The 57,671-nt window shown below is 55.4% G+C and carries 53 protein-coding genes, 1 tRNA gene and 4 pseudogenes (1 of these 58 cut by a window edge); 31 read left to right on the top strand and 27 right to left on the bottom strand.

Annotated elements, in window-relative coordinates; genetic code table 11:
* Positions 1–174, bottom strand: partial view of a MarR family winged helix-turn-helix transcriptional regulator gene (locus tag DS906_RS18090; RefSeq protein WP_113791480.1) — the start only. 258 nt of this gene lie to the left of the window's left edge; only the first 174 of its 432 coding nucleotides appear in the window; its start codon is at positions 172–174; the stop codon falls past the left edge of the window.
* Between the two features lie 77 nt (positions 175–251).
* On the opposite strand from DS906_RS18090, the gene DS906_RS18085 reads away from it, so the two are divergent.
* The 11 genes from DS906_RS18085 to rplQ all read left to right on the top strand — a co-directional run bounded on the left by DS906_RS18085 (position 252) and on the right by rplQ (position 7,940).
* Entirely contained in the window at positions 252–620 is a 369-nt protein-coding gene (locus tag DS906_RS18085) for an antibiotic biosynthesis monooxygenase (RefSeq protein WP_113791479.1), read from the top strand.
* A 21-nt stretch (positions 621–641) separates the two neighbouring features.
* Entirely contained in the window at positions 642–1,088 is a 447-nt protein-coding gene (locus DS906_RS18080) for a hypothetical protein (RefSeq protein ID WP_113791478.1), read from the top strand.
* 210 nt (positions 1,089–1,298) lie between these two features.
* Positions 1,299–1,514, top strand: a complete 216-nt coding sequence (locus DS906_RS18075) for a DUF1127 domain-containing protein (RefSeq protein WP_113791477.1) — start codon at positions 1,299–1,301, stop codon at positions 1,512–1,514.
* Between the two features lie 186 nt (positions 1,515–1,700).
* On the top strand, positions 1,701–2,543 hold the full coding sequence (locus tag DS906_RS18070; protein ID WP_233494837.1) for a hypothetical protein: 843 nt from the start codon (positions 1,701–1,703) through the stop codon (positions 2,541–2,543).
* A 138-nt stretch (positions 2,544–2,681) separates the two neighbouring features.
* Positions 2,682–3,155, top strand: a complete 474-nt coding sequence (rplO, locus tag DS906_RS18065) for a 50S ribosomal protein L15 (RefSeq protein ID WP_058272380.1) — start codon at positions 2,682–2,684, stop codon at positions 3,153–3,155.
* A 109-nt stretch (positions 3,156–3,264) separates the two neighbouring features.
* Positions 3,265–4,629, top strand: coding sequence for a preprotein translocase subunit SecY (gene secY / locus DS906_RS18060; protein ID WP_058276180.1), 1,365 nt, complete (start codon positions 3,265–3,267; stop codon positions 4,627–4,629).
* Positions 4,626–5,294, top strand: coding sequence for an adenylate kinase (locus tag DS906_RS18055; protein ID WP_113791475.1), 669 nt, complete (start codon positions 4,626–4,628; stop codon positions 5,292–5,294). Before secY ends, DS906_RS18055 begins: the two co-directional genes overlap by 4 nt.
* Before the next feature lie 201 nt (positions 5,295–5,495).
* Complete coding sequence (rpsM, locus tag DS906_RS18050; RefSeq protein ID WP_058272383.1) at positions 5,496–5,864, top strand: 30S ribosomal protein S13; 369 nt, start codon at positions 5,496–5,498, stop codon at positions 5,862–5,864.
* Positions 5,865–5,878: 14 nt separating this feature from the next.
* The gene (gene rpsK / locus DS906_RS18045) at positions 5,879–6,268 is read left to right on the top strand and encodes a 30S ribosomal protein S11 (protein ID WP_037311698.1); all 390 of its coding nucleotides are present in this window, start codon (positions 5,879–5,881) and stop codon (positions 6,266–6,268) included.
* A gap of 114 nt (positions 6,269–6,382) precedes the next feature.
* Complete coding sequence (locus DS906_RS18040) at positions 6,383–7,399, top strand: DNA-directed RNA polymerase subunit alpha (protein WP_113791474.1); 1,017 nt, start codon at positions 6,383–6,385, stop codon at positions 7,397–7,399.
* 118 nt (positions 7,400–7,517) lie between these two features.
* Positions 7,518–7,940: a 50S ribosomal protein L17 gene (gene rplQ / locus DS906_RS18035; RefSeq protein WP_113791473.1), complete on the top strand. Its 423-nt coding sequence runs from the start codon at positions 7,518–7,520 to the stop codon at positions 7,938–7,940.
* A gap of 84 nt (positions 7,941–8,024) precedes the next feature.
* Here the strand turns inward: rplQ and budA are convergent, their stop codons facing one another.
* Positions 8,025–8,813: an acetolactate decarboxylase gene (budA, locus tag DS906_RS18030; RefSeq protein WP_113791472.1), complete on the bottom strand. Its 789-nt coding sequence runs from the start codon at positions 8,811–8,813 to the stop codon at positions 8,025–8,027.
* A gap of 144 nt (positions 8,814–8,957) precedes the next feature.
* Here budA and DS906_RS18025 point away from each other — a divergent pair, with 144 nt between their 5' ends.
* From DS906_RS18025 to DS906_RS17985, 9 genes are all read left to right on the top strand, one after another.
* Positions 8,958–10,337, top strand: a complete 1,380-nt coding sequence (locus tag DS906_RS18025) for a trypsin-like peptidase domain-containing protein (RefSeq protein WP_113791471.1) — start codon at positions 8,958–8,960, stop codon at positions 10,335–10,337.
* 4 nt (positions 10,338–10,341) lie between these two features.
* Positions 10,342–11,652, top strand: coding sequence for a replication-associated recombination protein A (locus DS906_RS18020; RefSeq protein WP_113791470.1), 1,311 nt, complete (start codon positions 10,342–10,344; stop codon positions 11,650–11,652).
* A 196-nt stretch (positions 11,653–11,848) separates the two neighbouring features.
* The gene (locus tag DS906_RS18015; protein ID WP_113791469.1) at positions 11,849–12,892 is read left to right on the top strand and encodes an RluA family pseudouridine synthase; all 1,044 of its coding nucleotides are present in this window, start codon (positions 11,849–11,851) and stop codon (positions 12,890–12,892) included.
* Positions 12,889–13,560 carry an HAD-IA family hydrolase gene (locus DS906_RS18010; RefSeq protein ID WP_113791468.1) on the top strand — a complete coding sequence of 224 codons (672 nt, stop codon included), beginning with the start codon at positions 12,889–12,891 and terminating at the stop codon, positions 13,558–13,560. Before DS906_RS18015 ends, DS906_RS18010 begins: the two co-directional genes overlap by 4 nt.
* Positions 13,561–13,564: 4 nt before the next feature.
* Positions 13,565–14,272 carry an ATP12 family chaperone protein gene (locus DS906_RS18005; protein WP_113791467.1) on the top strand — a complete coding sequence of 236 codons (708 nt, stop codon included), beginning with the start codon at positions 13,565–13,567 and terminating at the stop codon, positions 14,270–14,272.
* A 208-nt stretch (positions 14,273–14,480) separates the two neighbouring features.
* Positions 14,481–15,497 carry an amino acid ABC transporter substrate-binding protein gene (locus DS906_RS18000; protein ID WP_108861233.1) on the top strand — a complete coding sequence of 339 codons (1,017 nt, stop codon included), beginning with the start codon at positions 14,481–14,483 and terminating at the stop codon, positions 15,495–15,497.
* 126 nt (positions 15,498–15,623) lie between these two features.
* The gene (locus DS906_RS17995; protein WP_113791466.1) at positions 15,624–16,892 is read left to right on the top strand and encodes an amino acid ABC transporter permease; all 1,269 of its coding nucleotides are present in this window, start codon (positions 15,624–15,626) and stop codon (positions 16,890–16,892) included.
* A gap of 1 nt (position 16,893) precedes the next feature.
* Positions 16,894–18,198 (top strand): amino acid ABC transporter permease, encoded by a 1,305-nt coding sequence (locus DS906_RS17990; protein ID WP_113791465.1) that lies wholly within the window; start codon positions 16,894–16,896, stop codon positions 18,196–18,198.
* Between the two features lie 12 nt (positions 18,199–18,210).
* On the top strand, positions 18,211–19,002 hold the full coding sequence (locus DS906_RS17985; RefSeq protein ID WP_058272392.1) for an amino acid ABC transporter ATP-binding protein: 792 nt from the start codon (positions 18,211–18,213) through the stop codon (positions 19,000–19,002).
* A gap of 48 nt (positions 19,003–19,050) precedes the next feature.
* Here the strand turns inward: DS906_RS17985 and DS906_RS17980 are convergent, their stop codons facing one another.
* The 14 genes and pseudogenes from DS906_RS17980 to rpmH all read right to left on the bottom strand — a co-directional run bounded on the left by DS906_RS17980 (position 19,051) and on the right by rpmH (position 31,449).
* Positions 19,051–19,548 (bottom strand): histidine phosphatase family protein, encoded by a 498-nt coding sequence (locus DS906_RS17980; RefSeq protein WP_113791464.1) that lies wholly within the window; start codon positions 19,546–19,548, stop codon positions 19,051–19,053.
* Entirely contained in the window at positions 19,545–20,231 is a 687-nt protein-coding gene (locus tag DS906_RS17975; protein WP_113791463.1) for a ferredoxin, read from the bottom strand. Before DS906_RS17975 ends, DS906_RS17980 begins: the two co-directional genes overlap by 4 nt.
* 18 nt (positions 20,232–20,249) lie before the next feature.
* Complete coding sequence (argB, locus tag DS906_RS17970; protein WP_058272395.1) at positions 20,250–21,113, bottom strand: acetylglutamate kinase; 864 nt, start codon at positions 21,111–21,113, stop codon at positions 20,250–20,252.
* A gap of 105 nt (positions 21,114–21,218) precedes the next feature.
* Complete coding sequence (locus tag DS906_RS17965) at positions 21,219–22,622, bottom strand: PepSY domain-containing protein (RefSeq protein WP_113791462.1); 1,404 nt, start codon at positions 22,620–22,622, stop codon at positions 21,219–21,221.
* A 67-nt stretch (positions 22,623–22,689) separates the two neighbouring features.
* The gene (locus DS906_RS17960; RefSeq protein WP_233494836.1) at positions 22,690–23,058 is read right to left on the bottom strand and encodes a DUF2946 domain-containing protein; all 369 of its coding nucleotides are present in this window, start codon (positions 23,056–23,058) and stop codon (positions 22,690–22,692) included.
* A complete protein-coding gene (gene yihA / locus DS906_RS17955) occupies positions 23,055–23,708 on the bottom strand; it encodes a ribosome biogenesis GTP-binding protein YihA/YsxC (RefSeq protein WP_113791461.1) in 654 nt (217 codons plus the stop codon). Before yihA ends, DS906_RS17960 begins: the two co-directional genes overlap by 4 nt.
* Complete coding sequence (locus DS906_RS17950; RefSeq protein WP_113791460.1) at positions 23,705–24,442, bottom strand: MOSC domain-containing protein; 738 nt, start codon at positions 24,440–24,442, stop codon at positions 23,705–23,707. Before DS906_RS17950 ends, yihA begins: the two co-directional genes overlap by 4 nt.
* Positions 24,439–26,268, bottom strand: coding sequence for a membrane protein insertase YidC (gene yidC, locus DS906_RS17945; protein ID WP_113791508.1), 1,830 nt, complete (start codon positions 26,266–26,268; stop codon positions 24,439–24,441). The genes DS906_RS17950 and yidC overlap by 4 nt, the downstream gene beginning before the upstream one ends.
* A gap of 123 nt (positions 26,269–26,391) precedes the next feature.
* The gene (locus DS906_RS17940) at positions 26,392–27,924 is read right to left on the bottom strand and encodes a bifunctional diguanylate cyclase/phosphodiesterase (RefSeq protein ID WP_113791459.1); all 1,533 of its coding nucleotides are present in this window, start codon (positions 27,922–27,924) and stop codon (positions 26,392–26,394) included.
* 71 nt (positions 27,925–27,995) lie between these two features.
* Positions 27,996–28,889 (bottom strand): tRNA 2-thiocytidine(32) synthetase TtcA, encoded by an 894-nt coding sequence (gene ttcA / locus DS906_RS17935; RefSeq protein WP_113791458.1) that lies wholly within the window; start codon positions 28,887–28,889, stop codon positions 27,996–27,998.
* A 44-nt stretch (positions 28,890–28,933) separates the two neighbouring features.
* On the bottom strand, positions 28,934–30,550 hold the full coding sequence (locus DS906_RS17930; protein WP_113791457.1) for an acyl-CoA dehydrogenase family protein: 1,617 nt from the start codon (positions 30,548–30,550) through the stop codon (positions 28,934–28,936).
* A gap of 76 nt (positions 30,551–30,626) precedes the next feature.
* Positions 30,627–30,866, bottom strand: coding sequence for a membrane protein insertion efficiency factor YidD (yidD, locus tag DS906_RS17925; protein WP_113791456.1), 240 nt, complete (start codon positions 30,864–30,866; stop codon positions 30,627–30,629).
* A pseudogene (gene rnpA / locus DS906_RS17920) lies at positions 30,863–31,289 on the bottom strand (ribonuclease P protein component). Before rnpA ends, yidD begins: the two are co-directional and overlap by 4 nt.
* 25 nt (positions 31,290–31,314) lie before the next feature.
* Positions 31,315–31,449 carry a 50S ribosomal protein L34 gene (gene rpmH, locus DS906_RS17915; protein ID WP_005632162.1) on the bottom strand — a complete coding sequence of 45 codons (135 nt, stop codon included), beginning with the start codon at positions 31,447–31,449 and terminating at the stop codon, positions 31,315–31,317.
* Positions 31,450–31,745: 296 nt separating this feature from the next.
* Between rpmH and DS906_RS17910 the strand changes: the two genes are divergently transcribed.
* From DS906_RS17910 to DS906_RS17890, 5 genes are all read left to right on the top strand, one after another.
* Positions 31,746–32,477, top strand: coding sequence for a TVP38/TMEM64 family protein (locus DS906_RS17910; protein ID WP_113791455.1), 732 nt, complete (start codon positions 31,746–31,748; stop codon positions 32,475–32,477).
* A 4-nt stretch (positions 32,478–32,481) separates the two neighbouring features.
* Positions 32,482–33,900 (top strand): NAD(P)/FAD-dependent oxidoreductase, encoded by a 1,419-nt coding sequence (locus DS906_RS17905; protein ID WP_113791507.1) that lies wholly within the window; start codon positions 32,482–32,484, stop codon positions 33,898–33,900.
* 18 nt (positions 33,901–33,918) lie between these two features.
* On the top strand, positions 33,919–35,301 hold the full coding sequence (locus DS906_RS17900) for a HAMP domain-containing sensor histidine kinase (RefSeq protein ID WP_113791454.1): 1,383 nt from the start codon (positions 33,919–33,921) through the stop codon (positions 35,299–35,301).
* 64 nt (positions 35,302–35,365) lie between these two features.
* A tRNA-Arg gene (locus DS906_RS17895) sits at positions 35,366–35,442 on the top strand.
* 522 nt (positions 35,443–35,964) lie between these two features.
* Positions 35,965–36,855 carry an HNH endonuclease signature motif containing protein gene (locus DS906_RS17890; RefSeq protein WP_113791453.1) on the top strand — a complete coding sequence of 297 codons (891 nt, stop codon included), beginning with the start codon at positions 35,965–35,967 and terminating at the stop codon, positions 36,853–36,855.
* Positions 36,856–37,013: 158 nt separating this feature from the next.
* Here the strand turns inward: DS906_RS17890 and DS906_RS17885 are convergent.
* Positions 37,014–37,325 (bottom strand): annotated as a pseudogene (locus DS906_RS17885) (NgoMIV family type II restriction endonuclease); the annotation flags it as partial.
* Between the two features lie 278 nt (positions 37,326–37,603).
* Here DS906_RS17885 and DS906_RS17880 point away from each other — a divergent pair.
* Entirely contained in the window at positions 37,604–38,221 is a 618-nt protein-coding gene (locus DS906_RS17880) for a response regulator transcription factor (protein WP_113791451.1), read from the top strand.
* Positions 38,222–38,359: 138 nt separating this feature from the next.
* Positions 38,360–39,259, top strand: a pseudogene (locus DS906_RS17875) (ABC transporter permease); the annotation flags it as partial.
* A 487-nt stretch (positions 39,260–39,746) separates the two neighbouring features.
* Here the strand turns inward: DS906_RS17875 and DS906_RS17870 are convergent.
* The 4 genes from DS906_RS17870 to DS906_RS17855 all read right to left on the bottom strand — a co-directional run bounded on the left by DS906_RS17870 (position 39,747) and on the right by DS906_RS17855 (position 43,333).
* Positions 39,747–40,757: a DUF2955 domain-containing protein gene (locus DS906_RS17870; protein WP_113791450.1), complete on the bottom strand. Its 1,011-nt coding sequence runs from the start codon at positions 40,755–40,757 to the stop codon at positions 39,747–39,749.
* Positions 40,747–41,811: an HlyD family secretion protein gene (locus DS906_RS17865; RefSeq protein WP_113791449.1), complete on the bottom strand. Its 1,065-nt coding sequence runs from the start codon at positions 41,809–41,811 to the stop codon at positions 40,747–40,749. Before DS906_RS17865 ends, DS906_RS17870 begins: the two co-directional genes overlap by 11 nt.
* Positions 41,808–42,887 carry an AI-2E family transporter gene (locus tag DS906_RS17860; protein ID WP_113791448.1) on the bottom strand — a complete coding sequence of 360 codons (1,080 nt, stop codon included), beginning with the start codon at positions 42,885–42,887 and terminating at the stop codon, positions 41,808–41,810. The genes DS906_RS17865 and DS906_RS17860 overlap by 4 nt, the downstream gene beginning before the upstream one ends.
* A gap of 176 nt (positions 42,888–43,063) precedes the next feature.
* On the bottom strand, positions 43,064–43,333 hold the full coding sequence (locus DS906_RS17855) for a potassium channel family protein (RefSeq protein WP_233494834.1): 270 nt from the start codon (positions 43,331–43,333) through the stop codon (positions 43,064–43,066).
* A 422-nt stretch (positions 43,334–43,755) separates the two neighbouring features.
* Between DS906_RS17855 and DS906_RS17850 the strand changes: the two genes are divergently transcribed.
* Positions 43,756–46,407, top strand: coding sequence for an AsmA family protein (locus tag DS906_RS17850; protein ID WP_113791446.1), 2,652 nt, complete (start codon positions 43,756–43,758; stop codon positions 46,405–46,407).
* A gap of 541 nt (positions 46,408–46,948) precedes the next feature.
* On the opposite strand, the gene DS906_RS17845 is transcribed toward DS906_RS17850, so the two are convergent.
* From DS906_RS17845 to DS906_RS17830, 4 genes are read right to left on the bottom strand one after another with little or no spacing between them, the layout of a single operon-like run.
* Complete coding sequence (locus DS906_RS17845; protein ID WP_113791445.1) at positions 46,949–48,496, bottom strand: adenylate/guanylate cyclase domain-containing protein; 1,548 nt, start codon at positions 48,494–48,496, stop codon at positions 46,949–46,951.
* 6 nt (positions 48,497–48,502) lie between these two features.
* The gene (locus tag DS906_RS17840) at positions 48,503–48,868 is read right to left on the bottom strand and encodes a response regulator (protein ID WP_113791444.1); all 366 of its coding nucleotides are present in this window, start codon (positions 48,866–48,868) and stop codon (positions 48,503–48,505) included.
* An 18-nt stretch (positions 48,869–48,886) separates the two neighbouring features.
* The gene (locus DS906_RS17835; RefSeq protein WP_113791443.1) at positions 48,887–51,592 is read right to left on the bottom strand and encodes a response regulator; all 2,706 of its coding nucleotides are present in this window, start codon (positions 51,590–51,592) and stop codon (positions 48,887–48,889) included.
* Entirely contained in the window at positions 51,589–52,305 is a 717-nt protein-coding gene (locus DS906_RS17830; protein WP_113791506.1) for a DUF3365 domain-containing protein, read from the bottom strand. The genes DS906_RS17835 and DS906_RS17830 overlap by 4 nt, the downstream gene beginning before the upstream one ends.
* A gap of 442 nt (positions 52,306–52,747) precedes the next feature.
* On the opposite strand from DS906_RS17830, the gene DS906_RS17825 reads away from it, so the two are divergent.
* The gene (locus DS906_RS17825) at positions 52,748–53,308 is read left to right on the top strand and encodes a CHAP domain-containing protein (protein WP_233494833.1); all 561 of its coding nucleotides are present in this window, start codon (positions 52,748–52,750) and stop codon (positions 53,306–53,308) included.
* 845 nt (positions 53,309–54,153) lie between these two features.
* On the opposite strand, the pseudogene DS906_RS17820 reads toward DS906_RS17825, so the two are convergent.
* Positions 54,154–54,910: pseudogene (locus DS906_RS17820) on the bottom strand (IS5 family transposase).
* A gap of 372 nt (positions 54,911–55,282) precedes the next feature.
* On the opposite strand from DS906_RS17820, the gene DS906_RS17815 reads away from it, so the two are divergent.
* The gene (locus DS906_RS17815) at positions 55,283–55,585 is read left to right on the top strand and encodes an SH3 domain-containing protein (protein WP_113791442.1); all 303 of its coding nucleotides are present in this window, start codon (positions 55,283–55,285) and stop codon (positions 55,583–55,585) included.
* A 303-nt stretch (positions 55,586–55,888) separates the two neighbouring features.
* Here the strand turns inward: DS906_RS17815 and DS906_RS17810 are convergent, their stop codons facing one another.
* Positions 55,889–56,548 carry a Crp/Fnr family transcriptional regulator gene (locus DS906_RS17810; protein WP_113791441.1) on the bottom strand — a complete coding sequence of 220 codons (660 nt, stop codon included), beginning with the start codon at positions 56,546–56,548 and terminating at the stop codon, positions 55,889–55,891.
* 104 nt (positions 56,549–56,652) lie between these two features.
* Here DS906_RS17810 and DS906_RS17805 point away from each other — a divergent pair, with 104 nt between their 5' ends.
* Complete coding sequence (locus tag DS906_RS17805; protein ID WP_113791440.1) at positions 56,653–57,618, top strand: transporter; 966 nt, start codon at positions 56,653–56,655, stop codon at positions 57,616–57,618.
* Positions 57,619–57,671 lie beyond the last annotated feature (53 nt).

Below are 57,671 nucleotides of genomic sequence, written 5' to 3'. Positions count from 1 at the left end.
TCTGGCCAGCAGATCCTTTTGGGTGACCCCGTCTTTGAGCCAAAGCTCCAGCAAGACTGGGAACTGTCCAACAACGATGCCCAAAGGCGCAATGTGGTGCTGCAGCTCTTTCGCGAACAATCGCGCCATGTGATTGACCAGATATCCGGCCGAGTTCTCTTTTTCGAAATCCATGCTTGAGATTTACACTTGAATAGCAAGCTATGCAATAATATATAGTATGCTATATAAATGAATGGAAAGGAATCGAAATGGCTCATATCGAAGAGATTGATAAAGTCGTCACACTGGCTGATCAGATGCAGGCCGAGGAAGGCCCTGTGGTGCTGATCAACGTGTTTATGGTGGACGCAAAAGACCAAGAGGCGCTGTTGAAGGCCTGGGCACATGATGCGGACTTCATGAAGTCCCAGTCGGGATATATCTCGACCCAGCTTCATCAGGGGATCGCCGGCAGTACGACCTTCGTGAACTACGCGATCTGGCAGGACGTCAAAAGCTTTCGCGACGCCTTCACCCACCCAGAGTTTCAGCGTCGAATTGCAGACTATCCCGAAAGCGTCGTGGCGCGTCCACATCTTCTAAGAAAGCTCACAGTCGAAAACCACTGCGTCGCCTGATGCCAAAACCGGAGTAGCCGCATGTTAAGAGTAATCCACCCCATCGCCGGTGTAATAGGATTCCTGACAATATTCGTTTTCTGGACATCCACTTTGTACAGCGAATTGTTTTCAACCCATGCGACTGTCGCGGCCGTAAAGTCCCTGATCGTCAGCGGGCTGTTTGTCCTTGTGCCTGCGATGGTGATCGTGGGTGCATCGGGAATGACCCTTGGGCGCCGTCGCAAAGATGCCCCGACGCTTGCCAAGAAGAAACGAATGCCGATCATCGCGATGAACGGCCTGTTGATCCTTGTTCCTGCTGCAATCTTCCTGAACGCGAAAGCGAGCGCTGGGTCCTTTGACATCAGTTTCTACGCTGTGCAGGTCGTTGAGCTGCTCGCTGGTGCCACCAATCTCACTTTGATGGGGCTGAGTATACGCGACGGTCGGGCGATGACTGCCCGCAGAAGAGGTGCGGGACAGTAGTTGCTCAGGCATTGACCGCAGCTGTCGCTCAATCCTATGCAATCTTTTCAAGCTGCGCGACCTGCTGCCTAGCTATTCAATACATGCATAGCGGCTAGACCCAAACTTCGGTTGTTAGCGATATCGCTTGGACCTATCTCAACCCTGTCCGAACAAGGAACGTAAACAGTTTCCGGGGAATTCGCCCCGGTCAGAGAAAGGAAAAGAAATATGGCACACACAGCAACACTGACCCATGGCGGCTTCAACCTGAGCGCCCGTTTCGCAAACCTGATTGAGCGCGTGAAAGAGAACCGTGCCCGTGCGAACGAGTATAACCGTACCTACGGCGAGCTTCAGCGCCTGACCAATCGTGAATTGGACGACATCGGAATCCGCCGCTGCGATATCGCGGACATCGCCCGCGAGCACGCATATTGCTCGTAAGCAATAGTTAAGAACAACCCGAACCCAAGGCGCCAATTTGGCGCCTTTTTTGGTTGCGGTGATGCGCATGACACAACTTCTCGAAAACCAGATCGTAGCTATTGCGAGTGGGTCTGAAATCCGTCATGTCCGAGTAAGGCCGCCGCAAAAGGCCGCATCAGTCTAAACGAAATAAGGCCGGGCGACGTGCAAGACCAACAGATCGGGATGCTATGGGTCGATGGCCCGCTGAGTTTTCTGGAGCAACTGTGCATCAAGTCCTTTCTGGACGCCGGTCAAGCGGTTCGCCTTTATACCTACGGAAATGTCACAATGATTCCGGACGGTGTAGATTGCCGTGACGCGAGGGAAATCCTGCCGGATAGTGAATTCGTTACGCATGGTCGGACAGGCAGTCCAGCGCCGCACTCGGACAAGTTTCGGTATCGCATGCTGGCGAAAGAGCCGGGGCTGATTTGGGCGGATACGGACGCCTATTGCGTCAAGCCGTTTTCCACGCTGAACGGACACTACTATGGGTATCTCGAAGGCGAGGTCGCAATCGGGGTTTTGGGTCTGCCAGCGGATAGCGAAACGCTCGGTTTGTTGAATGAATACACAAGTGACCCTTTCCGTATCCCTCCATGGTTGCCCAAACGGATCATGCGGCCACTGCAAGCGGCGCAGGATGCGGGCGAACCCGTCAATATACCGGAAACATATTGGGGCGTTTGGGGGCCTAAGGCCATAACGTGGGCGCTCAACAAGTCTAAGGAAGTTCGCTTTGCGCTGCCCGAACACGTCTTTTACCCATTAAACTTTACGCGGCGGAGGGCTTTGGCTCGTCCGGGCGTGGATCTGTCCCGGTTCATAAAAGAAGACACGGTCTCAATCCATTTCTACGGTCGCCGGATGCGGTCCATCCTCGCCAACAAATATGGTGGGATCCCAAATCCAGACAGCCTAGTGGGAAAACTGCTTGCAAAACACGAGATTGACCCACAAGAAGCGCCCATTACTCCGCATGGCGATAAAGTCGCGGCGCAATAGACGGACAACAAAACTTGCATACTGGCGCGCAAAGCTGTATCGGGCTCCGGTGGCAGTCTGTCCACGAGAATCAAAACCAAGAAATGCCGTGTCTGACCCATCACGCTTCGGGGTCATTTCCGGCTTAGGAGAAGCGAAATGAAACTGAACGAATTGCGCGACAATCCTGGCGCCACACCGAAACGCACCCGCGTTGGCCGTGGTCCGGGTTCCGGCAAAGGTAAAATGGGTGGTCGTGGTATCAAAGGCCAGAAATCCCGTTCGGGTGTGGCCATCAATGGTTATGAAGGCGGCCAGATGCCTTTGTATCAGCGTCTGCCCAAGCGTGGCTTCAACAAGCCAAACCGCAAGGCATTCGCCGTTATCAACCTGGGCCTGATCCAGAAATTCGTCGACGCCGGCAAACTGGACGCCAAAGCTGCGATCACCGAGGATGCACTGGTTGCCTCCGGTCTGGTTCGTCGCAAGCTGGACGGTATCCGCGTTCTGGCCAAAGGCGAAATCAGCGCCAAATTGAACCTGGAAGTTACCGGTGCTTCGAAGGCTGCTGTTGAAGCAGTTGAGAAAGCGGGCGGCTCACTTACGGTCACAAAAGCTGCTGCGGCAGAGTAAGCGCTTGTGAGCGGGCCAAGACCCGCTTACATAGTCCTCAGAGTTTTCCAAGACGCCGCCCGAGCCGGAAAACGGTTCCGGGCGGTGTTTTCATAAGAGAGACCGATTTATGGTATCAGCAGCAGAACAAATGGCAGCCAACACAAGCTGGTCTGCCCTTGGTAAAGCCACCGATCTGCGCAACCGCATCCTGTTCACGCTTGCATTGCTGATCGTCTATCGTCTGGGCACCTTTATTCCGGTGCCGGGGATTGACGGACAAGCACTGCGCGAGTTCATGGAACAAGCGGGGCAGGGCATCGGCGGCATGGTTTCGATGTTCACCGGCGGGGCGCTGGGGCGGATGGGTATCTTTGCCCTCGGCATCATGCCTTACATTTCAGCCTCGATCATCGTGCAACTGCTGACATCCATGGTTCCCGCGCTCGAACAGCTTAAGAAAGAGGGCGAGCAGGGGCGCAAGAAAATCAACCAGTACACCCGTTTCGGCACCGTGGCCCTGGCCACCGTGCAGGCCTATGGTCTGGCGGTTTCGCTGGAATCGGGCGATCTGGCCACCGATCCTGGGCTTTTCTTCCGCATGTCGACCATGATCACTCTGGTTGGCGGTACGATGTTCCTGATGTGGCTGGGTGAACAGATCACCGCGCGCGGTATCGGCAACGGTATCTCTCTGATCATCTTCGTCGGCATCATTGCCGAGGTTCCGGCCGCTCTGGCGCAGTTCTTTGCGTCGGGTCGCTCGGGTGCAATCAGCCCCGCCGTGATCATCGGTGTGATCGTCATGGTTATCGTGGTCATTACCTTCGTGGTGTTCATGGAGCGCGCGCTGCGCAAGATCCACATTCAATACCCGCGCCGTCAGGCCGGTATGAAAGTGTACGAGGGCGGCTCCAGCCACCTGCCGGTCAAAGTGAACCCGGCGGGCGTTATCCCTGCGATTTTTGCCAGCTCGTTGCTGTTGCTGCCGGTAACGATCTCGACCTTCTCGTCGGGTGCCACAAACGGGCCGGTCATGTCTTGGCTGCTGGCCAACTTTGGCCCCGGTCAGCCGCTGTATCTGCTGTTCTTTGCGTCGATGATCGTGTTCTTCGCCTATTTCTACACCTTCAACGTCTCGTTCAAACCGGATGATGTTGCGGACAACCTGAAAAAGCAGAACGGTTTTGTGCCCGGCATTCGCCCCGGTAAGAAAACAGCCGAGTATCTTGAATACGTGGTCAACCGCGTGCTGGTTCTGGGTTCGGCCTATCTGGCGCTGGTATGTTTGCTGCCTGAAATTCTGCGGAACCAATTCGCCATCCCGTTCTACTTCGGCGGCACCTCGGTTCTGATTATCGTCTCTGTGACCATGGACACGATCCAGCAAGTCCAGAGCCATTTGCTGGCGCATCAATACGAAGGGCTTATCGAAAAGTCCCAGCTGCGCGGTAAAAGCAAGAAACGCGGCAGGAAGGGACCCGCTCGTCGATGAACATCATTTTGTTGGGCCCGCCAGGTGCGGGCAAAGGAACGCAAGCGCGTCACCTGGTAGAAACGCGCGGCATGGTGCAACTGAGCACCGGTGACATGCTACGAGAAGCCAAAGACAGCGGAACCGAAATGGGCAACCGCGTGGCTGACGTGATGGCCAAGGGTGAGCTGGTAACCGACGAGATCGTCATCGGCCTGATCCGTGAAAAGCTGGAACAGGGTGCAAAGGGCGGTTTCATCTTCGATGGCTTCCCGCGTACGCTGGCACAGGCTGACGCATTGGGAGATCTGCTGAACAGCACCGGCGAAACGCTGGATGCGGTTATCGCGATGGAAGTCAACGACGACGCGCTGGTTGAACGGATCACCGCACGCTCGACCTGTGGTGGCTGCGGCGAGGTCTACAATGACATCACCAAGCCGATCCCGGCGGACGGAAAATGCTCCAACTGTGGCAAGGAAAACGACTTCAAACGCCGCGCAGATGATAATGAGGAAAGCCTCAAGACCCGTCTGATGGAGTACTACAAAAAGACCTCGATGCTGATCGGCTATTACTATGCCAAGGGCAACCTGTCCTGGGTTGACGGCCTGGGTGAAATTGACGCCGTTCAAAACGAGATTTCGCAGGTTTTGGATGGTGGCGTCGACGTCGGGAACGGCTGATCCATTTCTGCCCTTGACCTGAGCGGGAAAAGCCCATATCGACCCCCATCCCTAACGGGAATCACGACCGCATGCGGGATTCGTTCCGGATGCCCCGACCACCTCGAATAATACTGGATCCTCTGGCGTCACTGCCAAGATCGAGTGTTGTGAAAAAAGGTTCCGGAGCTACGGAACCGCAACAAAAAAGGAAAGTGACACGTGGCACGTATTGCCGGCGTAAACATCCCGACTGCAAAGCGGGTACCTATCGCCCTCACATATATCACCGGTATCGGAAACACCTCGGCCAAAGCAATCTGCGAAGCCGTAGGCATCGACGCGACCCGTCGCGTTAATGAACTGTCCGACGCCGAAGTTCTGGCCATCCGCGAACATATCGACGCAAACTTCACCGTTGAAGGTGACCTGCGCCGCGAAGTTCAGATGAACGTCAAGCGCCTGATGGACCTGGGCTGCTACCGCGGTCTGCGTCACCGTCGTAACCTGCCCGTTCGCGGTCAGCGTACCCATACCAATGCTCGTACCCGCAAAGGCCCCGCAAAGGCTATTGCTGGTAAGAAGAAATAAGGAGGGTCTGACTGATGGCACGCGAAAAGACTCGTACCAAGAAAAAAGAGCGCAAGAATATCGCATCGGGCGTCGCCCATGTGAATTCGACCTTCAACAACACCAAGATCCTGATCTCGGACGTGCAAGGCAACGCCATTGCATGGTCTTCGGCCGGGACCATGGGTTTCAAAGGGTCGCGTAAATCGACACCTTACGCCGCTCAGATGGCTGCAGAAGATGCAGGCAAGAAGGCGCAGGATCACGGTGTCAAGACGCTGGAAGTCGAAGTACAGGGCCCCGGTTCGGGTCGTGAATCGGCTCTGCGCGCGCTGGCTGCTGTGGGCTTCAACATCACGTCGATCCGTGACGTGACACCGATTGCTCACAACGGTTGCCGCCCGCCGAAGCGCCGCCGCGTCTAAGCGATTTTGAATTGAGCTGGGGCTGTGTTTTCGCACGGCCCCAGCACGTCATTTTGAACCTCGGGCGTCTGCACCTTGTTGGTCATGGGGCGCGGACAGGAATGGAGGGATTACATGATCCATAAGAATTGGGCTGAATTGATCAAGCCGACACAGCTGGAAGGCAAGCCGGGTAACGACCCTGCGCGTCAGGCAACCTTGGTTGCTGAACCGCTGGAGCGTGGCTTTGGTCTGACCTTGGGCAACGCGCTGCGTCGCGTTCTGATGAGCTCGCTGCAAGGTGCGGCCATCACAAGCGTCCAGATCGACAACGTATTGCACGAGTTCTCGAGCGTTGCCGGTGTTCGTGAAGACGTCACCGACATCATCCTGAACCTCAAGCAGGTTGCCTTGCGCATGGAAGTCGAAGGACCCAAGCGCCTGTCGATCAATGCCAAAGGCCCAGCAGTCGTCACCGCAGGTGACATCAGCGAAAGCGCTGGTATCGAGGTTCTGAACCGCGATCACGTCATCTGCCACCTGGACGATGGCGCTGACCTGTTTATGGAACTGACCGTCAACACCGGTAAGGGCTATGTTTCGGCTGAGAAGAACAAGCCGGAAGATGCACCTATCGGCCTGATCCCGATCGACGCGATCTATTCGCCGGTCAAAAAGGTTGCCTATGACGTTCAGCCGACCCGTGAAGGTCAGGTTCTGGACTATGACAAGCTGACCCTGAAGATCGAAACCGATGGTTCGATCACGCCGGAAGACGCGCTGGCCTTTGCCGCACGCATCCTGCAGGATCAGCTGTCGATCTTCGTCAATTTCGACGAGCCCGAAGCGGCTGGTCGCCAGGACGAAGACGATGGTCTGGAGTTCAACCCGCTGCTGCTGAAGAAAGTGGACGAGTTGGAACTGTCGGTCCGTTCGGCAAACTGCCTGAAGAACGACAACATCGTTTACATCGGCGACCTGATCCAGAAGACCGAAGCCGAGATGCTGCGCACCCCGAACTTCGGCCGCAAGTCGCTGAACGAGATCAAGGAAGTGCTATCCGGTATGGGTCTGCACCTCGGTATGGATGTCGAGGACTGGCCGCCTGACAACATCGAAGATCTGGCAAAGAAATTCGAAGACGCGTTCTAAGCGCGTCTTCCCAAATGCCCGGGTTTCCGGGGACAAAATGGGCACTTCCGCCCCAAGGAGAGCCGGTGACACGCATCGCCGGCCAGACAAAGCAAAACGCTGAAGAAGGAACTAGAAAATGCGTCACGCACGTGGTTACCGCCGCCTGAACCGTACTCATGAGCACCGTAAGGCTCTGTTTGCAAACATGGCTGGCTCGCTCATCGAACATGAGCAGATCAAAACAACTCTGCCCAAGGCAAAAGAACTGCGCCCGATCATCGAAAAGCTGGTCACTCTGGGCAAGCGCGGCGACCTGCACGCCCGCCGTCAGGCCGCATCGCAGCTGAAAGAAGACAAGGACGTCGCAAAGCTGTTCGAAATCCTGGGCCCCCGCTACGCCGAGCGTCAGGGCGGATACGTCCGCATCCTGAAAGCTGGCTTCCGCTATGGCGACATGGCACCGATGGCGATCATCGAATTCGTTGATCGTGATCTGGATGCCAAGGGCGCGGCTGACAAAGCCCGCGTTGCCGCCGAAGAGGTCGCAGACGAAGAATAAGAAAGCCCGGCTTTCTGAATTCAAACCCCCGCGTTTCGGACGCGGGGGCTTTTTGTTAGAAGACCAGGTCTGGTGACAAGGCTCTTAGTTGCCTTCAGCCTTTTGAATGCTGTCTTCCGAGGCACCGGCAGTCAGGTTCGCTTCGGAAAACGCGGGTGTTTCCGGCAATTCCAAATGCAGTGACGATGTGTGGTCGATTTCGATCCGTCCACTGGCCAAGGTATAGTCTAGGACATGCCCGCCAGTCTTCCGATCACTGGAAATAAAGTGGAGGTGATAGCCGGGAACTCCAATCCCCACAGCGTAGTCCGGACAGCGAAACCCAAGAATAATGCCGTCCACGTCGTGCAGTTCAAACTCAGCCTGCGATTTTACGACTTCAAGCAATGGCTTGTAGGGACGGTCTTGCCGCAGAACGTTTCGAAATTTGATGTGCTTTATCCGGCCCGTAAAGCACACTGCGTAGAACAGGTTTCTTTCCGCAGCTCTGGCATCCAATTGCGCTTCAAATGCCTGTTTGCTGACATCGTTAGTTAGATCCAAGGCATCAGTAGGACGGAACTTGATGACTGCGGCGTAGGGGGTCAAATCCGTGTCGCTTGCTACGTTAGCCTTCCCTTCGCCGTCCAGACGATAGGCGACGCCATCCAGAACGATCATCTCACCGTCCAGGGCGTTGAAAGTACCCAAACCAAAATCACCGTGTTCAAGCAGCTCACCGATAGAAAGGGTACCGTCATAGACCCCCTGCATTATCGCACTGAGTAGTGAGGCCTGATAGTATTCGTGCGCGGTCTCTTCTGCATTTGACAGCGCAGCCTGTCGGTGGCTGGCGACGGCTGTTGCAAAGGTCAATTCATGGTCCTGATGCATTAGGTGCCGTCCCACTGGTTCTGTTGCATGGTAAGTATGTTAGTCCAACGTATCAGAATTGGCACAAAGCGACATGGCGTGATCACTTGCAATCCAGTTCACTGCCCCGCATATCCATTTTGCGACTTTTCCGGAGGGGTGTTTATGTTGCGAATCCTGTTTTGTCTTTTGTTGTTAACGGGCGCGGCCACTGCGGACACCCGTGTTCCGACATCGCAGGCCGAGATTTCCCTTGGATTTGCCCCTGTGGTCAAACAGGCATCTCCGGCGGTCGTTAACATCTATGCCAAGATCGTTCGGCAGGGGCGGGCGAATCCATTCTTCTCTGATCCATTCTTTGAAGAGTTCTTTGGTCGGGGGTTTTCTGAGCCGCGCCCGCATGTGCAGAATTCACTGGGATCTGGCGTCATTCTGTCAGAAGACGGTTATGTGGTGTCGAACTATCACGTTGTTGGCACGGCTACCGAAATCCGCGTGGTGACGACCGACCGGCGTGAATTTTCAGCGCAAGTGGTGCTGGGCGACAAGGAAAGCGATATTGCCATTCTGCGGTTGGAAGACGCCAAGGATTTGCCGCATCTGAACTTCCGCGATTCCGACCAGATCGAGGTCGGGGAACTGGCGCTTGCGATTGGTAACCCGTTTGGCGTGGGACAAACCGTATCTTCCGGGATCATCTCAGGTCTGGCGCGGACCGGGACGGCCACCGGCAACGCGCGTGGGTACTTTATTCAAACAGATGCCGCGATCAATCCGGGCAATTCCGGCGGGGCGCTGATCGACGTGAATGGCGATCTGATCGGGATTAACACATCGATCCTGACGCGATCCGGCGGCTCCAACGGTATCGGGTTTGCGATCCCGGCCAATCTGGTTGCCGAATTTTTGCGCCAGGCCAAGGCCGGGAATGACAGCTTTGTCAGCCCTTGGGCCGGGGTCGCTGGTCAGCACATGAGTGCGGATATCGCCGAATCTCTGGGGTTGGTATTCCCTATGGGTGTTGTGATCTCGGACCTGCACACCCTGAGTCCGCTGGGTGAGGCAGGGCTGCGCGTGGGGGATGTGGTGACCCATGTGGATGGGGATGAGGTGAATTCCCCAGCCGAGATGAAGTTCCGCATGTCCGTCGCGGGCGTTGGTGGCACTTCGGTGCTGACCCGGCTGCGGGGTCAGGACAGTGCGGATATCGAGGTTGCCCTGATCAAGGTCCCGGAAACTCCACCGGCTGATGAAACCGTTCTGAACGATGACACCGTGATGCCGGGCCTGAAGGTGTCGCGCATCAACCCGGCGATCATTACCCAGATGGGGCTTTTGCTGTCGCAAACTGGCGTGGTGATTGTGGACGCGGGCAGGTACGGTGGACGATCAGGATTGCGTACAGGTGACGTGGTCATAAGTATCAACGGAACGGAAGTCCAACATCCTAAGGACGTAGAGGATGCGATGACCGATCCGGGGCACAGATTGGATTTGGATGTTCTGCGGGGCGGACGGGCCGTATCTCTGCGGTTCCGGCTGTAACCGCATGAGCGATCTGTTCGATACCGGGGCAAGCGAGCCTGCGCCATCCCCGCACCGCCCGTTGGCGGACCGGCTGCGCCCGCAGTCGTTGGCGGAGGTCATCGGACAGCAGCAGGTGCTGGGACCGGACGCTCCGCTGGGGGTCATGTTGGTCTCGGGCAGTCTGTCGAGTTTGGTTTTCTGGGGGCCGCCCGGCGTTGGGAAAACCACGATCGCACGCTTGCTGGCGCAGGAAACAGACCTGCATTTCGTTCAGATCAGTGCGATTTTCACCGGTGTGCCAGACTTGAAGAAAGTGTTCGAGGCGGCAAAGATCCGGCGGCAGAACGGGCAGGGCACGCTGCTGTTTGTCGATGAGGTTCATCGCTTTAACAAGGCGCAGCAAGACGGGTTTCTTCCGCATATGGAGGACGGGACAATCCTGCTGGTCGGGGCCACGACCGAAAACCCGTCCTTTGAACTGAACGCCGCTGTCCTCAGCCGGGCGCAGGTTCTGGTCCTTGAGCGGCTCAGCCTCGCCGACCTCGAACATCTTACCCAACGCGCCGAGAAGGAATTGGACCGCGCCCTGCCACTGACTGCCGCCGCCCGTGATGCTTTGCAAGAAATGGCGGATGGCGACGGGCGCGCACTGTTGAACCTGATCGAACAGGTGGCGGCTTGGACGGTAGATGCGCCTTTGGCCCCTGATGCTTTGTCCACGAGGTTGATGCGTCGTGCGGCCAAATACGACAAGTCCGGTGACGAGCATTACAATCTGATCTCGGCCCTGCATAAATCAGTGCGCGGATCTGACCCGGATGCGGCGCTCTATTGGTTTGCGCGGATGCTGACGGGTGGGGAAGACCCGCGCTATTTGGCGCGGCGGATCACTCGGATGGCGGTCGAAGATATCGGGTTGGCTGATCCGCAGGCGCAGACGATTTGCCTGCACGCGTGGGAAACCTACGAACGATTGGGCAGCCCCGAGGGAGAATTGGCGATAGCGCAGGCGCTGGTTTATCTGGCCTTGGCCCCAAAATCGAACGGTGCCTATGTCGGGTACAAGGCGGCGATGCGATTGGCCAAGCAGTCAGGCAGCGAACCCCCGCCAAAACACATTCTGAACGCGCCGACATCGTTGATGAAAGATCAGGGCTATGGCACGGGCTATGCCTATGACCATGACGCCGAAGATGGCTTTTCCGGACAAAATTATTTCCCCGACGGCATGAGGCGGCCGGAGTTGTATAAACCGGTGGAGCGTGGGTTCGAGCGTGAGTTGAAGAAGCGTCTGGATTACTTCGCCAAACTGCGGGCGCAGCGGAACGAGTAGAACACCGCTGCGTGATGCGCTTAAGGTTGAATGGGCAAATGAACACGACGCCAAGACAATGCAGGCGCCGAGGTTTCCCGGACGATTGACCGGCTTGACTCTTGGCCGTTTGCACGCCACAGACGCGCATGTTTTCTAGGGCACTTACACACTTGTTTAGCGGGCGGATAATCCGCGCGACGCAGAGGATATCGGCATGAGCGGCGTACAAATGATCACCGTGGCAGAGGGTGACGGCGACCAGCGACTGGATCGGTGGATGCGCCGTCTGTTCCCGCATGTCAGTCAGGGCCGCATCGAAAAGATGTGCCGCAAGGGTGAGGTGCGCGTTGAAGGTGGGCGGGTGAAGGCCTCGACCCGGCTTGAGGTCGGGCAGGTCGTACGCGTGCCACCTTTGCCGGATGCTGATTACAAGCCGGTCGAGGTCAAGCGGGGTATCTCGGATGCCGATGCTAAGATGATCCAGTCCTGCGTAATCTATCGCGACGATCATGTTCTGGCCCTGAACAAGCCGCAGGGTCTTCCGGTGCAGGGCGGCAGTGGCCAGACCCGGCATGTGGACGGCCTGTCTGAGGCGTTGCGCTTTGGTTATGATGAAAATCCGCGCCTTGTGCACCGCTTGGACAAGGACACATCGGGTGTATTGCTGATGGCCCGCACCCGCGAGGCCGCCAAGGCGCTGACAGCCGCCTTCCGGCACCGCGATACACGCAAGATCTATTGGGCGCTGGTTGCTGGCGTACCGACCCCGTATCTGGGCGAGATCAAGACTGGTTTGGTCAAGGCCTCCGGTCACGGCAAACAGGGTGAGGGCGAAAAGATGATCGCCGTACATCTGAACGAAATCAACGACACGCCGGGCGCGAAACGGGCGCATACGCTGTATGCAACGCTGTATCGCGTGGCTGGTCGCGCCGCATGGGTGGCGATGGAGCCGATCACCGGCCGTACGCACCAGCTGAGGGTGCATATGGCGGCGATCGGTCACCCAATCGTTGGCGATGGCAAATACGGTGGCTCGAGTCAGGAAAATCTGGGCGACGGTTGGGGCGCGCAACTGGGCGGGGTCATCAGCAAGAAACTGCACCTGCACGCGCGGCAGGCCTCATTCCAGCATCCGGTCACGCGCAAGACCATAACCGTTAAAGCTCCGCTGCCTGAGCATATGAAACACAGCTGGGACACGTTCGGCTGGACCGAAGATCTGGCCGCAGAAGACCCGTTCGAGGAATTGCAATGAGCGCACCCTTGCGTTTGGTGCTTTTCGATGTGGACGGAACCCTTGTCGACAGCCAGGGCAGCATTGTCGCGGCGATGACCGCCAGTTTTGGGGCCCTTTCACTGACGGTCCCCGACCGCAAGGCAATTTTGTCCATCGTCGGTCTGTCCTTGCCCAATGCTATGGCCCAACTCGCGCCCGAGCAGAGCGAAACGGTTCAACACAATCTGGTTGAGGGCTACAAACAGGCCTATCACGCAAACCGTCTGGAGCAGGGGGCCGCAAGCTCACCACTCTATCCCGGTGCACGGGACGCAATCGAAACCTTGCATGCCATCCCCGAGGTGCTGCTGGGTTTGGCCACCGGAAAATCCCAATGCGGCCTTGATGCCTTGATTGAAGCACATGACCTGGAGCGCTACTTCGTGACCCGGCAGGTTGCGGACCATCACCCCTCGAAACCGCATCCGTCGATGATCGACACGGCCCGTTCTGAAACCGGCGTTGATGCGGCAGATACGGTGATGATTGGCGATACCCGGTTCGACATCGATATGGCGCGGGCTGCCGGAGTAACAGGGATCGGCGTATCCTGGGGATATCATGACCGATCAGCCCTGAACGGCGCGGCCCGCATTATTGAAACTTTCGACCAGTTGCCCCGTGCGCTGGATGATATCTGGACCTGAAGACATGAGTGACTGGAAGCCCAAGCGATTTTGGACCGCAAGCACGGTTGTCCAAGCGGAAGACGGATACACCGTCGAACTGGACGGTCGCCGCGTCAAGACACCGGCCAAGGCCGCATTGATCCTGCCGACGCTGGCAATGGCCGACGCGGTCGCGGCGGAATGGGACGCACAGGAAAAAGAGGTCGATCCGACCCTGATGCCGTTTACCCGGTCTGCAAATGCGGCCATCGACAAAGTGCGCCATCAGCACGCCGAGGTTGCGGACATGCTGGCCGATTACGGCGATTCGGATTTGCTGTGTTACCGGGCGCCACACCCGCAAACGTTGCAGCAGCGACAGGCAGATCAATGGGACCCGGCCCTGGATTGGGCAGCTGAAACCCTGGCCGCGCGATTGGTTCCAGTGGTTGGTGTGCTGCATCAGCCACAGTCAGCCGAAGCGCTCAGCACGCTGCGAGGCCGCGTACACGAATTCAACGACTTCCAGCTAGCCGCCTTCCACGATCTGGTCAGCCTTTCCGGCTCACTGGTGCTGGGATTTGCCGCCGCTCTGGACTGGCGCGCGGCGGATGAGATCTGGGACATCTCAAGGCTCGACGAGGCCTGGCAAACCGAACAATGGGGCCACGATGACGAGGCGCATGCGGCTGCCGAGATCAAAAAAGCTGCGTTTCTACACGCTAAACGGTTCATTGAAATCTCTATCTGAGCCTATTGAGCATCAAATTTTGACACAGATCCGGTCATCGCTGAGTTGACTCATCGTTTTCCCTGATCCGACCCTTGACGTTTGTTTATGAATGCGAGCAAACTCATGCCCACTAAAGGGGAGACACCTTTGGAGTAACCTTTCTGGTGCCAGAGGTGCCGGACAGAGCCGTCCCGGAATAGGGGCGGGTAAACAGGAAGAGGTAAAAATGAAAAAATCCGTAATTTTGGGCGTGGCCACAGTTGCCGGTCTGGCTGCTGCGGCAGCGACAGCGGGCACTGTTGACGACGTCAAGGCGCGCGGCAAGCTGAACTGTGGCGTGTCCTCGGGACTGGCCGGCTTTTCGCTGCCTGACGCGAATGGCGAATGGCAAGGTTTTGACGTTGCTGTCTGCCGTGCCGTCGCCGCAGCCGTTCTAGGCGATTCCAGCGCTGTCGAGTTTGTGCCGACCACCGGTAAGACGCGCTTTACTGCGCTGGCTTCGGGTGAGATCGACATGCTGGCACGTAACACCACATGGACCTTCAGCCGCGATGTCGATCTGAAGTTCGAATTTGCTGGCGTCAACTACTATGACGGCCAGGGCTTCATGGTTCCAAAAGCACTGGGCGTAAGCTCAGCCAAGGAACTGGACGGCGCGACCGTCTGCATCCAAACCGGCACCACCACCGAGCTGAACCTGGCCGATTTCTTCCGTGCCAACAACATCAGCTATGAGCCGGTTCCGATCGAAACCAACGCAGAAGCGCAACAGCAGTATCTGGCTGGCGCATGTGACGTTTACACCACCGACGCATCGGGCCTGGCTGCAACCCGCGCCACGTTCGAAAACCCCGGTGATCACGTCCTGCTGCCTGAAATCATCTCGAAAGAGCCGCTGGGTCCGCTGGTCCGTCATGGCGATCACGAGTGGGGCGACGTTGTCCGCTGGACTCTGAACGCACTGGTTTCGGCTGAAGAGCTGGGCGTGACTTCGGCGAACATCGACGAGCTGAGCGCTGGCACCGACAACCCGGAAGTGAACCGTCTGCTGGGTACCGAAGGTACTCTGGGCGAGATGCTGGGTCTGAATGCAGATTGGGCAGCAAGCGCAATCAAGGCGGGTGGCAACTACGGCGAAGTGTTTGCCAAGAACATCGGTGAAGAAACTCCGATTGGTCTTGCACGCGGCCTGAATGCCCAGTGGACCGATGGTGGTCTGCTGTACTCGCCGCCGTTCCGCTAAAATCCACGGGAAAGGGCGCGGGGCAACCTGCGCCCTTTTTCGATAAATAAGAAACACTCCCGGATGGATTGAGCGAAGATCAACTTCGCCGGCAAAAAACGGGATGCACGGGGAAATACATAGGTCATGACGACTCTCACTGACCCGCCGAAGGAGCAGTTCCGGCTGTCCATGCTCCTTTACGATACGCGGTACCGATCAGCGACCATTCAGGTCATTGCATTGATCGGTTTCATGCTTCTGGCAGCCTGGATCATCTCAAATACCATTCAAAACCTTGAAGGGTTGGGAAAACCGATCGAATTCGGTTTTTTTGCAGAATCGGCGAGTTATGACATTAACCAGCGCCTACTGGAATACAATTCTCAGGACAGCCATTTGCGCGCCGCTTTCATCGGATTGCTAAACACGCTGGTTGTCGCGGTTCTTGGGTGTATCACAGCGACGATCGTCGGTGTTTTTGTCGGCGTTCTTCGCCTGTCAAACAACTGGCTGATCGCGCGCATCATGACGGTCTATGTCGAGATATTCCGTAACGTGCCTGTCCTGCTTTGGATTGTTCTGGCCATGGCCATTTTGATCGAAGGCTTGCCTGCACCCAATGCGTTCCGAGGCGATAACCCGACGGCAACGATGGATCTGTTCAACACTGTCGCCGTCACCAATCGGGGTGTGTATATCCCGGAGTTCCTGTTCTCGCGTAGCTTGGGTGACATCCACTTGTTCGGAACATCAAGCATTCGGTTTGATATTTCACTGGATTTGATCGCGTTTCTGATCGTTTTGGGTGGCAGCATCTTTACCATGCGCAAGGTGTCCGCCTGGGCCGCAGCCAAACAGGAATCAACCGGCGACCGCCCTAAGATTTGGCATATCCAGCTGGGTATCCTGTTCGTCCCGATGATCATCCTGTTGGCCGCACTGGGCTTTCACCTTGGATACCCTGAATTGAAGGGCTTCAACTTCAGAGGCGGCACGCATATGCGCAACTCTCTGATTGCGCTTTGGATGGCCCTGTCCTTGTATACAGCCGCGTTCATCGCCGAGATCGTGCGTGCTGGCATCCTGGCCATCTCAAAAGGTCAGACCGAAGCCGCCGCTGCGTTGGGTATGCGTCAAGGCCGGATCATGCGTCTGGTGATCCTGCCGCAGGCGCTGCGGGTGATCATCCCTCCGATGATCTCGAACTATTTGAACCTGACCAAGAACTCGTCGCTGGCGATTGCGGTCGGATATATGGACATCACGGGGACCCTGGGTGGCATCACCATGAACCAGACCGGCCGCGAGCTGGAATGCGTTCTGCTGCTGATGCTGGTCTATCTGGCCATCTCGCTGAGCATTTCGGCGGTGATGAACTGGTACAACAACCGTGTCAAACTGGTGGAGCGGTAATATGAGTGATGTTTCATTTGTCCGCACGGAAATGTTGCCGGAACAAGCCCCGCCAGCGTCTGAAGTCGGAGCAATCGGGTGGATCAGGCACAATCTGTTCTCAGGCTGGTTTAACTCGATCCTGACGTTGGTTTCGCTTTACGCAATCTGGTACGTGTTGTCGGGCGTTCTGCCATGGATCTTTCAGTCCGTCTGGAACGCCAACTCGCTGAACGAATGCCGCGAGATCATGATTGCCACCTGGGGTTCAACCCATGGCCATGCCTGCTGGGCGGTGATCAATGACCGTTGGCTGCAGTTGCTGTTCGGGTTCTACCCGAGCCATCTGTACTGGCGTCCGATTGTATCGCTGATCCTGCTGTTGGTCGCATTGGCGCCGGTCCTGTACTCGGATCGTGTGCCGTCCAAGATGCTGATCGTCACCGCGATCTATCCGTTCCTGATGCCATTCCTGATGTGGGGCGGCACCATTTGGGGACCGATCGCGGCAGCGTTGGGGTTTGTTGTCGGTTGGGGTGTCTACACCCTTGTCAGCAAACGACTGAGCGGTCTGTTTGGCATGGTTGCGGGTGTCGCAGCGTCGGTTATCTGGTGGCTGGTTTTGTCCAGCTATTTCGTCGGTGCCCTGGACTCGATCCTGCCAATCGGTATCGAAGCCGTACAAAGCCGCCAGTTCGGTGGTTTCATGCTGGCGATCCTGCTGGGTGTCGTGGCCATTGGTGTCTCGTTGCCGATCGGAATTGTACTGGCGCTGGGCCGTCAGTCCGATCTGATGATCGTCAAGTACCTGTGCGTGGGCTTTATCGAGTTCATTCGCGGTGTGCCGCTGATCACGCTGTTGTTCGTGGCCTCGCTGTTGCTGAACCTGTTCCTGCCGCCGGGCACCAACTTTGACATCATCCTTAGGGTGATGATCATGATGACCCTGTTCTCAGCCGCCTATATGGCCGAGGTGATCCGGGGTGGTCTGGCTGCCCTGCCACGGGGTCAGTATGAAGGTGCCGACAGTCTCGGCCTGAACTACTGGCAAGCACAGCGACTGATCATCATGCCGCAAGCCCTGAAAATCTCAATTCCGGGCATCGTGAGCACATTCATCGGGATCTTCAAGGATACGACACTGGTGTCGATCATCGGACTGTTCGACGTGATCGGACTGGCATCTGCCATCCGCGCCGACACCGCTTGGAACGGCATCTACTGGGAACTGTTCGCGTTTATCGCTGCGCTGTTCTTCGTCGTCTGCTTCTCCATGTCCCGTTATTCCATGTATCTGGAGCGCAAGCTTCAGACTGGCCACCATTAAGGAGTTCAACATATGTCTGAACTTGCAATTGACCGTCAAATCGACCGCTCGAAGATGCAGGTGAGCGACGAGGTCGCCATCGAAATCAACAATATGAACAAGTGGTACGGATCTTTCCACGTGCTGCGCGACATCAACCTGACCGTCAATCAGGGCGAGCGGATCGTGATCGCGGGGCCTTCCGGTTCCGGGAAGTCAACATTGATCCGTTGCCTGAACGCGCTGGAGGAACACCAGCAGGGCACGATCATGGTGGATGGGACCGAGCTGTCGAATGACCTCAAGAACATCGACAAGATCCGGTCCGAGGTTGGCATGGTGTTCCAGCATTTCAACCTGTTCCCGCATCTGACCATTCTGGAGAACTGCACGCTGGCCCCGATCTGGGTGCGCAAGACGCCCAAGAAAGAGGCCGAAGAGCGCGCGATGCACTTCCTGGAAAAGGTGAAAATCCCCGAGCAGGCCGACAAGTATCCCGGTCAGCTTTCGGGTGGTCAGCAGCAGCGTGTGGCGATTGCCCGCTCGCTCTGCATGATGCCACGGATCATGTTGTTCGATGAACCGACATCGGCGCTGGACCCTGAGATGATCAAAGAGGTGCTCGACACCATGATCGAACTGGCCGAGGAAGGCATGACCATGCTGTGCGTCACGCACGAGATGGGCTTTGCTCGTCAGGTGGCGAACCGCGTGATCTTTATGGATGCCGGTCAGATCGTGGAGCAGAACGAACCGGAAGAGTTCTTCAACAACCCGCAGAGCGAACGAACCAAGCTGTTCCTGAGCCAGATTTTGGGGCACTGATCCCACATACTAGTTCAGAAAAAGGCGGGGCTTTGGCCTCGCCTTTTTCTATTCCAGCAACTCGCGTGGAGTGACAAAACCCTGCACATCGCCGCTGTGCCACCGAACGCCGGACCAATCCTCGATGTCAAAGCGGATCACAGCTGTTGCACCGGTTGGGTAGTCGTAGAACCGGGCGTGATCCGGCGGGTGCTTAACGATTTGGTTCGCAAAAGCGGCAATGCCGGGATTGTGGCCTAGCATCAAAACGGTTTGTTTCGTCGCGCCCGATAGTTCAAGCAGCATATCTGCGGGGTCTGCATGATAAAGCGTGCGGTGAAAGCAAACGCTATCTGCCTGCATAGCCATCCTCTCCCACGTCTCGCGGGTTCTGACCGAGCTTGAGCTGAGAACTTCATCCGGCAGCCAGTCGTTTTCACGCAGCCATGCGGCAATCGCCGTGGCCGACCTGCGCCCGCGCTTGTTCAGCGGGCGATCATGATCGGCAAGGGCCGGACTGTCCCAACTGGATTTCGCGTGGCGTGTCAGGATCAGAGTGCGGGTCATGACGGGTGAAACGCTCTCATGTGATGCGCGGATTGTTCGGGATCACGCCCTGCACCCGAGCTGAGAGGACAGGACAGTCGCACAAGGCAACCGCCGGTCATGCAGGTTTGCCCTTCGTCGGTGGACAGGTGGCCATGGCAGGTCGACACATCATAAAAGTCCCGACTGTTCAATGCGCCCACAGGGCATGTCTGGGTGCAGGGGGCGGCGCAGTTGGTGCAGGGGGACGCGCCAGGTGGTGCGGGTATGGGAATTTCGTTGGTGAAATGCAGCGCGCCCCGGAATGAGATCATCATGCCGACCTCATCGTGCACCAAAGCACCCACCGGGCTGCTGAACGTGCGTCCCGATTTCAATGCCCAGTCGATAAAGGGCGTATAGGGTGGGCCGCCAAACGGAAAATAGGCGGTGGCGGATAAATCCTGCGCCATTTGCCCCACCACAAGCGACGACCAACGGTCAACCGGGTCATCACCTTGCCATTCAGGTGAGGATTTCAGCGCGGGCCAGAATGCCCCCCCTGCACCCAACAGGATCAGCGTGCCGCCTTCCAACTGCTTGGCGTCCGTAACGCGAGGGTGCAGCGCGCCCATGATGATCAGGCCAACGTCCTGTGCAGCCTTTTCGATATCAGCATAGCTATGCGCTGCCGGGTCAGAGGAGGGGGGATGGCGTTTGGTCATGTCTCCTCCGCCAAAGGCTCAGTCCGGCCGGATCAGCGACCCGGCGCCGTGTTCCGTATAGAGCTCAAGCAAGACGGCATTGGGCGCGCGCCCGTCAAGGATAACCACGGCACGGACCCCGCTGTGCAGCGCGTCCAGCGCCGTTTCGGTCTTGGGTATCATGCCGCCCGCAATGGTGCCGTCCAGCGTCATCTCGCGGATCTGACCCGCCTTCAGTTCGGTCACGACGTCCCCGGCGGCGTTTTTGACGCCCGAGACATCGGTCAACAGCAGCAGGCGATCGGCCTTTAGCGCCGATGCAATGGCCCCGGCAGCGGTGTCGCCATTCACATTGAAGGTCTCACCATTCCGACCGGCACCCAGAGGGGCGATCACCGGGATTACGTCATGTGCAAACAGGTCATGCAGGATTTTAGGGTTCATCTCTGCGGGACTTCCGACAAAACCCAGGGATTCATCGGTCTGATCACAAGTCATCAACTGCGCATCTTTGCCCGACAGACCCACGGCCGAGCCGCCCTGGCCGTTGATCGCCTGAACGATGCGCTTGTTCACGAGGCCGGACAGCACCATCTCAACTACTTCAACGGTTGCTTTGTCGGTGACACGCTTGCCGTTCACGAACTCGGACTGGATATCCAGTTTGTCCAGCATCGCGTTGATCATCGGACCGCCGCCGTGCACGACAACCGGGTTTACGCCCACCTGACGCATCAGGACGACATCGCGGGCGAAGCTTTCCATGGCTTCGTCACTGCCCATGGCGTGGCCGCCAAGTTTAATGACGACAATAGCGCCGTCATAGCGTTGCAGGTATGGCAGTGCGCTGTTCAGCGTTGCGGCGGTGGCGATCCAGTCCCGGTTCATGTCTCTTGTCTTCATGGCTGCAGTCCCTCTGGGAACCCGTGTTAGGGCCTTTACACAGCTCTGCCAAGACCGGATCGCGTATAGGGCCGCACCGGTTGCCCGGATGCGGCTATTTGCGTGTCAGCTTATCGCGCGTTTCATCGCCGGGATGTTGCTGATCAGCAGCAAATCGATGACCAGTACAGCCAGCAAGGTCAGGCCCACCAGCGGGAAGGCCATCGCGGTGAACAACCCGATCAGGACAGCCCCTTTCCACAATGGCAGTTCTGCAGGCATCGGCGGTGCAGCCAGACGCCCGGCCCGCTGAGGCCGGCGTTTAATCCACATCACAACGCCTGAGACGCAGACAAAGATGACCGACAGGCAAAACACCAAGTTCAGGACAAAGTTCCACATGCCCATCAGACCCATGTGAAACGGGATCCCAATGGCCATGGATTTTCCCATCAACGAGTAATCCTCATACCGGACATCCGCCAAAATCTTGCCGGTAAATTGGTCCACGTGGACAGTGCGATCATTCACCGGATCAGTCGAGTCGCTGCTCATGCTGTCGCGGTTCAGGGTCCAGACACCATCCTCGCCGCCGGGATAGGCCACACGGAACCGGCCTGTCATGTCCAAAGCGGTGCCAAGGGCCACAAGCGCGTCGATATCGACCTGTGTGCTTTGTGGGACACCGTCGATCCCGGCTTCGGACCCAGAAGCGGGCATGGGCGTTTGTTCCAACGCCCATGGGACGTCATTCTGGTGGCCGTGGTTCATGCTGGCGTGGATGTCATCGGACAGGGGGACATTGTCCCATTTTTCGGCCGGAAAGCTGCTCCATGGCTGAACGATCATGCCGCCCCAGACGCCCGCCCAGGAGAGGCCCGAGATCAGGAAAACCACCAACAACCCGGACATCCAAAACCCAATCACAGCGTGCAGCGATTTCCAAAAGGCGCGGCCACGCGCCCGCAGGTTGGGCACAAAGGCAGACAAGGCGTTTCCACGCGGCCACCACATGTAAAGACCGGTAAAGACCAAAAGCAGGCTCAGCCCCGCTGCGATTTCAATGATACGGTCTCCGGTCGTTCCAATCAGAAGCGTCGAGTGGATGTTGTCGGCCAGATCATACCACCCGGCGCGACGATCCCAGACCTGCAGAACCTCTCCGGCATAAGGATCGACGGCGACAAGACGCTGACCTTCTTCGGTTTTGATGCGAAACACAGTGGCCAGATTATCAGCCTTCGGACCGATCCATTCCACAACCGTGCCGGGCACCTCATCAAGGGCGATAAGGGCTTGTTGTGAGGCCAGTAACACTTGCCCGTGGACGTCCACGGCGATTTTTTCGCCGTCGCGACCGTCGAACTGGGTGATGAACATCATCATTAGTCCGGTTACTGCCAGAATGATCAGGAACGGGATGACGAAGATCCCGGCATAAAAGTGCCACCGCCAGGCGGCGAAATAGAATTTTTGCGCAGCAGTGTTCTGCGCCGGGATGTCCCCCAGGTTTTGGCTGTCCAGTGCCATTTTTGTTCTCCGGATTCGATTACTGCCCCGCGCAGCGCGTGCGCGGGTTCAAAAGTGTTGAGGTGAATCAGGAGAAGAAGGGTGGCCCCCGCGCATCATAGCGGGTGTAGAACCCTGCACTGCGATGGGTGAAATCACGATGGATCCAGCGTGGCTGGATTTTCGCCGTAAAAGGGACGATCTCGCCGACTGTCTGCAGGTGTGTATCCGCCGTCAGGCCCGCGAATGGGCACATTGCGCGCGAATCCGTGTCGTCGTGCACAGGATCGCCCGGGTTAAGGTCAACCCATTGTTCGACCGTTCCCTCGCCAGTACAGATCACCAGCAGCACTTTCCCATCACTGCCCATCGCGGGCATCCAGCCCTGCGGGATCGTGCCGGTCAGCACAATTGCCAGCAACGTCAGGATTGGAAAAATGCGGCCGATCCGGATCAATCCAGATGTGCGATGATCGAACGAAGCGTCGGAATGCCGTCACCCTTTTCGGACGACGTCAGCACGATTTCCGGATATGCCGCCGGGTGCTTGGACAATGCGCCGCGTACCTGATCCAACACCTTCTGCCGGTCATTGGCCTTGACCTTGTCCGCCTTGGTCATCACGCATTGAAATGTAACAGCGCTGGAATCCAGCAGCTTCATGATCTCGGCATCGACCGGCTTCACCCCATGACGTGAGTCAATCAGCACAAAGGCACGGCGCAGGGTCTGGCGGCCGCTTAGATACTGTTTCAACAGCCGCTGCCATTTTTCAACCACCTTCACCGGGGCGTTGGCGTAGCCGTACCCGGGCAGGTCAACCAGATAGAGCTCGGGACCTTGGGTGAAAAAGTTGATCTCTTGCGTGCGGCCCGGAGTGTTGGACGCGCGTGCCAGACCCTTGGTGCCGGTCAGCGCATTGATCAGGCTGGACTTGCCGACGTTTGAACGTCCGGCAAAGCAGACCTCAAGCCGGTCAGGGGTCGGCAGGCCATTCATGGCGACCACGCCTTTGACAAACTCGGACTGTCCCGCAAACAATTTGCGGCCGCGTTCCAGCGCAAACTTGTCCGGGTCTTCGACCAGTGGGAAGGGTAGGGTGCTCATAACGGGTGAACCTTATCGCCAACTGAAATTGCGCCGCCTCGGACAACCTCGGCGTAAACGCCGAAATCCTGATGGCCCCAGCTGTTCAATGTGCCCAGCGTATCCGCATCGCGCACGCCGGTTTTCGGATTTGCCGTTGTCGCCAAACAGCGTCGGATGCGTTCTTTGACATGGAACACGGCCTCACCGATCTGTACTTCGCGACCCAGCCAATCGAATTCTTCCCACAGGGGCAGACCGTCGAACCAGATGTTGCCACGCCAGCGCTGGATCGAAAGATCGCTGCCAAGCTTTTGCCCGACCGCGCGGTGCGATGCCATGTTGCACAGGCTGATCGAGGGGTAGTCACTGTCAGTCATGCCGCGACCCGGCACTCGGATAATCCGGGCTGACGCCGCCCGATCCGCAGGCATCAACGGCTTAACCCAGTCCAAAAAGACCTGCTGTTCCCCATCCGGATTAAAAGTCAGATCCGGACGATCCGGATGTGTCAGAGTTATCGTGTCACCGTTCAGCCGGGTCGAGATAGCCATCAGTTGCGGTGCTTTCGCCCCGCGACTGAAATTGGCGCAAGGCACCCATTGAGAGCCATCCGCCTTCGACGCCTCATGCGCGACCGCCCAAACGCGATCCCCGGGCATGGTCTGCCCGGGGGTCACTGAAATAGTCTGGAGGGCCTCGCGACCATGACTTTTGATCGGATGCCGCCAGATATGGGTTACCTCAGCATTCATTTGTCGTCCGTTTTGGGCGTCCGCTTGAAGCCGGATTTGATGTTGCCGAACACGTCAGGCTTATAGCCCTGACTGCGCATGATCAGGTATTGCTGCGTGAACGTGATCGTGTTGTTCGCGATCCAGTAAACGACCAGCCCGCTGGCAAAGCTGCCCAGCATGAACATGAACACCCAAGGCATCCAGGCAAAAATCATCGCCTGAGTCGGGTCAGTTGGTGCCGGGTTCAGCTTTTGCTGCAACCACATCGAGATCCCCAACAGCAAAGGCAGGATACCGATGAAGATCAGTGCCATGAAGGTATCTGGCTGCGGACCGGCAAAAGGCAGCAAACCAAACAGGTTCATGATCGAAGTCGGATCAGGTGCGCTGAGGTCCTGGAACGGGCCAAACCAAGGAGCCTGACGTAGTTCGATGGTGACGAAGATCACCTTATACAGCGAGAAGAAGATCGGGATCTGCATCAGGATCGGCAAACAGCCCGCGGCGGGGTTTACCTTTTCCTTCTTGTACAGCTCCATCATGCCCTGCTGCATCTTTTGGCGATCGTCGCCTGCGGCTTCTTTCATGGCCTCCATCTGCGGCTGAAGCTCTTTCATCTTCGCCATCGAGACGTAGGATTTGTACGCCAGTGGGAACAGGATCGCCTTGATGATCAGCGTCAGGCCAATGATCGACCAACCCATGTTTCCAATCAGGGCGTTGATGTTATGCAGCAGCCAGAAGATCGGTTTTGTCAGGAAATAGAACCAACCCCAGTCGATGCTGTCGACGAACTTTTGCACACCGTCGGCCTGATATTCGCGGATGGTTTCCCATTCTTTGGCGCCCGCGAACAGTTGGGTGGTGACTTTTTCAGTTGCCCCGGGCGCAACAGTCAGCGTCGGCAGAACCGTTTCGGTCTGGTAGATCTTGCGGCGAGCGTCATATTTTGCTGCAGCCTTGAATGCCGATCCCTCTGCAGGGATCAGAGTGGTCATCCAGTAGTGATCGGTAAAGCCGACCCAGCCACCTTCCTTGACCTGAAAGACTTCGGCTTGCGCACGCTCATTCGGGTCAATGTCAAAGTCGCGCACATCGCCATAGTCGATCTCGTCCAGAACGCCGTCAGCCATGACCATAACGCCTTCATGCAGGATGAAGAAGTTTTTCAGATCAGGCAGGTCGCCGTCTTCGCCAATGCCGTGACGGGCCAGGATGCCATATGGGGCCATGCCGACCTCGGCCTGGGTGTTGTTCTCAACCGACTGGGTGACGGTGAACATATAGTCTTGGTCAACCTCAATAGTGCGGCGGAAGGTCAGGCCCTTGCTGTTGTCCCATTTCAGAGTGACCGGAGCATCTACCCCCAGGGTTTCGCCGTTTTCGACGGTCCACAGCGTATTAGGGCCCGGGACGTCAGCGCCCGCAACACCTGCGCCCGGTGCCCATCCGTACAAGGCATAGTAAGCTGAGTCCGAACCAACGGGTGACAGCAGCTCGACAATGGGCGCGCCTTCTTCGATCGAAACTTTGTAATCTTTCAGGAACAGCTCATCGATACGACCGCCGGACAGGGACAGGCTGCCTTTCAGGCGCGGTGTTTCAATCTCGACCCGAGGTGCTTGGGCGTCGGGCTCGATCTCGGTGGCGTCTGCGGTTGCTTCACCAACTGTGTTGGTGCCAGCAGCGCTTGGGGTCTGAACCTCTGTACCATCAGTCGCGCTGATCTCGGCAGATTCCGGTGCGGTCGTCGGCTCGGGCGGTGGAAACAGCACGAACCAAACCAGGATCACGAGAAAGCTGAGCGCGGTTGCGAGGATGAGGTTCTTGTTCTGATCGTCCATCGGGGACAGCCACCTTAAGCAGTGAAAGACACCCGCTGGGTTCAACAGAGTGCGGACCCAAAGGTCAAGCGGAATCGCCCTGTAATTCATCACCGATTGGGGTTCTGTGGCGTTAATTCGCGCCTAAGGACGTGCTTGACGCCCGATTTTTGGCATTCCGTTGAGTTTGTTCTGATGTGCGGCCATCCAGTCCAACGTCTTTTCAAATGGCATGGGCTTGCCAATTCCAAACCCCTGCACGTGGTCGCAACCCAATTGCGCCATCAGGGCATGCTCGCCTTGTGTCTCGACCCCCTCGGCCAGGGTTTCGACATTCAGTCGCTCCGCCATGGTCAAAATCGCGCTGACCAACTGCTGCTGGCTTGCGTCCCGATCCGCTTTTGCCACGAAGGACCGATCGATTTTAATGCGTGAGACGTCAAAGCGCTTGATCGACGCAATGGACGCGTGGCCGGTGCCGAAATCATCGAGGTCAATGCAGCAACCGAGCTTGGACATGCTTATCACGTTGCGGGTGATAACGTCATCGGGCCGTCTGGAAAACACTGTTTCAAGAATCTCGACGGTCAATCTGTCGGGCGTCAGGTCATTTTGATCCAGCTCCCATTTCAGACGGTCGATCAACACCGGGTCGCGCAGTTCTTCTGATGAGAAATTCACGCCAATCCGGGGCACGACTACACCGGCACGGTTCCACTGGTGCATGGCGGCGAAAGCGTGATGGCGCATCACCTGGCCCAAGCGTTCCATCAGATCGGCTTGTTCGGCAAAAGGCAGGAAAACCTGCGGTCCCAACACGCCTTTCTGCGGGTGTTCCCAACGGGCAAGCGCCTCGAACCCGGTAACGTGGCCGGTGTCGGTGGAAATCTGCGGCTGAAACCAAGGGCGGATTTCGCCGCTATCCAAGGCCGCAATAAACTCATTGCGCAGGTTGGCGCGCACGCGAGCCCGCCGCTGCGTTTCAGATGAAAAGGCGCGGATGGTTGCAGGGCCGTTTCTTTGCGCTTCGGCCAAGGCCGCGTTGGCGGCATCGATCCGCTCGGCAAAGGTGATGTCGGGCAAAGTGGATTGCAGACAAAACCCGATTGAACATGACATGTAAACGCTGGTGCCATTCAGCATGATTGGCTCATCGACGGCGGCCTGAATGCGCCCCGACATCTGAATGCAAGCCTCCAGATCCAGATTCTGCGCGGCGCGCAGGCCGATTGCAATCTTGCCTTGGTCCAGACCTGCGGCAATGTCATGTGAGCGGATGACAGAGAGAACGCGGTCGCGGAACTGGTCCGCCATCAGGTTTCCGGCCGCATTGCCGTGCAGATCAAGACACTCAGAAAACCCGTCCAATTCGACAACCATGCAGGCAGCTTCGTGACCGGTGCGTTGGTTTTCCGCGAACAGCGTTTCCATCTCGGCGGCAAATCTATCGAGAGACATGAGGCCGTTATCATCTTTTTCCCGGTTGCTGGCCTTGTGCGCGGTTGAAACCGCGGCAAACACAAGCGGTAGGGTAAGTGCCACGACAACCAATGCCCGCTCACCACCAATCCAATACGCGGCCAGACTGATCGCAGGCGCGAAGGCCAAGGCGGGCGGGCCGCTTAGCACGATGGCAAGAGAGTCAAAAATTCTGCTGACTGAGATATGTTTCCACATCGGATCTTCGAGCCTCTACCTTGCGTTTGAAACGCTCAGGTCGACCCTAGGAAACCAATCTGAGTCACTCGTTAACGGAGCTGAGGAATTTTGTCCGAATTTTCGTCATTTTTATTCGGTTTGAGCGCAAGATTTTGAAAATCAAACAATTTTGGGTCCAAAAGATGCGACGGACGCGCGTTTGTCAGGGCCCGGAACATCACTTGACGGCGTCCGGGGCTGTTCTTTTCCCACTGGTCCAAAATCTGTTTGACCTGCTGACGTTGCAACCCATCCTGACTGCCGCAGAGGTCGCAGGGGATAATCGGATAATTCATCGAGGTCGCGAATTTCTCGCAATCGGCCTCAGCAACATGGGCGAGGGGGCGGAAGACGAACAAATCGCCTTCTTCGTTCACCAGCTTGGGCGGCATGGTGGCCAAACGCCCGCCGTGGAACAGGTTCATGAAGAACGTCTCGAGGATATCGTCGCGGTGATGGCCTAGTACGACGGCCGAGCATCCCTCTTCCCGCGCAATGCGGTACAGGTTGCCTCGACGCAGGCGCGAGCACAGGGCGCAAAAGGTACGGCCTTGTGGAACCTTGTCCATGACTATGGAGTAGGTGTCCTGATACTCGATGCGATGCGGAACACCCATGCGTTCCAGAAACTCGGGCAGGACGGTGGCCGGAAATCCGGGTTGACCCTGATCCAGATTGCAAGCCAGCAAATCAACGGGCAGCAGACCGCGCCATTTCAGTTCGTACAGAATCGCCAGCAGGGTATAGCTGTCCTTGCCGCCCGAAAGACAGACCAGCCAGCGGGGTGGTTTGCCGTCCTTGTCATGCGCGGAAGCGTTCACCATCCCGTACTGCTCGATGGCTTCTCGGGTCTGGCGAACGATGCGTTTGCGTAGCTTTTTGAACTCGGTGGTCGAGGGCGCGCCAGCAAAGAGCGGGTGGATATCGTCAGCTTCGTCAAACATGCGCAGCCCCTACAGCAGTTGAGGCAACCGGACAAGGGGCCGGGTCAGCCCAGGCGCGCCAGCAAGGCGTCCGTATCCAGCCCGGACACGGATCCGGGGATGCGGCCGCAGTTGCCGGACAGGCGCATTGCAATGAACCCGTCGGCAACAGCGGCGGGCGCATGGCGCAGCAGTTGAGAGGCTGTCAGCAAGTGTGCTGTGTTCTCAGCAAACCAACGCGCCTCGCCTTCCGGGGGAATTCCGGGCCACCGTTCGCGATGTGCTTTTAAGGCCGCGTCGTAACCTCGGTCGCTGCCCGCGGCCGAATCCAGTTCAGCCTGCAGGACCTCAGCGGCCAGTGTATCGCGGGACAGGGTGCGTAGAATATCGAGGCAGATCACGTTTCCCGACCCTTCCCAAATGCCGTTCAGGGGCGCTTCGCGATAAAGTAGGGGCAGGGGCGTGTCTTCGACATAGCCCATGCCGCCCAGTACCTCCATCGCTTCGACCACAACCATCAGGCACCGCTTGTTGTTCAGGAACTTGGCCAAGGCGACACTGATGCGGGCAAAGGCCCTATCCTCGGGCGATTGGCTGTCGAACGCCTGCGCGACGCGCATACCCAAAGTCAGGGCACCTTCCCAATCCAACACGAGATCAGCCAGCACAGCGCGCATCAAGGGCTGATCAATCAACCGGCGCTGAAAGGCGCTGCGGTGAGTGACCCAATGATGCGCCTCGGTGAGTGCTGCGCGCATCAGGCCTGCCGGGGCCACGGCCGTGTCCAGCCGGGTGTGATGGACCATCTCGATAATTGTCCGAACACCTGCGCCTTCGTCGCCTAATTGATAAGCCAAGGCATCGTGATATTCGATTTCGGACGAAGCGTTGGATTTGTTCCCCAGCTTGTCTTTTAGTCGCATCAGGTGAATGGCGTTGCGTTCACCGTCCAGCCAGCGGGGGACGAGGAAACAGGTCAGCCCGCCCGGCGCTTGCGCAAGGGTCAGAAATCCGTCCGACATGGGGGCCGAGCAGAACCATTTATGCCCGCGCAGACGCCAGTGCTCTCCGTCCCGGGTGGCGATGGTGGTATTGGGGCGCACGTCCGAACCGCCCTGTTTTTCGGTCATTGCCATGCCCAGAGTGGCGCTGGGCTTTTGTTCGACCGGTTTCGTCGTCGGATCATAGCTGCGCGCCATGAGCTTTGGCTGCCAGACCGAGGCGATCTGTTCATTTGCGGCAAGAGCCGGGATTGCCGCGTAGGTCATGGTCAATGGGCAGCAATGGCCCGGCTCAACCTGACTGGCCAGATATATCATCGCGGCGTGGGTTGTGTGGCCGCCGGGCTGACCGTCCCAGGCCAAGGCCGCATAGCCTGCAGATTGGCTGATCTGCATCATCTCATGATAGGCGGGGTGAAACTGTACCTCGTCCAGGCGCCTACCGCCCTGATCGAACAATCGCAATTCGGGGAGGTGCCGATTAGCCTCACGCCCCAGCTCGCGGGTTTTCACCCGTCCCAACGTTTCACCATAAGTCGCCAGCGGTGCTTCGCGACCGCCCGTGAAATGCACGGCGTTTTGCAGGGCGGGATCTGACGACCAGAGGTTAGAATCCCAGCGCACAGGTGGCTGATTCAATACGTCATGTGTCGGCAGGGAATGGCGGGCGTCGGATGTCATCTGAACCTCGGGCAGTACGGATCCAAGTGTTCAGCGCATGTCCGAATGGGTCAAGTCTGACGGAGGGTCATAAAGATCAGCTGTCGTCTTCCTTGGGGCTTGGCACGGGATCGTACCCATCGCCGCCCCAGGGATGGCATCGGCCAATCCGCCGTGCCGCCAGCCAGCTTCCCTTGATGGCCCCATGCTTTTCCAGTGCTTCCAGCGCATAGGCCGAGCAGGTGGGCTGGTATCGGCAATTGAAGCCAACCCAGGGGCTGAAGACCAGTCGATAGGCCCTGACAGGCAGAGCCACGATATGAGAGAAGAGGGTCATTTCCGCCCGCTGTGCACTTTACGAAGCGCATAGCGCAGATCGTCCAGAAGTGCCTCATAGGGTCGCGCGGCTGTGGTTTCGGCCCGGCCGATCAGGACGTAATCCCACCCGTCATGGCCATTGACGGGCAGAACAGCCCGCGCGGCCTCGCGCAATCTGCGCTTAGCGCGGTTGCGAGCAACGGCATTGCCGACTTTCTTGGAGCAGGTAAAACCAACCCGAATTCCTGCTGCTTCATCCGGGGTACGTTTGCGAGCCTGCACCATCATCGAGGAGGTGCCCTGCCTGCGGGCACGCGCTGCCTTAAGGAAATCAGATCGTTTCCTGAGAACGGTCAAAGTTTCAGGCGCGCAAACGGACGCCGCCGGGGGCGTTTCCCCGGGCTGGTTCTTACCATCCACGAGGGGCCTCCGGCGGCGTCATGTTCATAACCTGATCGGTGAGCGGTTTACGCGCTCAGCGACTTGCGGCCGCGTGCGCGGCGCGAGTTCAGGATTTTGCGGCCGGCCTTAGTGGCCATGCGCGCGCGGAAACCGTGGCGGCGTTTGCGAACCAGGTTCGAAGGCTGATAGGTGCGTTTCATCGCTCCGTCTCCAATCTATGCGGTCGGGTGCAGCGCGGATTCGCCTGCCCGTGGTGTTCGAAGCCCGTCCTCTACTGGGTAGTGGGGGGTAAGTCAAACCCCAAGGTGGGGGTTTTCGTGGCTTTTGCAACAATTCTGTAATCGGGTCGGGCAAAAGGTTTCAAAACAGCGGGATTATCGCCCCAAACCCTCACATTCCCTACCAAAAACATCAAGGCAGCGTGAGCCCCCTGTTGCGTAGGGCGCAAGCAGCGCATGTTGGGGTCAGAATGAAACGTAACAAACCGGACAGCCTCATGAGCGAAACGACTCAGGCACCGCGCAACGGGTTAGCGCGGCATATTCCATTGCTGGTGATTCTCGCCGTTACTGCGGTGGGATTCTTTACACTGGGCGACTACCTGACTTTTGAGACCCTGCGCGACAATCGTGAGGCGTTATTGGCCTGGCGCGACGCCAACTACTGGGCGATGGCGGCAGCTTTTGTTGGCATTTACATTGTCATCGTCGCGTTTTCGCTGCCGGGTGCCGCAGTGGCGTCAATGACTGGCGGGTTTCTTTTCGGCCTGTTCGCCGGAACCGTGTTCAACGTGTTTGCTGCAACCATCGGAGCCTCTGCAATCTTTCTGGCGGCACGCTGGGGGTTGGGCGAATCCCTGACCAAACGGCTTGAGTCCTCGGAAGGGACGATCAAAAAGCTGAAAGACGGGCTACGCGAGAATGAGATCTCGGTGCTGTTTCTATTGCGTCTTGTTCCCGTTGTGCCGTTTTTTGTGGCCAACCTGGTGCCTGCGCTGGTTGGCGTGAGGTTCCGCAATTTCCTGATCACCACCGCGCTGGGCATTATCCCGGGCGGAATCGTCTACACATGGATCGGCGTCGGGCTGGGTGGGGTGTTCGACCGGGGCGAAACACCTGATGTATCGCTGTTATGGGAACCATTTGTGATTGGCCCGATCATCGGCTTGTGTGTGCTGGCCACGCTGCCAATTGTCATCAAATCCCTGCGTGGCCGAAAGGACCGCTGAAATCATGCAAGAATTGAAAACCGACATCCTGGTGATTGGCGCCGGGTCCGGGGGGCTGTCAGTCGCTGCGGGCGCCAGCCAGATGGGGGCTGATGTGATCCTGCTGGAAGGTCACAAGATGGGTGGCGATTGCCTCAACTTCGGCTGTGTCCCGTCCAAGGCCCTTATTGCAAGCGGCAAGGCCGCTTACGGTCAGGCACATTCTACCGCGCTGGGCGTGGCTGACGTGATTCCCCAGGTCGACTACGCCGCCGCCAAGGACCACGTTCACGATGTTATCGCTCAGATTGAGCCGATGGACAGTCAGGAACGGTTCGAGGGCTTTGGCGTGAAGGTGATCCGGGAATTCGGCAGCTTCGTCTCTGCGACCCAAGTGCAGGCGGGCGACAACCTGATCACAGCACGGCGCGTGGTGATCGCGACGGGTTCTTCGCCGTTGGTGCCGCCGATTCCAGGGTTGGATCAGGTGCCGTTCTATACCAACGAGACGATCTTTGACCTGCGCGACAAGCCCGAACATCTTCTGATCATCGGTGGCGGCCCGATTGGGATGGAGATGGCGCAAGCGCATGTCCGACTGGGCTGTAAGGTCACGGTTGTCGAAGGCCTACAGGCGCTGGGCAAGGATGACCCCGAGGCCGCCGCGGTCGTTCTGGACAGCTTGCGCGCCGAAGGCGTGGATATCCATCAAGAGGCTATGGTCGCCCAGATCCGCGACAACAAAGGGGCCATAGAAATTGTGACCGAGGCGGGTGAGATCTATTCGGGGTCTCATCTGTTGCTGGCCGCAGGACGAAAAGCCAACACGGACCGTTTGAACCTAAAGGCTGCCGGAATTGAACCATCCCGCAGCGGGATCAAGGTCGATGACGCGCTGCGCACAACGAATCGCAAAGTTTACGCCATTGGCGACGTCGCTGGTGGTCTTCAATTCACTCATGTCGCTGGATATCACGCAGGGATCATCATCCGTTCTGCGTTGTTTGGCCTACCCTCGAAGGCAAAAACCGCACATATCCCTTGGGCGACCTACACCGACCCGGAATTGGCGCAGGTAGGCCTGACCGAGGCTCAGGCCCGCGAACACCATGGTGACAACGTCGAAATTGCGCGCTTTGACTATCACCATAACGACCGGGCAATTTCTGAGCGTAAAACCAAAGGGTTCATCAAGGTCATGGTCGTAAAGGGCCGGCCTGTGGGGGCTACAATCGTGGGGCATCATGCCGGAGAACTGATCAACTTGTGGTCGCTTGCGTTGGCCAATAACCTGAAGATGGGGCAGATCGCCGCGATGGTTTCGCCCTATCCGACGATCGGAGAGCTTAACAAACGGGTGGCGGGTGCCTATTTCTCGCCAAGGCTGTTTGAGAATCAGATGGTTAAACAAGTGGTCAGGTTCGTCCAGCGCTGGATGCCCTAACCAAGAAGGGAGAGCAGATTGAATTCGCTGTCGGGCCGATTTCTGATCCTGACGACGGTCTTCGTGATGTTGGCCGAGATTTTGATCTTTGTTCCTTCGATCGCACGCTTTCGCGAAGACTTTCTGCTGAACCGGCTTGAGCGCGCGCAGATCGCGTCATTGGCGTTGTTGGCTGACGATATGCTGGCCGAAGACCTTGAGGCCGAACTGCTGGCCAACGCGGGTGTCTATAACGTCGTGCTGCGTCGCGATGAGGTGCGCCAGCTTATGCTGTCATCGCCCATCCCGGAACAAATCACCAGGACATACGATCTGCGAGACGCAGGGCCCTGGGTGTTGATGCGCGACGCGCTGGCGCGATTGTTCACCACTGAGAACGAAGTTATCCGCGTAATTGGCGAACCCGTCAAAGGGGCAGGTCTGCTGATTGAAGTCACCATAGACAGCATGCCGCTGCGAATGGCGATGACCGACTATGGCCTGCGCATTCTGGGGCTGTCCTTCGTAATTTCCATCATCACCGCGTTCTTTTTGTTTTTGGCCGTGCGCGTCGTTCTGGTGAAACCGATCAAAAGTGTTGTTGGCTATATGCAGCGCTATGCGGGGGCACCCGAAGACGCACGAGGAATCATCTCGCCCAACTCCAAAGTGACGGAACTTCGCGAGGCCGAGGAAGCGTTGCAGCAATTGCAGACCGAGCTGACGCAGGCCTTGAAGCAACGTGAACGGCTGGCGCAACTGGGCGGCGCGGTGGCCAAGGTCAGCCACGATTTGCGGAACATATTGACTTCGGCACAGCTCTTCACCGACCGGATTGAGACCAGCGATGATCCCTTGGTGCGGCGTATGGCGCCCAAGCTGGTGAACTCGATCACACGTGCGGTGTCGTTATGCGAAAGCACGTTGGCCTTCGGACGCGCAGAAGAACCTGCGCCGACACTGACTATGGTGCACATGCATGATGTTGCCGCCGATGTTGTTGCCAGCGAACAGCTGGCTGTTGCGGATGCCTGCGTCGAGATCGTGAACGACGTGCCCAAAGACCTTGTGGCCCGGGCAGACCCAGAGCAGATATTCCGTGTCATGATGAACCTTGTGCGCAATGCGCGTCAGGCCTTGGTGGCCTCCGGGAAGCCGGGAAACATCACGATCGCCGGCTGCGAATATAAAGACGACTGGTGCGTCGAGATCAGGGATGACGGCCCCGGATTACCGCCCAAAGCACGTGAGAACCTGTTCACTCCATTTCAGGGAGGGGTGCGTAAGGGAGGCTCTGGGCTGGGGCTTGCCATCTCGCAGGAGCTGGTGCGTGGGCATGGCGGAGACCTGATACTGGCGCATACCGGGCCCGAGGGGACAACCTTTGAAATCAGGCTTCCGCGGGGCGATGGGACTTTTTGAAAACTTTTTGAAGAATCAACTTGCGTGTCCCGAACACCGGGTCTAAATACCGCCTCACCAACGCGGACCGATAGCTCAGCTGGATAGAGTACTTGACTACGAATCAAGGGGTCGGGGGTTCGAATCCTCCTCGGTCCGCCACTAAATCCCTTGAAAAATTCTATAAATTTCAATTATTTAGCTGAAGAACCTATGTCTCTCTTGGTGTGTCATTTTTGGTGACAATGCTAGAATCCCTGTCATTTCAGCCTATTTCGAGGGATTTCGGCTGACAAAAGGGGGGACAGGGGGGTGGCAAATTTAGATGTTTTTCAGTACGCCGCACCCTGAACTGCCCGATGTAGACCGCAAAGCGTTCATAGTGACACTTGCAGAGTATGGACAAGATCTCGAAGCGACTATTCAGCTGAAGAGCCATGCTAGTCGCTTTGAGCACTGAGCCGCCGTTGCTCCAGTCCAAGGTGACTGCAAACGCAGCATGATGGTTCGGCCCAAACCGGTCATTCAGTATCGTTCTGTCGTTGCATCGCGACGTCCGTCAAAAGGTCCTTTAACTCAGGCAAAGCCTGTGGCCGCTAGTCGACAGAGTGTGGTGAAGTATCGGCACCATATAGACTGCGCACGTTCGCCAAGTGCGATGTGACTTTCGGAAACCCAAGGCGAATGCAGATGTACAATTCTTATGATGAAAAAGGCGACGAGCTCGACGCCAAATACTCTGTTGAATCTTTAAGAGGCGGTTTCGATTTGATCATCGAGTCTCGGGGCGGCTCCACTGGCGGGCGCCCGCCTCGAAATACTGACTATGCCCGAGCTTTAGTATTGCATCTCCGCCGAATGGCAGAGTTCGGTATGGTGCTGGACGATCTTCAAGTTGCCAGCTCTGATGCGATGCGGCTGCCGGAGAAAAAGCGCAAAATTCAACCAAAAGGCTACACGCTGCCACTCGAACTCTCGACAGTGTCAGACTTCGACGAGCTCCGACTGGCCATTGGACGGGTCACTGGTGAGCATGAGACAAAGTCAAAAAAGGGAGGCAATCGGACAAAGAGACTGAGGTTGCGGATGCGTTGGACTGATGCGTCCAGCATGTCGGCGGACTCAATAGCTACCATGTTGGCCCAATCAGATTCTTCAGAAGAACCCACGGGAGACCCGAAAGAACTGTCCGAGCGGGTCGAGCGCGCACGTAATCGAATTCGCTCAAAAAAGGCGGCTCCGCCAAAGGGCCAAGAGAAGGTTCCAAGAACTACTGCTGCCTCTGACCGATATATTCGCGATCCGAAAGTCATAGCTTGGGTGCTGGAGGAAGCGGCTGGTAATTGTGAAAACTGCGGCTCTCCCGCGCCCTTCAAACGTATCGACGGCGAAGGGTTCTTAGAAGTGCATCACGTTAGACCGCTCGGTGAAGGCGGCCCAGACATAATCGAAAATGCGGCAGCCTGCTGCCCAAATTGTCACCGGCGGTTACATCATGATTCAGCAAAAAATCGCATCCGTCGCAAGTTAATCGCATCTATCAATCGACTTAAGGACTTCCCGGTTAAAATTTAGCTTCGGAGCCTTCACGGGATTTAACGCAGCCATCGGCACTAATCAGACTTTGGTTGAAAAATCGCACGCTGCAACTCAACTTTCCCTGAAGCGGACATTGGTGACGAGGCGAAGTGTCGAAGTCATTCAGTTTAGGTTTTAATTGCCTACAACAGACGTCAAACTACGAGATCGAGTGGTAGGTCAGATATGTCCCTGAGACGTTTACCGTCGATCATTGTTTCCACTAGTTCGAGCGTTTCACGTTCTTGATCACGAAGGACCTCAACCAACTCGTTCAGCGCAAAGTGATAGACGCAATCGATGTCCCCCGTACCTAACGCGATGGCAGCAATTCTTGATGGCACGGGTTCGGCCGTGATCGCAGCGATGTGCGGAAGACGACCCTTACGATTCCGCACGAGGTTCAGGGCCTCTGAACGTGTGTTCTGAACGCGGTCGGAACGGATAGTCAGCTTGCAACTCACTGATGCGTGTAGAGCCTGATGTTGTTACTTCCAACGTCATCTCTGCCCGAGCTGTGGCCTGAGTGATTAAACTCAGCAATAGCATGAACAGCACGACGTAAATCCGCGAGTAGTGTTTTTGTGCCATTGAATAGACTCCGGGTCAGGTAAACTGGGTTATAACTATTGGTCCCCCACGGTCATCAGAGCATTGGCATAGGCAACTATACCAAAGTATAGTTCTGTCATGTTTTGGCCTGATTTTTGGTTGTGAATGCGTTCAGCGTAAGGACACTGTGGACATGCCTAATATCCTCTTAGCTGACGACCATGATCTGGTCCGCGACACAATCGCGGCCTATCTGGAAACCGTAGACGACTTCAAAGTTCAAACCGCTGCCAATTTGGAAGAAGCGTTGGAATTGATGGGCGGTCTGGATGCCATCGATCTGCTGATCCTCGATTATCACATGCCGGGAATGGACGGCTTGAATGGCCTCAATCGCGCCCGTCAGGCCTTTCCTGCGACTAAGGTTGCACTGATGTCAGGTGTCGCTAACCGGGAGGTTGCCAACAAGGCAATGGAGAACGGTGCAAACGGGTTTATTCCCAAGTCGTTGAAAGCCGTGTCGCTGGTCAACGCCATCAAGTTTGTACTGTCAGGCGAACGGTATTTTCCCTTTGATTTCGGACAGGCAGATGAGCCAGTGGAGTCATCTGGCGTTTTTGCCACCCTGTCTGGCCGGGAGATGCAGACGCTGGAACAGCTCTGCATCGGCCTTTCCAACAAGGAAATTGCCCGAAATTTAGGAATCCAAGAGGTTACGGTAAAGCTGCATGTAAAAAACGTGCTGGCAAAACTGGGCGTTTCCAATCGAACGCAAGCCGCGCTACTGGCGAAAGAGAAGCAGTTGTTCTAAACGGCGGAACAAACGCCACAACAGGTTTTATCGTTTCTGTTTCAAACCCTCGTTTGGTCGCGTGGCAAAATCCTCATCCTGCTAGAATTGTCCTGTGTCGTGCGCGAAGTCTAAATAGCTTTCGAGCTTTGACTCGGGCTGAGCGCGGTTGTCGTGGTGCTGTCAACGCTGAAATTTGCCATGCCAGATGCGTTTTCCCTGCTCAATGCGTTCCCCACCAATCGCGAGTGGCGACTGAACGTTGGGGACGGGGTGCAGGCGGGGTTTGATTGGACCAAAACCTCAGGGCGCGGCTTCTTTGACGCGTTGACCTTCGGCATGCGCACATTGCTCGATTGGATCGAAGTGGTGCTTGTCGACACTCCCTGGCCAGTTGTTGCACTGGTCATTGTGATGCTGGCTTATCTGTCGGCAGGTGCACGGGTAGCGATTTTTACCGGGGCGGCGCTGGCCTACTTGGGTCTCTTAGACTTCTGGGAGAAGGCAATGACCACCATTGCACTTCTGGGAGCTGCAGCGCTGATTTCGATCACTTTGGGCATTCCTCTTGGCATCTATTGTGCAAGACGGCCTAAAATGTTCTCAATCGTGCGTCCGATCTTGGACTTCATGCAGTCGATGCCATCGTTTGTCTATCTGATCCCCGTGGTGGCCTTCATCGGCTCGGGCAAGCCCGCGGGCGTTGTCGCCACCATGATCTTCGGCAGCCCGCCGGTGATCCGCTTTACCGTGCTGGGACTGCAGCAGGTGCCGGAGACCGTGCGTGAGGCCGCGCTCGCCTTTGGTGCGACTCCGCGGTACCTCCTGTGGCGAGTGGATCTACCACTGGCGCACAAGACGATTATGGCGGGCGTCAATCAGACCATCCTTCTGTCCCTGGCCATGGTCGTTGTGGCTTCGCTGATTGGCGCAAAGGGACTGGGTGAAGATGTCCTGGAAGCGCTGCAGTATGCCGCCGCAGGTCAAGGTATCCTCGCAGGTCTCGCGATCTTGTTCTGCGCTCTGATCCTTGACCGGATTGTTGCTGGTCGGAGGTAGGTTGAACTAACAGCGGGAAGTGCGAACTACCGTGCTACCTTTTCCTCCCCATCAGGTTTTCAGTGGGCCTGATAACTCTGCACCTAGCCATGTAGTGTTGGCCGGGTGCTTTTTTCGTAGTGCAGTTCTAGAAGGTGGATACCGGCTGACAACCGTGCATAGAGGTATCTTCGACCAACTCAGGACTTGTACCGTGATGCAACAAAACAAGTAAAGCAGCCATACAAGCACAACGCAGCATTGGTCAAATTGGGCTCATTGAGAACTTTCTCCGCACGCAGGATCAATGGCCGCAATCAGGCGGATTGACGTGATGGTGCGTTTGGCCCGCAGATGAGCCGAGCACTCAACCAGAGATCGCTTCACATAAAACCGCTTCAGCGATGTTCGCGGATTGTTATGGCGCTGCAATTCGTGCGGTGGTTGCGAAAATCGGTCAAACTGGGAACTCTGCTGGTTTCAGCGCCAAGCTTTGTCGCAACTAGCTTCATTGAGTCGCCTGGCGCTCTTTTTCCGGCCAGAATTCATCCACCACGACATATGCGATGATTACAAAGAAGGCGGCGCTGGCAACTTGCAAAACTCGAGTGATGCTCTTGACGTCAGCCTCGTCTGAAAAAGGTGCAACCGACCCGCCGTATACAATCAGAGCCGTTGTAATAGCGGAGCCGGCGGCGGCGGCGAGCGGAACTTGAGATTTTCCAAGTGCTCCGAGTGTCAAACAAAAGAAAAAACACAGCAAAATGGGGGTGAGAATAACCGGAGCTATTACGTTTATTTCATAACAAATGATGGATACTGCCGCCCCAAGAAGGTTTGCCGTCAGCATAGCTTTTGCAACTGTTTTGCCTGCAGTAGGCATTGCCGCAAGTTGTTGGCTGAGCAGCGCGACAAAGAACAGAACAAGCATTGCAGACGCGCCGGAAACAAAAAACGCCATAGCAAAAGGCACTGTGACAAGAGACATCCTGACTATTCGGCGATGTGGGTCGAAACTCGTCTGCGAGGCAGCTTTTTTGTGAGCCGCCGTTTGAGGTTCAGCGGGTATCAACACGAACATCAGCGTCGATACGAAGCCTGCAAACAGCAGGTTCAACGGTATCCAATACACGAGCACCAAAGCCAGATCTTGTGACTGCAGAACTAGGTTCGGGATCATCAATGCCCCCATTAGAGCTATAACTCCGGGTAAAACTCCGGCGCCAGAAACCGACCACATGAAAGACAGGATTATTCCAATGGCCACTAGAATGAGAAAAACAAGAGGATATGGTGAGAAGATTGACGACACCAGAAACGAAATGAACATCAATCCAATTGAGAAGACAAACAGCTTACCAAATGCTGCCAAAGGCAATGCGGCAGGTGCTTGCAGAAAAAGGGCGGCGAACACCGCCCCAACGACGGCGAGTGGCCACCCAAGAAACAAGCCCAAGGAAAAGACGCCGGTGACACCCACCGCAAGCCGGGCGACAGAGCGTTGGTCCTCAGTACGCATAGGACAGAATTGAAACCACGCGGATGTAGGTGCGGCCTACGAGGTTCAGCAACGAGTTGTCGCTTAGATACATGATCACATCGGCCTGCCCGTTCAGCTGAAAGCGAAGATCGTCTTCGGTGCTTCCAGCTTCATAGCCTGGCAATACGATCCTGACTGGGAACCTTTCCGGCTCCCGCAAGAAACCTTTGGTGCTGGGCGGACTTGCAAGTTGCCCTGGCTCATCACCGCCACTCGAAGAAACAGCAGCACTAAAGCTCTCAATGACGCCCGGAACAATCTTACCTGGATGCATATCCAACACCACATCAACCGGAGACCCTATTGAAGCCCTTCCCAGGTTGTTCTCTGTAAAATACGCCTCGATCCAGACGTCAGTTGCGTCCAGAAATGTCAACAGATCCTGACCGGATCGCGCATACGTTCCAGGGGCTATCAACAGATTAGAGATCACACCTGTCGCCGGAGCACGCAGTTCAGTCCATTCAAGGTTCAGTTCTGCATCCGCCAAGGCCGCCAACGCGCGCTGAATTTTCGGGTTTTCAATCCCATCTTCACCAAGCCTCTGCTTTGCTTTTTCCAGATCCGCTTTTGCATTCTCATAGTTTGCCTCAGACTCTGCCAATTGCCCTCGTGCGTCATCAGCCTTTGAGACGGCAATCAGCCCTTTCTTTTCGAGCGCAAATACGCGTTCCGTTTGGATGCGCATCGTATCCAGATCGCTCTGCGCCCTTGCTAGTTTGGCCTGTGCCGCTCTTACCTCTGCCGAAGATGCGCCCACTTCTTGAGTGGCTTCTTCAAGGTCAGCTTCCGCTTTGTCGCGCTGAATTTCGTAGGGTCGGGAGTCGATCCTAATGAGGACATCTCCGGCCGAGACAATCTGACCGTTTTCGACCAAGACTTCTGTCACAGTGCCGGTCACCTGCGGAACGATCTGGGTCGCTACGGCTTTCACCCTGGCGTTTCCGGTAAACGGTGTTTTTCGATCAGCGACTAGGTACCAGACAAGAAAAATCAGAATGACGGCCAAGGTTGTCCATATCGTCTTCCTCATTTCGCCGCACCTTCAGCAACGTCCTCGGCTTCGGGCGAGGTATCAATCCACACTTTGAATAGCTCATAGAAGACAGCGAAGAGAACCGGCCCCATAAAGACGCCGATTAAACCGTACGCCATCATACCTCCGAGAACACCGATGAGGATGACCAACATAGGAGTCTCGAGGCCTTTTGAGATGAACACGGGTCTTAGGAAACTGTCCATTATCATGACTGGAACGGCCAATATGGTGAAGATCAAAGCAGTTCCGCCGGACATGGAGCTCCATGCGTAGATAATAACCGGTATAAGAACCAATCCGGGCCCGATTTGGATAATCGAGAGTATCAGGCAGACAAATGCCAGCGTGGCGGCCGAAGAAATCCCAAACAAAGCCAACAATATCCAAACGAAGACCGCCTGAATGGCTGCTACACCAATCACGCCTTTTGTCACGTTCCGAATCGTTGCGCCTGCCAGTGTTATGAATTCACTGCCGCGCGGTGCGAAGACACGGTTGGCAAAGCGCTGAAGGCCCTGAACCAAATTTGGCCCGGGACTGAACAACGCCCCCATAATCAACACGGACAAGGCTAAGCCTAGAAGCCCGATACCAATGCCCAACACCTTTCCGAACAGCGACTTGGTGATCTCAAGGATTTGCGCGCCATATTTTGCAAGCGCGCCGTCAAGATTGCGCTCAAACATTCCCCAGACATCGGAAATTTTGTCTCCAACCAAGGGCAATTCCTTGAGGCCCTCGGGCGCAGGTGGGACTTTCAAATCACCCTTGTCTGCTTGTTCCGCGAATTCAGACCCAAGTTCTGCGGCACCAGACACCGCAGTTGCGACTGGTCCGAGGGTCAGAGTAAGGCCCAGCAAAACCAAGATCGTCGTGGCAAGCTTTTTCCGACCTCCCAGCTTGGACTGAAGCCAATCAAATGCCGGGTAAAGCGCCACACAGAGGATCGTTGCCCAGATAACCACACTTGCAAGCGGTGCCACCATGACCAGGGCGCTGTAGAGGAATAGCCCGAGAAAGAGCAATCGTATCGCTAGATCGACAATCTTCGCGTCCTGTGTCTTTTCCATTCCATCCCTCCATTTGTTTTTCGAATGTTACACTCAAAAAACATAATATGTATATTTTTTTGAATTTTAGTGATCATCTATCAGCTTGAAGACACAAATGAATCCGGGCCACGGCTTGAGGTGCCCAGTCAAACCAATGCCTGGGCATGAACTCGATTTGGCCAAATTGGGATAATCTACTTGTCCGCTTTTTTGTCGTCCTGGGACAAGATTGTGTCCGCCACTGTGGTTGCTGCAGTCACGAAGACACCGAGACCTACAATAATGTATACCATCGTAAAGATCTTCCCTGCCGCGGTTTCGGGTGAAAAGTCACCAAACCCCACGGTCGAAATGGTCACGACAGAAAAGTAGATTGAGTCGAGCCAGCTCCAACCTTCGACAAAGTGATAAAAGACCGAGGCCCATAAAATCATTCCAACTGTGAAGGCAAGAATGCCTTTCACTCTACCGTCCTTGAAAGCGACGCCTATCCCACGTGTTATTCTGGTTAGTGAATTCATTATGTCCTCATCGTTTGATGAATTCACACATAGCAGTAATAAGATAAATATGGAAAATCGGAGGCACTTGGCTGCCTGTCGGTTGAAGCTTACGTCGTGCCGCCATGGTCAAAGCTCATGCAGCGCATCCGTTTTCGCTAGTAAAACTTATTTCAAGCCAGCTGTTTAGAAACCGGGCGTGCAGCACTAGCCGAACGTTTGTCGTTTACCCGCTTCTTAGCGGTTCGAGCAAATCGTTGAGAATACCGGCTATACGGTCAAGATCATTCAGAGTTCAGAACAGTTACCGACCATATATTCCATTAACTTAATGATTAAATGGTCTAGGCTGCCCATTGGATGAATCGGAATTTTAGGAGAAGAACGTGCGATACGCTACAAAAGGTATTTTGATTTGTTGCGCTGTCGCGTTTGTCGCTGTGTTAGCAGCTTGGCTTTTCCTGTCTTCTGCGTTGTTTTCCTCGGTCAGGACTACTTTCGTCGAAAACCTGATCTCCAAAAAACTTGGTCAGGAGGTTAGAATTGAAGATGAAGTGCGTCTGGGTCTTGGTCGGCAATTGCAGGTATCAGCGGCAGGGCTGGTACTACCGGGTTCCCAGAATGTTGATGTGAACCTGGCAGCAATCGATGAGATTGAGTTTGAAGTTTCCGCGCGCGACCTTTGGAACAGTAAACTGTCGCTGAGTGGTCTTTCGCTCTCGGGCGTTCACCTGAACCTAATCACAGACAAAGACGGCGTCGGAAACTGGAAGTCCATTTCCTATACGGAAGTCGAAGCCGGGAAACCTACTGAACCTGCAAACATGCCTGTAGCCGGAATTCTAACGGACCACGAAATCGACCTGACCGATATCACCGTTCTTTATCAGAGTGATCTTAACGGGCTTGAACTGGATCTGAAGCTTCCTGAGTTGCTTTTAAAGCGCGATGCGGAAACAGATGTTGCGACCGCAGTTGGGGCCGGTTCGCTAAACGGAGAGAAGTTTGATCTGAACGCGACATTTCCCGCGGAAGACCCGTTTAAAGTGGCGGTGAACTTTGAACAGATTGCTTTTGTCGCCGAGGAAACCACCAAAGTAAACGGTCTGCAAGTGACAACGACCGTAGAGATTGCCGAACTTGGTCAGCTTCTCGATATCCTGAAGCTTAACCGGGTTTTGGAAGGTTCTGGAAGTATTGGTGCAACATTCAAATCAGTCGACGGCGTAGCACGGATTGACGACCTATCTGTATTGGCTGAATTAGATGACGGACAAAGCCTTTCGCTGTCGGGACAGATCGGAGAATTGGGAAACCCGGAAGACGTATCACTGACAACCCGCATTAGGTTGTACCCCGAAGATGCTGAACCAGCCCCCGCCGCATCGCGATATGATCTAAAACTTATCGCGGTCGACATGGTTATCGACAGCGTGCCCGGGCAGGTTCCGCAGCGACAAATGGTTATTAAGACCAACGGATTCACGCTGGACACGTCCGGCGAAGGCCCGCCCCCGATAAAGTTCTCCGAGCTTTCCAGAACTCCAGAAGGTGCCTTAAGGGTCGGAAGCATCAACCTGCGAATTGGTAACCCTGCCGATCCGTTTATCATTTTGAACGGTTCGGTCGATGACGCGCTGCAATTGCAAGGCATATCAGCTGAAGGCCTAATGGATATTCCGGCAAGCAGTTTGATCTCGCCAGAATTGTTGGGACCAGACGACCAGTTTGGCAGGTTTTCCGGTGACTTCCATTTGAACGGCGATATAGATCAGCTTTCGCTGACGAATTTGGATGGAAAGACAAGCGAAACGGAAGTCTGGAACCTTGAGGTGCATGGCAATGTTAAGAATGTACTCAAATTCGAGGACCTGGATTTGGCAATTGATGTCGCAGTCCCATCCGGAGCGGACCTTTTGGAGGCACTATCGCTTGAACGCGTGGAAACCGGGCAGGCTCGCCTTGAAATCGACCTCGTTAGCGAAGGCACCGATTGGAACGTTAGTGCCAATGTTGTGGTCGCCGACTCTGTCTTGCAGATTTTGGCCGATCTAGATGATGCAACAAGTGACCCGGTGTTGCAGGGTTCCATTGAGAGTGACCTGATAAAGATAGATCAGATTCGAACTATCGTTCAGGCCGCTGCACAGTTGCGGAAAATAGGCGGTCCAGAGCCGGAGGAGCAAGAATCTAAGCAAGAAGACGAGGGCGACCAAGGTGCGTTAAGAGATGTAACACTTAAACCTATCGGGCGTTCAATTCTCTTGTCCGGTGTGGATATAGATGTCGACGTTGACCTTCGGCACATAGAGGGTGCCAAGGGCATCAGCAGTTTGCAGAGCGAACTGACACTCAACAAAAACGAGCTTAAGGCTGGACCTCTGAAGTTTGAATACGGAGGCGCTCATTTCGACGTCAGCGGGCAAATGGATCTATCAAACGACGCGCACCTGCTCACATTGACCGGCAAAGCAGGTGGCTGGCAGCTGGATGATATTCTTCACAATCTGAACTTCAAAAAGGGCGCGAGCGGTACAATCTATGCAGATTTTTCGGTCACCGGAGGAACCGATTCACCGAAGCATTTTGCCAACACAATGAGCGGCAACGCCACGGTCTCACTGCGTGATGGCTCGATCGAGACCCAGCTTTTAGATTTGGCGGGGCTTGGGGTGCTACCTTGGGTGTTTACTAAAGAGAAACAAAAGGTTGCTCCAATCGTATGTTTGCGTGCGCCGATTAGTATTTCAAATGGAAGTATTTCGACGAAACAAACCACATTGGAGACAGATCATGTCCAAGTCGTCGTCTTTGGCGGTGTTAATGTGGCGGGCAAGGTTTTGGACCTAAATCTGCAGCCCCGCAAGATTGGCGAACCTCTTTCGAAGAGCCCCTGGCCCGTGACCTTGAAGGGCCCGCTAGCAAAGCCGAAGATCAAGGTCAAAGACGGTCCGAAACGACTGAAACGATCGGATGGTGCGGACAAAATGCCAGTAAAAAGAAAACTTTGCGTTCCGGACATTTTACAACTGCAGTAGTGGCGGAGGCAGTCGATAAAAAAACACTTTTAAAGTTCAAAAAGAATGACATCGCTTTCTGGAAGTGATTTCTGCTTTGGGTTTTCTCTCGATATATTCCGCACTTTAGGCGAATGGAAACTCTCTTGGAGTTCAGCAGACACGATGGAAGACCTTTGAGACGCAAATGGAAAAACGTGTGCACTATTGAAATGGCAGCTAAAGCGAAATCAATAGCTTAGTTAAGCGTGAGTGGCAAAACTATGTGTCGCCCGACAATCCTTGTAAGGCGACACATAGTTCTGCCACCAGCGACAGAACCTTGCCATTTTCGCCTCACTTCCTTGATCCAGTACCTAGAACGATTTAATTGATCCTGACTTCCTAACGGGAAAATCAGGGCTGATTTGCAGATCAGACGTCGAAGACGCCTGTTTCTGTTGATCTGTCACGTGGCGAACACGGATGGGGGCAAGGCAATGCTATTCGACAATAGTGGTGTGGCCCGCAGGCTCAGCCCAGCATAGTGTCTGACGTCAGCGCCAAAGTCGTATCACAAGCCTTATGATAGGAAGTAGGACGTTATTTCTCCCACTCCTTTTACAAAATGAGTTTGCGCTTCCGCGTTGGGCAAATGGTCACCCAGCGCATCCTTGGTTTCGGCAGAGATGTGGATGTGCCCCGACCTGCCTGTGGCCTCGAGACGGCTGGCAAGGTTCACGGTTTCCCCCCAAACATCATAAATTGACCGTTTTCGCCCAATCAGACCAGCAATGACCGGTCCGGAATGGATGCCAATGCGGATTTGCAAACCCGCGCTACTTACTGTGCTGTCAGACATCGTTCTAAGGATGTCACGTGCAAAGTTTACTGCCGCGTGGGCGTGGTCCTCGCGATGCAACGGAATACCCGATGCCGCCATGTAGGCGTCTCCAATCGTCTTGATTTTTTCGATGCCGTGCAGGGTGGCCAGGTCATCAAAAGCAGTAAACAAGTTTGACAGTTCAAGGATCAGGTCACCGGCGTCCATGCGGGCTACCAGTGGTGTAAATTCTACGATATCCGCGAATATTATGGTGGCGCCGACAAAGCGATCAGCGATGTTTGTCTCGCCATCGTTTAGTCGTTTGATAACCGGCGCGGGCAGCATCGAGTGCAGCAATTTGTCTGCCCTGTCACGTTCGTATGTGATCTCATTTGTGAATGCCAACTCCTTGGCGCGCCAGCGACTGCGTTCCATACAGGCATCGACGCGCGCGTGCAGCAAAACAGGATCGATAGGTTTTGGCAAATAGTCCTCGGCGCCGACACTGATGCATTTGGCGATAGCGTTCGTCTCGTTCAGACCTGAAACCATGACTACGGGTATTTCGCGCCAAGACGGATCTTTTTTCATTCTTTCGAGGACGTCGATGCCATTTACCTCTGGCATTAGGATATCCAACAGAACAAGGTCGAACCCCTCGCGATCTAGTGCTTCAAAAGTTTCGCCGGCTGAGCCGACCGATCGCACACTGTGTCCGCGGCGCTCTAGCAAACGAGTTAGGATTTCCCGATTGGCCGCCTCGTCATCAATCACCAAGATACGTCCGGTCAGGGCTTCGCGACTGGCATCAGAGTTCGCAAGGCTGCGTTCAAGGCTGGCCGCAATTTCCTGATCCCGGTCAATGTCCTCAGCGTTATTCTGAATGTCTGCATCACTGATGGTGCTGTCGATCTGTAGCGCCAGCTTACGCGCTTCGCTCAGGATAGCGTTTATGTCGCTGCGAGCGGACGGCTCCAGATCTGCCTCGAAGTCATCCAGCACCATTTCCGAATAACCAATGATCGCGTTGATCGGTGAGCGTAAATCATGCCGTAATTTTGCCTGAGCGTCTTTATCGGCCGAGATTTGGTGCGCACTTTTCCCCAACAATTCGATCATCTGAACAAGGTTGCTGGCGGCGGCGCCAATCTTTTGCAAATCCTCCAACGCGGCTTCTGGCCCAGTTCTGCGCACCTCCTCGATCAGCAGGTTATGAAACCCTACGATCGCTTCTGACGGCCCATTAAGGTTCTGGGAAATGCGGGTGGCTAGTGCCAACTTGTCTTTTCGGTTCTTGGAAACCATGCCGCGCTACCCGTCCAGCAGTTTTTTAATAATCTCCAGCAACCCAGGCAGTTCGATCGGTTTGGTATAGAATTCGTCGCAACCTGCCTCCATGGCTTTGTCGCGATCACTCTGCATCGCATGGGCTGTCAAAGCGACAACTGGGATAGCTCTTGTGTCTGGGTTTGCTTTTATCTGTCTGGTCGCCTCCCACCCGTCGATTACGGGCAGGCTCATGTCCATTAAAATCAGATCTGGTTTATCCGATAGGGCTTGTTCGACACCAGCCTGACCATCGCGGGCCGATACGGTTTCGTAGCCTTTTCTCTGCAGCCGGCGCGACAGCATGTCGAGGTTCATATCATTGTCTTCCACAATAAGTATCTTTGCCATCGCCTTTAACTTTCCGACTTATGAGTAATCCTGTAGCTGACGTTTCAGTGCCGCAATCAGATCACCTCGACCCGTATCGCCTTTGCGAATGACTTCATCTGAATGGGCTTTTAACCAATCCAGCTCGTCCCGCGTGAGGTCCTTGGATGTGGCTACGATCACCGGCAAATCTGCAAGCCCATCGGTTGTGCGAACCGTTTTGAGAACATCGAAACCGTCAACATTCGGCATCATGATATCCAATACCATCAGAGTCGGCCTTTTGGATTTCAATTGGCTGAGCGCGCCGTGACCGTCTGCCGCCTCACGCACTGTCCAACCATTGCGCGTCAAAATACGGCGAAACAGGTTCCGCGTTGACATATCGTCGTCAACGATCAGCACATCCTTGTCACGCCCCGTGGCGATTGAATCTAGTGTTGAAATCAGCCGTGCAGGATCAATGGGTTTAATAAGGTGCTCGATCGCTCCGAAGGCAAGTCCCATGTCGCGATCCGCGACAATCGTGGCCAGGACGACGGGTGTTTCGCAAAGCTTCGCGTCAGCCTTGAGTTCTTTTAACATCGACCAACCGTCGCGTTCGGGCATAATAACGTCCAGAAGAATAACGTCAGGCTTTTGCGAGCGCGCGATTTCCATGCCTGCCTCCGCATTCGATGCCAGCAAGACATCATACCCTTCCTCGCGCACGATTTGTGCAACCGCGTTCCGTGCGTCTTCTTCATCATCCACGATCAGAACGCGGCCCAAAGCAGTGTCCGGTGACGTTTCGCTATGATCATTAATCGACGTAGAAACGGTATCGTAGCGGGCTGGGATTTCGAAAGAGAAGGTTGATCCAACACCCTCTTTGCTATCGACTGTGATGTGTCCACCCATCATACGTGTAAATTCCTGTGCAATGGCGAGCCCTAACCCGGTGCCCCCGAAATTTCGCGTAGTAGACTGGTCAGCTTGGACGAACGCCTGGAACAGCTTGTCGCGTTGCTTTGGGGTCATGCCGATACCTTCGTCTGCCACTGAAAATCGAAAATAGTCCTGGTCGTTTTTTTCCAGTTTGGAGACAAGAAGCTCAATCTTACCACTTTCGGTGAACTTTGCAGCATTGGACAACAGGTTGAAAAGGTTCTGCCGGAGTTTGGTTTTATCGGTTTCGATCTCGTCAGTGTCTTCGAGATCACAAGAGAGAACCAGATCATTTCCATTCTTGCTCACCAAGGGCACCACCGTTGAAGCGACTTCGTCCAACAAGGGTCGGAGGGCGAAGCGTTCCGGGTACATTTCCATTTTGCCCGCTTCGATCTTGGATAGATCAAGAACGTCATTGATGAGAGAGAGCAGATGCCGCCCAGATGCCATGATCTTCTCCAGATCATCGATCGCTGTCTCGAAACCCATTTCCTGCGCATCTTCGGACAGCATTTCGCTATAGCCGATGATTGCGTTCAGCGGTGTACGCAACTCATGGCTCATGGAAGCCAGGAACTGGCTTTTAGCCGAGCTGGCCGCGATCGCCTGCGCGTTGGCTTCTTCAAGTTGTTCCTGTTTGGACTTAAGGTCAGAAATATCGCTATAAACGGCGACCGTGCCCCCGTCGGGTGTCTGGCGTTTTGATACCTGAATCCAGGCACCACCCAGCAAGACTTCTTGGCGATCCCCGTCAGGTCTGCGATGTCGTGCGAGCCGGCTGCTAATCCACTCTTCGTCTGGAACATCGCCGGTATCCACCGATTTTCGTTCCAGCTGCAGCCTCAAGATGTCTTCGAACCGTGTGCCCGGCACAAGAATGTCGTCCACATGTGCGAAAATACTTCGGAATCGGTCGTTGAAGAGTATGAGCTCGTCTTCGTTGTCGAACAGCGCAAATCCATCTGGGATTGTTTCAATCGCAGTGAGGATTGTATTGCGCTGGGCACGCGCTTCTTCTTCTAGTTCGCGCCGTTTGTCCTGGCTGTCGCGAAGGGCCCTTAGCGCTTGGGACATCCGGCCCAGCTCATCAGGGCCTTCGGGCGGCAGCGCGACATCCCGTTCACCCCGGATCAGGCCTGAAATCGCAATGTTGATTGCATGCAGTGGCACAACGATCGATCTCAGAGCACGCCAGGTAAGAAGCGCTCCCAATATCACAATGACAACACATGCAATGATCGCTCGGTTCATCGCTGCCTTGGCGGCAACCGTTGCTTCATTTCTGGTTTGGTCGGCGCTTTTGGATAGGTCCTCGACCAATTGCGTCAGCGTCTTGTCGACAGCATCACTGGCCACTCGGGCCTGTGCAAGTAAAGTATTTCCCAGCACTCTGTTGCCGTCGGTGTAAGCATCGGCTGCTTGCATGGAAGTTTCGTAATAGGAGTTTGCCTGCTCTTGCACGCTGGCTGCGGACTCGGGTGCAAAAGCGGAGAGCTGTTCGAGGCTGCTATTGAGCTTCGTGCTTGCTTCGTTCGCGCGCCGCTCCGAAAGGGTCAGTAAGCTGACAGAAAGATCCGTCAGCCAGTACCTCATCTCTCCAAATTGACGATCTGCCTGGCCTGCCACTTCCAGCCGGTGAAACTCAGTATTTGCGTCCTGTATGCGGGCTTGGTTGCGCGCCAGATCGTAGACCATCACAATGGTGCTCACGACCAAAGCAGCTAACAATAGCGCCGACAGTGATCCTATGCGCACCGGAATAGTGTTTTCGGACACCCACCGCCAATTGTCACTCACACCAGGTTCTTGTTTCATCTAAAAAGGGTTATGCTGATTGCACCTGCCAGATCCCCAAGTTGCCCACCTTCTTTTGGGAAACCGGTCACATCCGTTTCACCCGCTGGCGATCCGTGGCATGAAAGACAGGACTCAGAGTAGTATTCGGGGATCAGCATTCGGAAAGCGGGTGTTCCTGAAACGTCAGTTTCTTCGAAAAATGGCTGCCCTTCGGCCCAAGAAGAGTTCTTGAACTTTTCCTCGATAACCGAGTTCTCCCAAGTATCGGGACGGGCCATGCGATTGCGGACAAGTTCCGAGGGCGCAGTTACCTTGACCATGGCAGATGTGCCGATTTCATCAGCGAATTGCTCATTTACCAACCGGGCAAAAACCGCTGGAATAAAACCTTTGAAAGCCACTCCTTCGGCATTTATTATCTCTTGGTTTGCGTCGATAACAGTGACCATAGCGTCCAGTTGCGTTTCAGTAAGCCTACGCTCCAATGGGTCCAGTCCATCATGCAGCGGTGGTTCGCCATTGGCCTCCAAGTAGGCCTGAATAACTTTCTCATAAAATACGTCACCGGATAGACCTTTGTCAGTGACGGTTGGATCGTTGATTAGTTCTTGGCTGTTTGACACCACACTTCGACCGGCTCGCAACACCGCCGCTAGTCGGTTGCCCGTCTCAACCTCTTCTGCGGTTTGCGCCGCAACACCATCCGGACTAAGCGGATAGAATGTACTCAAAATGACCGCTGCTGCTAAAATTGAATTCTTCAAAAGACCAACGCCTCCACGCAAAGTCGAGTGCAGTGACAATAAGATAGACTAGCAAAAATTCTCCAAACTGTCTTATGAATTCGGCCCGACCAGAGTTGTACAACCAAGAATTGAGTGTAGTTAGTGACGGCTGAGCTAGTGATCACGCTGCTTGTGCGCCAATCAGATTTGTCCGCAATTCAGATGGCGAGCGAAGTTTCGTGAACGTCGGTTCTGAGCCTTTTGCTACTTCCTTATCCAAGCGCAACATTTGTCACCAAAAGTGCATATGCGTCTTTCATCTCAGCCATTGGGCTAATGGTGGCACAGGGAACTGGCAATATCTTGCTGGGGAATTGGCAGGCCTCTTTTCATTCTTGATCAAATCAGCGTAGAAATCCGTCAATCTTCGAACCGGCAATGAAGCGTCTTGCAAAACAGCGCCCATAAAACAAATACGATTTGGCCACGCTTTTTTGGTGCCGCCCGAACCGCGATCGCGATTGGGGTTCTTAGTCTATTCTCTGCCTGCGCTAAGAGTCCAACCGATGCGGACCTTAATCCGGAACGTCAGTCAATGGCTCTGCGTGAGGTCGCGCAAAAGCAAGCCCGTGGGCAAAGAGTGTGGTGCGTGCCCTATGCACGGAACCTCAGCGGTATCCAAATTCGCGGCAACGCCAAGGATTGGTGGGGTAGGGCGCGCAGTATTTTTGAACGGGGCAATGAACCAGCTGTCGGTGCGGTGATGTCGTTTCGAGCAACCGGCGGGATGCCTTTGGGTCATGTGGCTGTCGTGTCCAGTATTGTCACGGACCGGGAAGTCATCGTGAATCACGCCAACTGGCACCGCAATAAAGTATCGTTGAAAATGGGCGTCAGGGACGTATCCAAAAACAATGATTGGACCTTGGTCCGGGTCGAAACCAAGCCGGGCCAGTATGGCAATTTCTACCCGGTAAACGGGTTTATCTATCCGAAAGATGACGGGTAACTCAATTTCTGTTCGCGTCTGCTGCCAGGTATCCGAATGTGCCCAGGCGTTTTCCGTTTCGGTCGTGATGCGTGGACACTGACCTTTCGTGCAGGGAACCCGAACGTCGGTATCGTCCGCACCGCAACTGTCCACGGATCAAAAACACTGCATCTTTGTTTATTGCTCGCTTCCTGTGCATTGCCGCCGTCGCTGAGGCCTAGTACCTCACACGCCGCGAAGATCTGCTTGGTGGCCATTGAGTTTTTGGATGAGTTTTGGTCGAGGCCGGCATTTTACCCAATTTACGTCAATGAGCTTTGGGTTTTGTGCCCCAAGAAGTCGTCATCCAAGTGGATAGCACGAATTCAAACGCGTTCAGCAAAAATCCTAAAGTAAGCGGTCATGATAGATTTGTTGTGTTTGCCATCTACCGATTGAGTGTTGAAGCAGTTCAATTACAAGTACATCTGCTGCGGCCAAGTACGCAATGTTAACCGTGTTCTCAACGACCCGTTGTGTTGGTGTAAGCTCGGTACTCACACTCCAAGAGGATAGAAGAAACCAACCAATCCCATGTCGAAGAGCAAATTCGACCGAAGTTGGGATGTATCAGTAGAGCAAAGAAATTGGGAAGCGGCAACCAACGCCTCCTGATCCTAGCAGACGCAAGCATGAAAGCACTTACAAATAGATTTCTGCCTTGAATGCCATCTCCCCCAAAAGCACTCGCTGCTACGATAAGCAGCCAATTTGAACCGTCTAAATCGCTCCGGAACGCCAATAGCGCGTCTCTTGATCTTGCTGTGGTCGTCAGTTTTGGTCTTCTAGCCCCAAGAACTTAATAGCGAACTTAGGCTCAGGATTCATAACCAGTAGATGACAGTTGCCGCGAGAGCGATTGCTGAGAGGAAGACTTTCGGGCAGCGATCGTAGCGGGTCGCGACGCGTCTCCAATCTTTGAGCCTGCCAAACATGATCTCGATGCGGTTTCGCCGCTTGTATCTGCGCTTGTCGTATTTGACTGGTGTCTTGCGTTGCTTTCGACCGGGGATGCAGGCGCGTATCCTTTTGTCTTTCAACGCGTCTCGGAACCAGTCGGCATCATAGCCGCGATCGCCGAGCAGCCAGTCCACATTTGGGAGGCTGCTGAGCAGAGCCCGCGCACCGATGTAATCGCTGACCTGCCCGGCGGTGACAAAGAGGTTCTAAGGCAACCCATTGCTGTCGCAGATTGTGTGCAACTTGGTATTCATGCCGCCTTTGGTTCTGACAATCAGGCGACCACGCCCCCTTTTTGACCCCCAAACTGGATGCCGTGCGATGGGCCTTTAGATATGTGGCATCGATCATAACCGTCTTTTCTTCGCCGTGCTCGGCGGCCAGACCAGCCATGATCCGCGCGAAGATGCCTTTTTCGCTCCAACGCTTCCAACGGCTGTAAAGCGTCTTGTGTGGCCCGTATTCCTTGGGGGCGCCCCGCCAGCGCAACCCATTGCGATTGATGAAGATAATCCCGCTCAAAACCCGTTTATCATCAACCCGAGGCTTGCCGTGCGACTTCGGAAAGAAAGGGGTGAGCTTGGCCATCTGCACATCGGTCAGCCAAAATAGGTCGCTCATGTCACCGCTCCGTTTCTTGGAGCCGTGAAGCACGCGGCAAAACAAAAATCAATGCATCCTGACCCTAACCCAGTTGTCATTGATGGATCAGATATGCGGTGGGCGTTCGACATCAAAATGCACTCAAGTTCAAACCTTATTTTAGCAACGAAATTAGGCGCAGAGCAGTGGATCCGTTGCTTGCAGATGAAGTTGGCACCACGTTTTTGAGTTATCAGCCAGTCGTCACTATCGGCGCAAACCAGATCTCCAGCACAGATGAGAATTTTGCATCAATGGTAGGTCAAGAAGTGTGTTTTCTGTTGTCAGGTAGTTCCGCTTGATGATCTGAGTCGCTACGATTGGAGTTGAGGCAACAGGCAGGTTAACGTGATGCGTAGTGCAATCTTTTTACCCTTAGCGGCATTTTTCATAGGCGTCATTGTCCAAACTGACACTGCAGCAGCGGCATCTCTTGGACGATACAAGGTTTTTGGAGTTGAAGATGGAGACATGCTGAAATTGCGTGCAGGACCTGGAGTGGGTTTTAACGTGATCGTGGGTCTTCCAAATGGAACTGCTGTTCGAGTTCACAGTTGCGAGCAAACCGGTGGCACCCGGTGGTGCCGTGTGTCCTTGCAACGCGCGCGTGGATTAAAGGGGTATGTCTCCTGGGCATATTTGCAAAAAATCTGAACCAATAGCGGTTAGCGCTGTCGTTTTTGGTGACACCCTAAAAACGCTGATGGGAAACTCCCTTTCAGTTCAATTGGCGCTCTCGTTTCAGGGGTTAACCAAGCTTAATTGCTACGAAAAACGCCCTTACCAGATCGCAAGGTCCTCGCTCAGGCAGTACGTCGAATACCGCGGTAGCAAGACTTCCCGAATACTGCTTGCAGAGGTAGGTCTAGGCAAAAATGCGTGAATATTCGGCCCGGATTCCAACTGCTGCAATCCGCACATCAAAAAAATGATGGAGCGCTCCTGTGCCTGGGACCATCATTGCGGAACGACCACAAGTGAGCCGTATTTTCGCTGAACCAACCCGCCGGCCTCCAGCTCTGCAACGAGCTTGGCGAAGGCACTTCGGGACAAGCGACAAATCTCAGCCAAATGCTGTTGGGTCAGGGGAATGGCGCGGGTCGGCGCAAACGCGTCGGATATCCTGGTCAGGATTGTAAGGCTGCGCAGTTTGGAATCCGCCAGCATAAGATCACGGGCAACGCGAATGGCAAGTGCGCCATTTGTGACGGCCAGCGCCCCAAGCGCACGCCATATCGGTTGGTCGTCCTGCTCTAGTTGGATCAAAGCCTCGTACGGGACCCGCAGCAGTTGGCAATCTGTCAGAGCAATCGCGCCAATCTGTCGGGGCGAGCCGGTGATTGCCGCCGCCTCGCCAAACCAGGCACCGGGCCCGAACACATGGCCCAACACGATCCCGGATTGGCCATCGTCCAACTGAATTCCAACAGCCCCTGACACAACGGCAAAAACGGATTGATCATGATCAGAGAGTGCATAAATGCCCGCGCCACTTTCGACACTCACACTGCGACCTGAATTTACCAGGCCGTTAGCCAGACGTTCATCTATCGCACTAAGCCAGGGAGATGCCGCCACTAAGGCCTGAATCTCTTTTATTGTGGATGGTTTCTGCATCAAATATCCAATTTAAGACAATCCCCGCGCGCATTTTGGATTATCATATCTGAAAGCGTGCGAACAAGCGCTCTGTATCTGGGAGAGTGAATTTGAAGACAACAATGGTACTATTTGCGTTGTCTGCTTCGGTGTTCTTGTGTGCGCAAAAGGTGCAAGCCGCAGAGGGAGGCATCGAGACCTATCTTCTTGGCAGTCGCGACAGCATGTCGGGCATCCTACCGCCTCCCGGAACTTACCTAAACAACGATTTCGTGTATTTCAGTGGTACCGCTCCCAGCATGGCTTCGGGCGGTGTGGTCGTGACAGACCCTGATGTCGAGGTGTTTACCTACAAGTTCAATTTCACTCATGTTTTTGACGCGCAGTGGGGCAATGCGCGATTGGGCCTCAATTTCAATTTGCCCTACGTTTCGGCAAACGGGCAGTATTCCGGCGACCTCAGCTCGGGGTTTTCCGGAACCCTCAACGATGACGGCGAACATGCCTTTGGTGATATCGTTCTTTCACCTCTCTTCAATTGGAGCAAAGGCAAGCTGCATACAACATTGGCCCTACAGTTCTTTCTGCCCACTGGCCACTATCAGACGACGCAGATCAACGTCGCAAACCGGTCGATTGACGCCCTGAATGCCGGAAAAAACCGATTTGCATTTGACCCAACCCTGTCGATGACCTGGTTCGACCCGACCACAGGATGGGAGTATTCAGGATCGTTCGGCGTCACCTTCAGCGCCGAGAACGACGCCACCGACTATCAGACCGCGCCCGAGGCGCATTTTGAAGGCACTGTCATGCGGCATTTGCCCAACAAACTTGCCCTTGGGGTAACGGGATATGCCTACCATCAGATTGGCGATGACAGCGGCAGCGGGGCGGATGGAATCAAGCAATTGCTCGGGGCCGACAGCTTGCAGGCCAGCGTGTATGGTCTCGGCCCTATTGTTAGTTGGTCAACTCAGATCGGTCAGACACCGATTTCAATCAAGGCAAAGTACATCAAGGAGTTTGGGGCCAAACGTAGATTTGAAAGCAACAAGGTCTGGATGACTGTTGGATTGGTGTTCTGATGGACCGTGTTCCAACCATCTGTTCTGACGATGACAAATTCGGTCTCCGAGAT

Source organism: Ruegeria sp. A3M17, assembly GCF_003318255.1.
In the GTDB taxonomy this organism is placed as follows: Bacteria; Pseudomonadota; Alphaproteobacteria; order Rhodobacterales; family Rhodobacteraceae; genus Ruegeria.
Note: the sequence above shows the minus strand (reverse complement) of the source record. Positions and strands in the feature narration are given on the sequence as shown.

Coding starts and splice junctions, on each gene's coding strand:
- DS906_RS17985 (WP_058272392.1), top strand. CDS start 18,211: ATGTCTGAACTTGCAATTGACCGTCAAATCGACCGCTCGAAGATGCAG.
- secY (WP_058276180.1), top strand. CDS start 3,265: ATGGTATCAGCAGCAGAACAAATGGCAGCCAACACAAGCTGGTCTGCC.
- DS906_RS17990 (WP_113791465.1), top strand. CDS start 16,894: ATGAGTGATGTTTCATTTGTCCGCACGGAAATGTTGCCGGAACAAGCC.
- DS906_RS18075 (WP_113791477.1), top strand. CDS start 1,299: ATGGCACACACAGCAACACTGACCCATGGCGGCTTCAACCTGAGCGCC.
- argB (WP_058272395.1), bottom strand. CDS start 21,113: ATGAAGACAAGAGACATGAACCGGGACTGGATCGCCACCGCCGCAACG.
- yidC (WP_113791508.1), bottom strand. CDS start 26,268: ATGGACGATCAGAACAAGAACCTCATCCTCGCAACCGCGCTCAGCTTT.
- DS906_RS17815 (WP_113791442.1), top strand. CDS start 55,283: ATGCGTAGTGCAATCTTTTTACCCTTAGCGGCATTTTTCATAGGCGTC.
- DS906_RS18020 (WP_113791470.1), top strand. CDS start 10,342: ATGAGCGATCTGTTCGATACCGGGGCAAGCGAGCCTGCGCCATCCCCG.
- ttcA (WP_113791458.1), bottom strand. CDS start 28,889: ATGTTTGACGAAGCTGACGATATCCACCCGCTCTTTGCTGGCGCGCCC.
- rplQ (WP_113791473.1), top strand. CDS start 7,518: ATGCGTCACGCACGTGGTTACCGCCGCCTGAACCGTACTCATGAGCAC.
- DS906_RS18010 (WP_113791468.1), top strand. CDS start 12,889: ATGAGCGCACCCTTGCGTTTGGTGCTTTTCGATGTGGACGGAACCCTT.
- DS906_RS18000 (WP_108861233.1), top strand. CDS start 14,481: ATGAAAAAATCCGTAATTTTGGGCGTGGCCACAGTTGCCGGTCTGGCT.
- rpsK (WP_037311698.1), top strand. CDS start 5,879: ATGGCACGCGAAAAGACTCGTACCAAGAAAAAAGAGCGCAAGAATATC.
- DS906_RS17810 (WP_113791441.1), bottom strand. CDS start 56,548: ATGCAGAAACCATCCACAATAAAAGAGATTCAGGCCTTAGTGGCGGCA.
- DS906_RS17835 (WP_113791443.1), bottom strand. CDS start 51,592: ATGAAACAAGAACCTGGTGTGAGTGACAATTGGCGGTGGGTGTCCGAA.
- budA (WP_113791472.1), bottom strand. CDS start 8,813: ATGCATCAGGACCATGAATTGACCTTTGCAACAGCCGTCGCCAGCCAC.
- DS906_RS17880 (WP_113791451.1), top strand. CDS start 37,604: ATGCCTAATATCCTCTTAGCTGACGACCATGATCTGGTCCGCGACACA.
- DS906_RS17860 (WP_113791448.1), bottom strand. CDS start 42,887: ATGGAAAAGACACAGGACGCGAAGATTGTCGATCTAGCGATACGATTG.
- DS906_RS17905 (WP_113791507.1), top strand. CDS start 32,482: ATGCAAGAATTGAAAACCGACATCCTGGTGATTGGCGCCGGGTCCGGG.
- DS906_RS17930 (WP_113791457.1), bottom strand. CDS start 30,550: ATGACATCCGACGCCCGCCATTCCCTGCCGACACATGACGTATTGAAT.
- DS906_RS18005 (WP_113791467.1), top strand. CDS start 13,565: ATGAGTGACTGGAAGCCCAAGCGATTTTGGACCGCAAGCACGGTTGTC.
- DS906_RS17980 (WP_113791464.1), bottom strand. CDS start 19,548: ATGACCCGCACTCTGATCCTGACACGCCACGCGAAATCCAGTTGGGAC.
- DS906_RS17975 (WP_113791463.1), bottom strand. CDS start 20,231: ATGACCAAACGCCATCCCCCCTCCTCTGACCCGGCAGCGCATAGCTAT.
- DS906_RS18040 (WP_113791474.1), top strand. CDS start 6,383: ATGATCCATAAGAATTGGGCTGAATTGATCAAGCCGACACAGCTGGAA.
- DS906_RS18055 (WP_113791475.1), top strand. CDS start 4,626: ATGAACATCATTTTGTTGGGCCCGCCAGGTGCGGGCAAAGGAACGCAA.
- DS906_RS17805 (WP_113791440.1), top strand. CDS start 56,653: ATGGTACTATTTGCGTTGTCTGCTTCGGTGTTCTTGTGTGCGCAAAAG.
- rpmH (WP_005632162.1), bottom strand. CDS start 31,449: ATGAAACGCACCTATCAGCCTTCGAACCTGGTTCGCAAACGCCGCCAC.
- rplO (WP_058272380.1), top strand. CDS start 2,682: ATGAAACTGAACGAATTGCGCGACAATCCTGGCGCCACACCGAAACGC.
- DS906_RS18015 (WP_113791469.1), top strand. CDS start 11,849: ATGAGCGGCGTACAAATGATCACCGTGGCAGAGGGTGACGGCGACCAG.
- DS906_RS17845 (WP_113791445.1), bottom strand. CDS start 48,496: ATGGTTTCCAAGAACCGAAAAGACAAGTTGGCACTAGCCACCCGCATT.
- DS906_RS18080 (WP_113791478.1), top strand. CDS start 642: ATGTTAAGAGTAATCCACCCCATCGCCGGTGTAATAGGATTCCTGACA.
- DS906_RS17910 (WP_113791455.1), top strand. CDS start 31,746: ATGAGCGAAACGACTCAGGCACCGCGCAACGGGTTAGCGCGGCATATT.
- DS906_RS18085 (WP_113791479.1), top strand. CDS start 252: ATGGCTCATATCGAAGAGATTGATAAAGTCGTCACACTGGCTGATCAG.
- DS906_RS17995 (WP_113791466.1), top strand. CDS start 15,624: ATGACGACTCTCACTGACCCGCCGAAGGAGCAGTTCCGGCTGTCCATG.
- yihA (WP_113791461.1), bottom strand. CDS start 23,708: ATGAGCACCCTACCCTTCCCACTGGTCGAAGACCCGGACAAGTTTGCG.
- yidD (WP_113791456.1), bottom strand. CDS start 30,866: ATGACCCTCTTCTCTCATATCGTGGCTCTGCCTGTCAGGGCCTATCGA.
- DS906_RS17890 (WP_113791453.1), top strand. CDS start 35,965: ATGCAGATGTACAATTCTTATGATGAAAAAGGCGACGAGCTCGACGCC.
- DS906_RS17965 (WP_113791462.1), bottom strand. CDS start 22,622: ATGGCACTGGACAGCCAAAACCTGGGGGACATCCCGGCGCAGAACACT.
- DS906_RS17950 (WP_113791460.1), bottom strand. CDS start 24,442: ATGAATGCTGAGGTAACCCATATCTGGCGGCATCCGATCAAAAGTCAT.
- DS906_RS18025 (WP_113791471.1), top strand. CDS start 8,958: ATGTTGCGAATCCTGTTTTGTCTTTTGTTGTTAACGGGCGCGGCCACT.
- DS906_RS17840 (WP_113791444.1), bottom strand. CDS start 48,868: ATGGCAAAGATACTTATTGTGGAAGACAATGATATGAACCTCGACATG.
- DS906_RS17870 (WP_113791450.1), bottom strand. CDS start 40,757: ATGCGTACTGAGGACCAACGCTCTGTCGCCCGGCTTGCGGTGGGTGTC.
- DS906_RS17940 (WP_113791459.1), bottom strand. CDS start 27,924: ATGTGGAAACATATCTCAGTCAGCAGAATTTTTGACTCTCTTGCCATC.
- DS906_RS17865 (WP_113791449.1), bottom strand. CDS start 41,811: ATGAGGAAGACGATATGGACAACCTTGGCCGTCATTCTGATTTTTCTT.